Below are 56,242 nucleotides of genomic sequence, written 5' to 3' on the forward strand. Positions count from 1 at the left end.
CGGCCTCCAGCGGGATCAGTTGCGGGGTGCCGCCGATGGCGATGCCCGCCGCGGTGTTGGAGGTTCCAAAATCAATCCCCAGCGTGGCCATGATGTTCTCCTGACGCCTTTTCACGGTCGTTCCGATGCGCGGCGCGCCCGTGCAAAGCACCCGCGATACCCTTCTCGCGCAAGCTTGGCAACGAAGGCTGGCGCGCCGCGCGGCTTTTGGCTAGCCTCGCAAAAAATACGCCAATATGGGAGACTTTCATGAACCGTTTGAACCGCTTGATGACCGGTGTGGCCAGCGCTGCATTGGCCGTTGCCGCCACGACGGCCCTTGCCAAGGAGGACATCACTGTCGCCATGCAGCTTGAGCCGCCGCACCTCGATCCGACCTCCGCCGCTGCGGGCGCTATCGACTCGGTGCTTTATACCAATGTTTTCGAAGGGCTGACCCGCTTCATGGGCGATGGCTCTGTCGTGCCGGGGCTGGCTGAATCTTGGGAGATTTCCGAGGACGGTCTGACCTATACCTTCAAGCTGCGTAAGGGGGTCACTTTTCACGATGGCTCCACGATGGATGCCGAGGATGTGAAATTCACCCTCGACCGGATCAATGCCGAAGACAGCGCCAACGCGCAAAAGGCACTTTATTCCGCGATTTCCGAGGTGAATGTCATCGACCCGCAGACCGTTGAGGTCAAACTGAGCGAGCCAAACGGCAACATGCTTTTCAACCTCGCTTGGGGCGATGCGGTGATCGTGGCGCCGGAATCGGTCGAGACGATCAAACAGACGCCAATCGGCACCGGCGCGTTCAAATTTGAGAACTGGAACCAAGGTGACAAGATCACCCTGACCCGGAATGAAGACTATTGGGGCGAAGCGCCCGCGCTGGCCAGCGCGACGTTCAAGTTCATTTCGGACCCGACAGCGGCTTTCGCTTCCGTCATGGCCGAGGATGTCGATGTTTTCACCGGCTTTCCCGCGCCCGAGAACATTCCCCAGTTCGAAGCCGACCCGCGATTTCAAGTGCTGATCGGCTCGACCGAGGGCGAAACGATCCTGTCGATCAACAACCAGCGCGAACCTTTCGATGACGTTAAAGTGCGCGAGGCGGTGGCCCATGCCATCGACCGGCAGGCGATCATCGACGGTGCGATGTTCGGCTATGGCACGCCCATCGGCACCCATTTCGCACCGCATAACCCCGATTACGTCGACCTGACGGAGATGAGCAGCTACGATCCCGAAAAATCCAAGGCGCTGCTGGCCGAGGCCGGTTTCCCCGATGGGTTCGAGACGACATTGCATCTGCCGCCCCCCTCCTATGCCCGCCGCGGGGGGGAGATCATCGCCGCGCAGCTGGCCGAGGTCGGCATCAAGGCGCAGATCACCAATGTCGAATGGGCGCAGTGGCTGGAAACCGTGTTCAAAGGCAAAGATTTCGGTCTGTCGATCGTCAGCCATACAGAGCCGATGGACATCAACATCTATGCCAACCCGGACTATTACTTCCAGTATGACAATGCCGAATTCCAGTCTCTGATGACTGAGTTCAACAAGACGGCAGACCCTGCTGCGCGGAGCGAGATGCTGGCCAAGGCGCAGCGCATCATCGCCGAAGACTACGTGAACGGTTACCTGTTCCAGCTTGCTTTCCCGACGATTGCCAAGGCCGGTGTCGAAGGGCTTTGGGTAAATGCGCCGACGCAGGCGACGGATCTGACGGGTGTCAGCTGGGCGGAGTGATCTGAAAGGATCATGTCCAAGCATTAAAAAGGGCGCGCCTAAAGGCGCGCCCTTTGTAGTGAGATGCGAAGACCTATTAGTCTTTGCCGCGCATGCCGGCCGCGGCTTCGCTTACCAGCGCATCGGGGTTCTGGTTGCAGACGACCATGAAGTCTTCCATTTCCTGTTGCATTTCCGTGTCGGCCATCTCGTCGGCTGCTTCAGAATCTTCGACAGCTTTTGTGTCGTCGATCAGGGAATCTTCGGTCTCTTCAGCGTCAGTCGCTTCTTCCGAGGTGATATCGCTCGGTTCGGAACCGTCGTTCTTGGTTTCGGTGATCAGGGAGCCACCGTGGCCGCCATCTTCCAGCTCGGCAATTGCCATGGAGGCGACTTTCATTTTGTCTTCATCGCTCAGTTCCTGATACTGGGCGCAGGTCATGGTGGCCATGTCCATATGAGCAGCGGCGAATGCGGGTGCGGAAACGGTGCCCAGAAGGCCGGCGATCGCAAGTGTTTTCAAAGTCGTTTTCATTTTTCAATCTCCAGTTTTGTCTGTTCTCTCGAAAACAACACCGCATAACCGATATGGTTCCAGCGCATGGCAATAAGCCCCGCGAAATCCGCGCTCAAAGGGGCTAAGGGCATGTCACGAATTGATTCTTTCGGCGATTGCGGGGGGCGCAGCTGACCGAACTTCCCAAAATCGACCATTTTCCTCATTCTTGCAGGGAAACTGCACGCGGGCTCTGGACCCTCCCGAGCGTGCCGCCTAACCTCCGCGCTATGTTGCGCTATGCGTTGAAAAGATTTCTCTCCTTGCTCATCAGTCTCGCGGTTGCGTCGCTGGTGATATTCATGGTGATCGAGGTCGCCCCCGGCGATCCGGCGTCCTTTATGCTGGGCTTGAATGCCCAGCCCGAAACACTGGCCGCGCTGCGCAGTGAACTGGGGCTCGATCAGTCCCGGCCAGAGCGTTATCTGGAATGGGTCGGTGGCATGTTGCAGGGTGATTTCGGCACCTCCTACACCTATCGCACCCCGGTGACCGAGATGATCGGTGACCGGCTTTGGGTCTCTGTGCCCTTGGCGCTCTATGCGCTTTTCCTCTCTGTCATCGTGGCCTTTCCGGCGGGCATCTATGCCGCTTCGCGCCGCGGTCGGGCGGGGGATGTGGGCGTGATGGGGGCGACGCAATTGGGCGTGGCGGTGCCGAACTTCTGGTTCGCCATGATCCTCGTGCTGATCTTTTCGATCAATCTGCGTTGGTTTTCGGCGGGTGGGTTCGTCGGCTGGGACAAGGGGCTTTTCGCCGGGCTGCACGCGCTGACCCTGCCCGCCATCGCGCTGGCCTTGCCGCAGGCGGCGATCCTTGCGCGGGTCATGCGCTCGGCCCTGCTGGATGTGCTGGGCGAAGACTTCATGCGGACCGCGCGGGCCAAGGGGCTGACCGCGCGGCAGGCGCTTTGGCGGCACGGGCTGCGCAATGCGCTGATCCCGGTGCTGACCATCATCGGCTTGCAGTTCTCGTTCCTGCTGGCCGGGTCGATCATTATCGAGCAGGTCTTTTACCTGCCGGGGCTGGGGCGGCTGGTGTTTCAGTCGATCTCGGCGCGGGATTTGATCGTGGTCGAGTCGGTCGTCATGCTCTTGGTCTTTTCGGTGATCCTGGTGAACTTCCTTGTCGATCTGGCCTATGCTGCCGTCGATCCCCGGTTGAGGGCCCGCACATGAACCGCAACCTGCTGCTTGGGGTCGTGCTGACCTCTGTCTTTCTGCTCGCCGCGCTGATCTCCTTTGTCTGGACGCCCTATGACTATGCCGGGCTTGATATCGCGAACAAACTGCGTAGCCCGTCGTTGGCGCATCCGATGGGGACGGATCACTTTGGCCGCGACATCCTCAGCATGATCATGGTCGGCGCGCGCACCTCCATCGCCGTGGCGCTGGTGGCGGTGGGCATTGGCATGGGCGTGGGCGTGCCGTTGGGGCTTTGGGCCGCGGCGCGGCGCGGCAGCCTTGTGGATGAGGTCATCATGCGCGGCAATGATCTGGTCTTTGCCTTTCCGGCCATCGTCATCGCCATTCTGATTACGGCGGTCTTTGGCGCCGGGGCGATCAATGCGATCATCGCCATCGGCATCTTCAACATTCCCGTTTTCGCCCGGATCACCCGTGGTGCGGCGCTGTCGCTCTGGCAGCGGGAGTTCATCATGGCAGCACGGGTGGCGGGCAAATCCGCCGCGCGTATCTCGTTCGAGCATATCCTGCCCAATGTCGCCAATCTGCTGATCGTGCAGGGGACCATCCAGTTCTCTTTGGGCATTCTGGCCGAGGCGGGTCTGAGCTATGTCGGCCTCGGCGCGCAGCCGCCGGTGCCGTCTTGGGGCCGGATGCTGGCCGATGCGCAGACCATGGTTAGCATCGCGCCGCATATGGCCCTGATGCCCGGTTTCGCAATCATCCTGACGGTGCTGGGGCTGAACCTGATGGGTGACGGGCTGCGCGACCTGCTCGATCCCCGCCTGAGGGTGGCACGCACATGACGCTTCTGACCGTTTCCAATCTTTCGCTCTCGATTCACGGGCTGCGCATCCTTGATGGGGTGACCTTTTCCGTCGCACCGGGAGAGATTGTGGCCGTGACCGGGGAAAGCGGCTCGGGCAAGTCGATGACCGCACTGGCGGCGATGCAACTCTTGCCCAAGGGCGCGAGGACCACCGGGCATATCATGCTGGGCGACGACGATCTGACCCAGATGGACGAGGCAGCGCTCTGCGATATGCGCGGCAATGACATCGGCATGGTGTTCCAAGAGCCTATGACCGCGCTCAACCCGGTGCAAAGCATCGGTCGCCAAGTGGCCGAAACCATCCGCGTGCATGAACCCGGCGTCTCGCGGGCCGAGGCTGAGGCCCGCGCTGCCGATACGTTGACCCGCGTCGGCCTGCCTCAAGACCGCTTCCCCCTGTCGCGCTATCCGCATGAATTGAGCGGCGGCCAGCGCCAGCGGGTGGTGATCGCCATCGCCATCGCCCTGCGCCCCCGCCTGCTGATCGCCGATGAGCCGACCACCGCGCTGGATGTCACCACGCAGGCGCAGATCCTCGCCCTGTTGACGCGGTTGGCGCGCGAAGACGGCATGGGGCTGTTGATGATCACCCACGACCTTGCCGTCGTGGCGGATATGGCCGACCGGATTATCGTCATGCGCAAGGGGCAGATCGTCGAACAGGGGGAGACGCAGGCCCTGCTGCACAACATGCAGCACCCCTATACCAAAATGCTTTTCGCCGCCTCCCGCCATGAGGTGAACCTGCCCGCGCCGCCCGCGCCTCAGCCCCTGCTAGAGGTCAAAGGCGTCTGCCGCGATTACCATCTGCCGCGCAAGACACTCTTTGGCGCGCCCGGCACGTTCCGCGCGGTGGACAACCTCAGCTTTACCCTAAACCGGGGGGAGCGTTTGGGGCTGGTCGGGGAATCCGGTTGCGGGAAATCGACCCTGACCCGGGCGATTTTGGGGCTGGAGGCGGTTCAAGAGGGCAGTATCACTGTCGATGGCCAGCCAGTCTTTACCGGGACGCAGCCGAACCTTGCCGTGCGGCGCAAAATGCAGGTGGTGTTTCAAGACCCCTTCGGCAGTTTCAACCCGCGCCACCGGGTCGACCGTTTGGTGACCGAGCCGTTTCACCTGCTCGACACCCCGCCGCAGGGGGCCGAGCGAACCCGCGCGATCGACGAAGCCTTGACCGCCGTGGGACTGCGCCCGGCGGATGCGCGGAAATACATTCACGAATTCTCCGGCGGTCAGCGCCAGCGGATCGCCATTGCCCGGGCGCTGATCATCCGGCCCGAGTTGATCCTGTTCGATGAGGCCGTCAGCGCGCTGGATGTCTCGGTCCGGGCGCAGATCCTCGATCTGCTGGCCGATCTTTGCAGCCACTATGACCTGACCTATCTTTTCATCTCGCATGACCTGTCGGTGGTGCGCACGGTGACGGATCGGGTGCTGGTGATGCAGTCTGGCAAGATCGTCGAGGCCGGAGAGACCGCGCAGGTCTTTGACGCGCCGCAGCATGACTATACCAAATCGCTGATCGCCGCCGCGCCGGTTCTGCCTGACCTGTCCCAGCCCGTCGGATAGGCTTTGCGGCCCCAGGGGTCAGCCGCATTGATTGCGATGAAAAACCGACCTAACGTGAAATCGGGGATTCCCGCCACAGGGGCATGTCTGCTCGCGGTCTGAATGGCGTGTGAAGAATTTCCCAGCCCAGTCAATTGCCTGAAGGCTGCGGCGCTCTACTTGTGCATGCAATGGTGTCCGCCTAAAGGGTGGTCCGCCAATTATAACAATGGGAGACATCTTATGAAAATGTTCAAAATGCTCGCGATGACCGGTGCCATGGTGGCCGGCACTGCGGCTATGGCGCAGGAAAAATTCATCACCATCGGGACCGGTGGTCAGACGGGCGTTTACTTTGTCGTCGGTCAGTCGATCTGCCGTCTGGTGAACCGTGGTACCGCGGATCACAACCTGAAGTGCACCGCGCCCTCCACCGGCGGGTCGATCGCCAACATCAACGCGATCAAGGCGGGCGACATGGACATGGGCGTGGCCCAGTCCGACTGGCAGTTCCACGCCTACAACGGCTCCTCCCAGTTCGAGGGTGACAAGTTTGACAAGCTGCGCGCGGTCTTCTCCGTGCATGGTGAACCCTTCAACGTCATCGCCCGTGCCGACAGCGGCATCGAGTCGTTCGATGACCTCAAAGGCAAGCGCGTCAACATCGGCAACCCCGGTTCCGGTCAGCGCGCCACCATGGAAGTCGTGATGGACGCCAAGGGCTGGACGCTGGACGATTTCGCACTGGCCTCCGAGCTGAAACCGGCTGAGCAAGCCGCCGCTCTGGGCGACAACAAGGTGGATGCGATCATCTACACCGTGGGTCACCCCAACGGTTCGATCCAAGAAGCCGTGTCGACCATCGACGCCAAGCTGATCCCCGTGGATGGTGACGCCATCCAAGGTCTGATTGACGACAACCCCTATTATGCCGAGGCCACCGTGCCGGGCGGCATGTACAAGGGCACCGACGAAGACGTGAAAACCTTCGGTGTGAAAGCTACCTTTGTGACCTCTGCCGATGTTGACGACGAAGTCGTTTATCAGGTGGTCAAAGCGGTTTTCGACAACTTCGACCGTTTCAAGCGTCTGCACCCTGCCTTTGAGAACCTGACCCAAGAGGAAATGATCTCGGGCGGTCTTTCCGCGCCGCTGCACCCCGGCGCCGAGAAGTATTACAAAGAGCAAGGTTGGCTCGAGTAATCTATCCGTGACATGATAGCTCTGGCGGCGGTACGCTGCCGTCAGAGGCCCGAAGAACAATATGCGCATCCGCCCCAAGGTGGAGCCGACAGGGGGACGATATGTCTGAGAAGGACCAGCAAAAGGCGGCGGCTGTCGAAACCGCCGCGACCGGTGACCGGGGCGGATTGAGCCAGGCGGAACTGGACGAACTTGTCGCTTCTTCCGATACGGGTGGGCGTTCTGTCAGCGGGTTAATGGGCACATTGCTGTTGTTAGTGGCCTTGGCTTGGTCGCTGTTCCAGCTCTACATCGCCTCGCCCATCGGCCTTTTCAACGATACGCTGGCCCGCTCCATCCACCTTGGCTTTGCCGTATTCCTTGGCATCATGGTGTTTCCGGCCACGCGCACCAGTTTTCAGGTGGCGCTTGGCGTCATCGTTCCCATCGTTCTTGCCGCGCTCTTTATGGCCAGCACGAAAGACTCCACCGCCATCTGGTGGATCCCGATCCCGGCGGCCTTTGTGGTCGCGACCGTGCTGCTTGGCTCACCCAAGAACCGCATTCCGATTTGGGAATGGGCCTTGGCCATCGTCGGCACCTTTTGTGCGCTGTATCTCTTTATCTTCTACCGTGACATCGCCAACCGCGTCGGCGCGCCGATCCTGCCGGATTATATCGCAGGGGTGACCGGCCTGTTGATCCTGCTCGAAGCCACCCGCCGCGCCCTTGGGCCTGCGCTGATGATCGTGGCGAGCGTCTTTCTCTTCTACACCGTGCTTGGCCCCTATATGCCCAGCATCATCGCCCATAAGGGCAACAGCCTTTCGGAGATCGTGAACCACCAATGGATCACAACCGAAGGCGTCTTCGGCATCGCGCTTGGTGTGTCGACCTCCTTCGTCTTCCTCTTCGTGCTCTTCGGTTCGCTCTTGGACCGTGCGGGCGCGGGCAACTACTTCATTCAAGTTGCCTTCAGCCTCATGGGCCACATGCGTGGCGGCCCGGCCAAGGCGGCGGTCGTGGCCTCGGCCATGACCGGCCTGATCTCGGGCTCTTCCATTGCCAACGTGGTGACCACGGGCACCTTCACCATCCCGCTGATGAAGAAGGTGGGCTTCAACTCCGAGAAGGCTGGCGCGGTCGAGGTGGCTTCGTCGGTCAACGGGCAGATCATGCCGCCGGTGATGGGGGCTGCGGCCTTCCTGATGGTCGAATATGTCGGCATTCCCTATTTCGACGTGGTCAAACACGCCTTCCTGCCTGCGGTGATCTCATACATCGCGCTGGTCTACATCGTGCATCTTGAGGCGATGAAAGCCGGGATGCAGGGTCTGCCGCGTGCCTATACGCCCAAGCCGCTGGTGCAGCAGCTTATCGGCATCGCCTTTGCAATCATCGCGATCTGCGCGCTGTCCTTCGCGGTTTACTACCTGATGGGCTGGATCCGCCCGGCCTTCCCCGAAACGGCGGGCTATATCATCTTTGTCTTCCTCACGGCGGTCTATGTCGGCCTGCTCTACGTGGCGAGCAAGGAAGAACCGCTTGAAATGGAGGACCCCAACGCCGAGGTGACGACCCTGCCGATGCCGGGGCCGACTGCGCGTTCCGGTCTGCATTTCATCTTGCCCGTCGTGGTGCTGGTCTGGGCGCTGATGGTGGACCGACTGTCGCCGGGCCTGTCGGCCTTTTGGGCCGCGGCCTATATGATCTTTATCCTGCTGACGCAGCGCCCGCTGATGGCGATGTTCCGGGGTGAGAGCCAGTTCCTGAATGATGTCAAAGCCGGGTTCCTTGACCTGATCGACGGTCTGGTCACCGGCGCGCGCAACATGATCGGCATCGGCATCGCCACGGCGACAGCGGGAATCATCGTGGGCGCGGTCAGCCAGACCGGTGTCGGCTCGGCGCTCGCGGACGTGGTCGAGGTGCTCTCGGGCGGCAATATCCTTGCCATCCTGTTCCTCACCGCGATCCTGTCGCTGATCCTTGGCATGGGCCTGCCCACCACGGCGAACTATATCGTGGTCTCGGCGCTGCTGGCGCCGGTGATCGTGACGCTGGGCCAGCAGAACGGGCTGATCGTGCCGCTGATCGCGGTGCATCTCTTCGTCTTCTACTTCGGTATCATGGCCGATGTGACCCCGCCGGTGGGTCTGGCGAGCTTTGCCGCCGCCGCCGTCTCGGGCGGTGATCCGATCCGCACCGGTCTGGTCGCTTTCTTCTACTCCCTGCGCACTGCGGCGCTGCCGTTCCTGTTTATCTTCAACACGGAATTGCTACTGATCGGGGTCACATGGGGGCAGGGGCTGTTCATCTTTGTGGTGGCCACCGTGGCCATGCTGCTTTTCGCGGCGGCGACCCAAGGCTGGTTTTTGGCCCGCAACCGTTTCTATGAAACCATAGCGCTGCTGCTCATCGCCTTTACCCTGTTCCGCCCGGGGTTCTGGATGGACATGATCTATCCGCCCTATAGCGAGGAAGCCCCGACCGAAATCGTGCAGGCCGCCGAAGAAACCCCCGCAGGCGAACGGCTGCGGCTGCGCATCTCGGGCGTGAACGATCTGGGCGATCCGCTGGAGTTCGTGGCGCTGCTGCCCATCGGCGAAGGTGAGACTGGGGCCGAGAAGCTGGAGGCCGCGGGGCTCATGTTCCGCGAGGATGGCGACAAGATGATCATCGACGATGTCCTCTACGACAGTCCGGCGCAGGGCGCGGGCCTTGATTGGGACCAAGAGGTGCTGCGGGTGCTGAAGCCGATGCCGCAACCCAGCAAGTACTGGATGTTCATCCCCGCCCTGCTACTTCTGGCGTTGGTGGTCTTCTTGCAACGGGGCCGTGCCGCGCAGGCCCCCCGTAAGCCTGCGACAGCATAAGGAGAGCGCATCATGTTCGATAACATCCTGCTGACCGTTGATCTGAGCGACCCGAAATCATGGGAAAAGGCCCTGCCGCAGGCGATCGACATGATCCGCCTCTCCAAAGGCACGCTGCATATCCTCTCGGTCGTGCCGGACATGGGCACGCCGCTGGTCGAAGGGTTCTTTCCCGCAGATTACGAGAAACAGGCGACGGGCCGCGCGGCCAAGGCGCTTGAGCAGTTGGTCGAACGTGCGGTGCCTGATGACGTAAAGGTGAAGCAGCACCTGAAGTTCGGCAAGATCCACCGCGAGGCACTGAAAACAATAAAGAAATCAAACGCCGATCTGGTGGTCATGGGGTCCGAGCACCCCGACAGCCTGCGCGAATTCCTCGTCGGGTCCAACGCCGACCGCATTGTGCGTCGTTCGCCTGTTTCCGTTCTGGTCGTGAGGGCGTAAGACACGTGCGTCGCGGAGATAGGCAAGGAAATGGTCCATTGCGCCGCGTAGTTCGGAGTATTCACGCATGACCCCTTTCGCGATTGCCGGCGTGCAGATGTACGTCAATGCCTTGCAGCCCAATGTCGAGGGCATGATCCAGCGGCTCGACATCCTGATGGCGCGTTTCCCTTGGACGCAGATGGTGCTGTTTTCCGAACTGGCGCCTTTCGGCCCGCTTGACCGGTTTGCCCTGCCGCCCGAGAATGAGACGATCGAACAGTTTCAGGCTGCCGCCCGGCGCCACCGGGTTTGGCTGATCCCCGGTTCGATGTTCCTCAAGCATCCCGAAGACGGCCGCGTGTATAACACCTCGGTCGTCATCAACCCCGAAGGCGAAGTGGTGCGCCGCTATGCCAAGATGTTCCCCTTCCGGCCCTATGAGGCCGGGATCGCGGCGGGCAATGAGTTCTGTATTTTCGACGTGCCGGATGTGGGCCGCTTTGGCCTGTCGATCTGCTATGACATGTGGTTCCCCGAAACGACGCGGCAGTTGACCTCGCAGGGCGTCGAGGTGCTGTTGCACCCGGTTTTGACTGGCACCACGGACCGGGATGCGGAACTTGCCATCGCGCGCGCCACGGCGGCGCAATTCCAGTGCTATATCTTCGACGTGAATGGCCTTGGCGCCGGGGGTGTGGGCCGCTCCTGCGTGGTCGATCCGACTTCGATGGTGCTGCACCAATCGGCGGGGCAGGAGGATATGTTCCCGATCGAGATCGACCTCAATATGGTGCGCCGTCAGCGTGAGACGGGGATGAAGGGGCTGGGCCAACTGCTGAAATCCTTCCGCGACCGTCCGACAGACTTCCCGGTCTATGACCGTGACAGCGGCGCAGATGCCTTCCTGCACACCCTTGGCCCGCTCGAAATTCCGCAACAGGGAAGCCGCGCGGGGCTGCATGTCGACGTGCCCGCCCAGCAGGTGCCTGCCGAGATTCCGACCTATAAGGGCAAGAACGGTTTCCCGCCTGAGCCGCTTGCCAGCCCCACCGCCGGGACGGCGCCCGAGGTGGCGCAGACACCGGCGCCCACGGCCCCCGCGGCGGCCATGCCAGATACACATACAACGCCCGATACGCCCGGGCAGAACGACAATACCAGCGGCTAGGCCGAGGTTAGGTTCGCGCAAAGCGCTACCTGAAGCATCGGTCGGCCCTCAAGCAGAGGACGACTGATGCATTCTATGAACGACTATTCCTCGGCCATTCAACTGCGGTCGGATCGGTGGAGCGCCCTGCGCGCCGCCGCCGCTGCCATGTCGCGCGATCCGAAGGGCAAGGGCGCGGCGGAGGGGCGCAGGGAAATCGAGGCGCTGTTTGAGTCACTGGCCCTGATCGAGCCCTATTGGGCCTTTCCGAGCATGTCCGCCTTTGACCACATGCGCCGCCAGTTCGCCCATGGCAATTACGAGGATCTGGCCTTTGCCGTGAACCGGGTGACCCGCGCGCTGACCACCGGCGCCTATCGCCGCCGCACCATTCCGCTGGAACGCGACAGTCTGGATCAGGACGAGCATGATGATGAGGCCATGCTGCCGCCCGAGGCGCGGGCGCTGGCCAAGCCCTATTTCGAAGTGCTGATCGTCGATAATGTGAACGAACAGCAGGAACGCTGGCTGCGCAGCAACGTCACCCGCATGCGCCGGACCGAAGACCCGTTCATCTACGAAGCCGTGGTGGTGCCCAGCCTCGAAGACGCACTGATCGCGGTGATGTTCAACCACAATATCCAAGCCATCGTCGTCCGCCCCGGTCTGACGTTGAAATCGAAGGTCGATCAACAGATCCTGACCCGCTACCTCGCCCGTGCGGGGGGGCGGGCTGAGATCGACGCGCTTGAGCCTGAAAGCTACGGCCCCGAGCTCTGCCGGATGATCGCCAAGGTCCGGCCCGAGCTTGACGCCTATCTGGTCACCGAACGCTCGGTCGAGGATATCGCGGGGCTCGATCTGGGGATTTGTCGGCGGGTCTTCTACAATCAAGAAGACTTCATGGAGTTGCACCTCAACATCCTGCGCGGGGTGCAGGCGCGCAACAAGTCGCCTTTCTTCACCGCACTGGTGGAATATTCCAAACAGCCCACCGGCGTTTTCCACGCCATGCCCATCAGCCGCGGCAAGTCGATCACCCGCAGTCACTGGATTCAGGACATGGGCGCGTTCTATGGGCCGAATATCTTTTTGGCAGAGACTTCCGCCACCTCTGGCGGACTGGACAGCCTGCTAGAGCCGCATGGGCCGATCAAGGAGGCGCAGGAACTGGCCAGCCGCGCCTTCGGCTCTAAACAGACGTTTTTCGCCACCAACGGCACCTCGACCTGCAACAAGATCGTGGTGCAGGCACTGGTGCGGCCCGGCGACATCGTTCTGGTCGACCGCGACTGCCATAAGAGCCACCACTACGGCATGGTGCTGGCGGGCGCGCAGGTGAGTTACCTCGACAGCTATCCGCTCAACGCATACTCGATGTATGGCGCGGTGCCGCTGCGCGAGATCAAGCATCGGCTGCTGGAGCTTAAGGCGGCGGGCAAGCTTGATCGGGTGCGAATGCTTTTGCTGACCAACTGCACCTTCGACGGGCTGGTCTACAATGTCGAACGGGTGATGGAGGAATGTCTGGCGATCAAGCCCGACCTCATCTTCCTCTGGGATGAGGCGTGGTTCGCTTTCGCCCGGTTTAGTCCCACATATCGCCAACGCACCGCGATGAACGCGGCCAATACCCTGCGGGCGAAGTTCAAGTCCGAGGCCCATGCCGCCGCCTATGAGGCGCAGCAAAAGACCCTGAAGGACGCGGATGATAAGACCCTGCTCAACACCCGGCTGATCCCCCCGCCGCAGGCGCGTGTGCGGGCCTATGCCACGCAATCGACCCACAAGACGCTGACCTCGCTGCGGCAGGGCTCGATGATTCATGTCAACGATCAGGACTTCAAAGGCGAGGTCGAGCAGAGCTTCCACGAAGCCTATATGACCCACACCTCGACCTCACCGAACTACCAGATCATCGCCTCGCTCGATGTGGGGCGGCGGCAGGTGGAGCTTGAGGGCTTCGAGTTCGTTCAGCGTCAGGTCGAGGCGGCAATGTCGATGCGCCGTGCGATCAGCGAACACCCCTTGCTGCGCAAGTATTTCAAGGGGCTGACCGCAGGCGACATGATCCCCGAGACTCACCGCGAAAGCGGGGTGACCAGCTATTACGACACCGAACAGGGCTGGACCGACATGTGGGATTGCTGGGAGCAGGACGAATTCGTGCTCGACGCCACCCGCGTGACACTCGCCGTGGGCGGCACCGGCTGGGATGGCGATACCTTCAAGACCCAGATCCTGATGGATAAATACGGCATCCAGATCAACAAGACCTCGCGCAATACCGTGCTGTTCATGACCAACATCGGCACCACGCGTTCGTCCGTGGCCTATCTGATCGAAGTGCTGGTGGAGATCGCCAAGTCGCTCGACGATCTGCTGGACGATGCCAGCCGGATGGAGAAACTGTCCTTCGATCGCCGCGTCACCAACCTGATGGAGAACTACCCGCCGCTGCCGGATTTCAGTTGCTTCCACGAAGCCTTCCGCGCCGCCGATACGCCCGAGGGCGACATTCGCACGCCCTTCTTCCTCGCCTATGATGAGAAAAACTGTGAATATCTCGACCTGAACGGATCCTTGCAAGAGGTGATGGACGCGGGCGACACGGTGGTCTCGGCCAGTTTCATCATCCCCTATCCGCCCGGCTTTCCGATCCTCGTCCCCGGACAGGTCGTCAGTCAGGAAATTCTCGACTTCATGCGCGCGCTCGACGTGAGCGAGATCCACGGATACCGGCCCGATCTGGGCCTACGTGTCTTTACCGCGGAGGCACTGAAACGCGTGCGCCGCAAAGACCTTTCTTCTTCACCCGTTTGACCAAAAGGACCTACGACATGGCAAAAATTCTCAAGAATATCTCCGAAATCCGCCGGTTCTTTCACCGAAACGAGGATCCGGTTTATTTCATCTCGGCCACGAACTTTAACCTCTTGGGCCTCGATGAGTGGGTGAAAAATTTCAAATATATCTGCTACATCGACTGCTACGGCGGCAAGCATCCCAACGTCTTTTGCCCCTCGGAACAGCCCCATGCGGAGTTCCAGAGCATCGAGGACATCAACAACTACCTGCTACAGCACAAGGAGGTCATCGACTTCGTCAAGCGCCGCGGCGGCAAGCCCAAGTTCGTCTTCCTGATGTTCGACGAAGAGACCGAGCGTCTGTCCAAGGAGCTCGGGGCCGAGGTCTGGTTCCCGAAAGCGAAACTGCGCCAGTCGATGGACAACAAGATCGAGACGGTGCGCATCGGCAACAAGGCCGGCGTGCCGTCGGTGCCGAACACGCTCAGCGAGGTGGAAAGCTACGAGCACCTGCGCAAGATGTGCGAGAAGGCCAATCTGGGCCATGACCTCGTGCTGCAATCAGCCTATGGCGATAGTGGCCATACCACCTTCTTCATCAAGTCCGAGGCCGATTTCCGCCGCCACGAGAGCGAGATCGTCGGCGAGGGCGAGATCAAGATCATGAAGCGGATCGACTGTCGTGGTGCCGCGATCGAGGCCTGCGCCACCAAGGAGGGCACCATCGTCGGCCCGCTGATGACCGAGCTTGTCGGCTTCAAGGAGCTGACCCCCTACCGCGGCGGCTGGTGCGGCAACGAGATCCTCGCCACCGCCTTCCCGCCCAAGGTCCGCGAGAAGGCCCGCGATCTGACCTTCAAGTTCGGCGAACAGCTGCGGAAAGAGGGTTATCGCGGTTATTTTGAATTGGACTTCCTGATCGACAAGAAGACCGGCGACCTGTGGTTGGGGGAGTTGAACCCGCGGATCACCGGGGCAAGCTCGATGACGAACCACGCGGCTTTCGCCCATGCCGATGCGCCGCTGTTCCTGTTCCACCTGCTGGAGTTCAGCCGCAAGAAATTCACTCTCGACGTGGATGAGTTGAACGCCCGCTGGGCCGATCCGGACAATATCGACGGCTGGAGCCAGATGGTCATCAAACACACCGAGGACAGTGTCGATATCTGCACCGAAGCGCCAGAGACCGGGATCTACAAGATGAAGGAGGACGGCACGGTGGTCTTTGACCGTTTCGACTATCACCGCCGCGCGGTAGAGAGCGAGAACGAAGCCTTCTTCCTGCGCATCTTGCAACCGGGTGATTATCGCTACGAGGGCGCGGATATCGGTATCCTCGTGACGCGGGGGCGGTCGATGACCAAGTCTTTCCAGTTGAACGAACGCGCGAAAAAGTGGATTCATGGGATCAAACGCAGCGTGGATGGCAAACCCTTGCCCACCGCCTCGGCCGGTCCAGAGCTTTCTGATCCGGCGTTCAAGATCCTGTAGCAAGACGAAAGGCCGCGATGTATTGGCGCGCATTGTCCGAAGACCAGCCCGGCCCGAAATGGGCTGGACTCTTCGCGGCCTATTGGCCTGATTACCACGCATGGTGGCTGAAGGAGGGGGAGGCCGCGCGCCCGACCTATGCCCAGTGCCGCCGTGCGCTGGCCCAGCATATGCCCGAGATGCTGCCGCTCTATGACCAGCTTTGCAGTCTTGCAGGCGGCGGCGATCACGCGGCGCGCTTTCTCAGTTTCTACTGTCCGCCGCCCTATCTGTCGGCCTGTTCGCAGGCGATCTGGGCGGGGAAAGAGCCGGTCATGGTGCGCAACTATGACTATAACCCAAATGCCTTTGACGCGATGGTGCTGCGCACCGGTTGGCAGGGGCGGCAGGTCATGGGCACCTCCGACGGGCTTTGGGGGCTAGTCGATGGGGTGAACGATGCAGGGCTGTCGATCTCGCTGACCTTTGGCGGGCGGCGTGTAGTGGGCGAGGGCTTCGGTGTGCCGCTGATCCTGCGTTATGTTTTGCAGACCTGCGAAACCGCGCAAGAGGCAGGCGAGGTGCTGGCGCGGGTGCCCACGCATATGAGCTACAACGTGACCGTGCTGGACCGAAAGCGCAACTATCTGACGGCTATGATGGCCCCCGATCGCCCCGCTGTCATCACCCGTGCCGCAGTGGCGACCAATCATCAAGAGAATGTGGAGTGGGTCAGCCACGCCCGCTTTACCGCCACGGTCGAGCGGGAGCGCTACCTTTTGCAACGTCTGCGTCTGCACCGCGACCCGGAGGAGAAGTTCATCGGCGCCTTCCTCAAGCCGCCGCTTTATTCCACGGCCTTCAACGCGGGGTTCGGCACGCTTTACACCGCCGTCTACCGTCCGCGCAAACGCGAGATGGAGTTGCGCTGGCCCGGCACGACATGGGCGCTGTCGCTGTCGGATTTCACCGACGGGGCGCGGCAGGTCTTGGTGCCGGGGGCGGCATGAGCGGGGCGGCGCGCAAAGGGCCGCTGTCCTCGCTCAGGGTGGTGGAGTTTTCCGGCCTTGGCCCCGCGCCACTGGCGGGGCAATTGCTGGCCGATCTGGGCGCGGATGTCATCACGGTTGACCGCAAAGCCGCCCCGGCGGACCCGTCGGACATCAACCGGCGCGGCAAGCGGTCGGTGGTCTTGAACCTGAAAACCGCCGAAGGGATCGCCGCGGCGAAGGCGCTGATCGCCTCTGCCGATGTGCTGATCGAAGGGTTCCGCCCCGGCGTGATGGAGCGTTTGGGCCTTGGCCCTGACGCCTGCCCCGAAGCTCTGATCTATGGTCGGATGACGGGCTGGGGCCAGACCGGCCCTTGGGCGGAAACGGCGGGGCATGACATCAATTATTTGGCTCTCACAGGGGCACTTCATGCCATGGGCCGCGCCGATGCGCCCCCGGTGCCGCCCTTGAACATGGTGGCGGATTACGGCGGCGGGACGATGTTTTTGCTGTTCGGCATCCTTGCGGCTGTGATCGAGCGCGGGGTGACCGGTAAGGGCCAAGTCGTCGACGCCGCGATGGTCGATGGGGTGCCTGCGATGATGGGGCTGATCCATGGTATGCTGGCCCAAGGCGCATGGACCGAAGAGCGTGCCGCCAATTGGCTCGACGGGGCCGCGCCGTTCTATCGGTGTTACACCTGTGCGGATGGGAAATTCATCTCGGTCGGGGCTTTGGAGCCGCAGTTCTACACGATCTTGCTAGAGAAGTTGGGCCTGCCTGCGGCGCTTGCCGAGAGCCAGAACGACAGGACGACATGGAAGGCGCGTATCGCCGATTTCGCCGCGATCTTCGCCACGCGCGCCCGGGACGACTGGGCGGCGCATTTCGACGGCTCGGATGCCTGCGTGGCCCCGGTGCTCAGCTTTTCCGAAGCGCCGGACCATCCGCAGATGGCGGCGCGGGGCAATGTGGTGAGGGTCGATGGCGTGTTGCAATCGGGCCAAGCGCCGCGTTTCGGCGCCACTGCGCCCCAGATGCCCAGCCCCCCGCGTGCCATTGGGGCCGATACCGATGCGCTGCTAGACGAACTTGGCCTGCCGCGCGACCGCGCATGAAAAACCCCCGGCCAAAGGACCGGGGGTAAGTCTCGTCACAGAGGCAAGGCTCAGGCCGCTTTGCGGTCATGTTTGCCTTCTTCGATTTCCTCAACGATCTTACCGACGAAAGCGTCGAGATCCTCGGGCGATCGGCTGGTCACGATGCCTTGGTCGGCCACCACTTCGCTGTCTTCGTAATGCGCACCGGCGTTCTTCACATCCGTCGCGATGGAGGAGTAGCAGGTCGCCTTGCGGCCCTTGATGATGCCCGCCTCGATCAGCAGCCACGGGGCGTGGCAGATGGCGGCGACGGTCTTGCCGCTGTCGTGGAACTTGCGGATCAGAGCCACCGCGTCTTCGTTGGCACGCAACAGGTCGGGGTTGATTTGGCCACCGGGCAGCACGATGCCCTGGTAGTCGTCGACGTTCACGTCCCCGAGGGCGAGGTCTGCAGGCACGGTGTTGCCCCAGTCATCTTCGTCCCAGCCCTTGATCTCATTACCGTCGGGCGTGGCCACATGGACGGTGGCGCCGCGGTCGCGCAGATCGTTCAGGGGTTTTTCCAGTTCGGACTGCTCAAAGCCGTTGGTGGCGAGGATCAGGATCTTTGCATTGGTGATATCAGTCATTGCTTTCTCCTTTGTCATTTCTGCTGGACCAACGGTCTGCTTGGGCCCCTGTTCCCCTCACATTCGCGCGAGGGCGATGATCCGCCGGTGCAGATGCGCCACAGGGCGGTGAATATTTGTTGATACGTCGAAGGGCGGCATCATATATGCGTTCAGAATGGATCGCCCCGACACCCCCCTTGCCGAATTGCCCATAGACGAATTGATCGTCTGTCCGCAATGCGACGCCGTCTATCGGCTGCGCCGCCCCGCCCATGGGGAGCGGGCGAGTTGTGAGCGGTGCCATACCGCCCTGATCACGCCCCGCAGGAACGCCGGGTTGCAGATCATCGCCGTGGCGGTGGCGGTCATGGTCTTGATCATCGGGGCGGCGGTCTTTCCTTTTCTCACCATCGACGCGGCGGGGGCCAGCAACGCGGTGTCGGTGCTGGATGCGGCCCTTGCCTTTTCCGGCGGGCCGATGATCTTCTTGTCATTGGCCACGGCGGCGCTGATCTTTTTCATCCCGCTCTTGCGGGTGTTGCTGACACTCTATGTGCTGATCCCCGTGGTGCTTGATCGCCCGCCCGCGCGCCATGCCGTCGCCGCCTTTCGGCTGTCAGAGGAGCTGCGCCCTTGGTCGATGGCCGAGGTGTTTGCCATCGGCTGTGCCGTGGCGCTGGTCAAAGTGGCCGATCTGGCCGACGTGGGCTTTGGCCCCGCGTTTTACATGTTCGGCGCGCTGGTGATCCTCGTCATCGCGCAGGACAGATTCTTATGCAAATGGTCCGTATGGAATTCTCTGGAACATCCCAAGACATCGTGAGCGCACGGGAGTTGGGCATCGTGGCCTGCACCCGCTGTAACAAGCCTGCGCCGATGGGCACGGCGCTTTGCAGCCGCTGTGGCAGCAAGCTGGTCTCGCGTGACCGGATGAGCCTTCAGCGTGTCTGGGCCTTCTGGACCGTGGGGCTGATGTGCTACATCCCCGCGAATACCTATCCGATGCTCAAGACCCGGACGCTGTTTCAGGTTGAGGAAAGCACCATCATCGGCGGGGCGGTGGAACTGGCGCAATATGGCAACTGGGGGATCGCCTTTATCATCCTTTTCGCGTCTGTCGCCATTCCACTGGCCAAGTTCATGGCCGTGGCCTTTCTCGCGATCAGCGTCAAACGGCGCTCTGTCACCTCGCAGCGGCAGCGGCATTACCTTTACGAAATGGTTGAGTACATCGGGCGCTGGTCGATGATCGATATCTTTGTGGTTGCGATTTTGTCTGCTCTGGTGCAACTCAAGACACTGGCCGCTATCAATCCCGGTACCGCGAGCATCTTTTTCGCCCTCTCCGTGATCTTTACCATGCTGGCGGCACAAGCGTTCGATACCCGCATGATCTGGGACGCTCAGACCAAGGACGAGGGCCTGAAAACCGATGACTAAGACACCTCCCGACCTCCCGATTTCGCCGACCCGCAAGATGTTTCTCAGCGGGGCTTCGGTGATTTGGATCATTCCGATCCTCGCTTTGATCGTGGCGCTTTTCGTGGCCTACCGCTCGTACAGCGAACGCGGCCCGGTGATCGTCATCGAGTTCGAAGAGGGCGCGGGCATCTCTGCTGGAGAGACCGAATTGCGCTTTCGCGATGTGACGGTCGGGGTGGTCGAGAAGGTCGGCTTTACCTTGGGTCTGGACCGGGTGACGGCGCATATCCGCGTCGACAAGGACGTGGCCCCCTATATCGACAACGGCGCGGTCTTCTGGGTCGTGCAGCCCGAAGTCACCGCGCAGGGCATCACCGGGCTCAGCACGGTGCTGAGCGGTGTCTATATCGAAGGGTCATGGGACCAACAGGTCGGCCCGGCGGCGGAGCGCTTTCAAGGGTCATCGACCGAGCCGCTGATCCGTGGCGGCCAAGGCGGGCTTGAGATCGCCTTCCGCTCCACCGCGAACGGCCATCTGACCGACAATGCGCCGATCCTTTACAAGGGCATCGAAGTGGGCCGCGTCGGCTATGCCAAGATCGCCCCGCGCGGCAATTTTGCCATTGTCGAGGCGCTGATTTTCGAAGAGCATCGCCAGTTGATCAATGAATCCACCCGGTTTTGGGACGCATCGGGCTTTAGCGTCAACATCGGCCCGGCGGGGGCCGAAATCGACTTTTCCTCGTTGGCGACCCTTGTTGGCGGCGGCATCACCTTTGACACTTTCGTCTCGGGCGGGGCGCAGGTGTCTGACGGGACGGTGTTTGAGATCTACCCCGACAAGGAAACCGCGCGGAACTCTGTCTTCAACGCCTCCGAGGTCGATCCACTGAAGCTGAGCGTCGTGTTCGACGACAATATCTCAGGTCTGATCGTCGGCGCCCCGGTTGAGATGAGCGGGCTTGAGATCGGTGAGGTCGAGACCCTTTCGGGGCTGGTGGATTTCGAACGTTTCGGCGACAGCCGCGTGCGGCTGAATGCGATCCTGTCGATCCAGCCGGCGCATCTGGGGATGCAGGATGACGTGACCGCCGAAGCCGCTTTGGCCTTCCTGAAAGAGCGTGTGGAAAACGGTCTGCGCGCGCGGCTTGCATCGGCCAGCCTGCTGACCGGCGGTTTGAAGGTTGAGTTCGTGGCCGTCGAAGACGCGCCCGAAGCCTCGTTGAACGAGACGGAGAATGGTCTTGCCTTGATGCCGACCACGGAAAGCGACGTCTCCGATGCCGCGGCCACGGTCGAAGGTGTCTTTACCCGCATCAACAGCCTGCCGATCGAAGAGTTGCTCAACAGCGCGATTTCCTTCCTGAACTCGGCAGAGGCTTTCGTGTCGGACGAAGACCTGCGTGAGACCCCGCAGGACGTGCGCACCCTTCTGGGCGAGTTGACCGGGCTGGTCTCGTCCGAAGAGGTCAAGAACGTGCCGGTCGCTTTGAACGGCACCTTGGTGCGGATCGAAGAACTGGTGGCCCAGCTTGAGGAAGAGCGCATTGCCGAGCGCCTGTCCGCCGCGCTTGAGGGCGCGTCGGAGGCGGCCAATGCGGTATCCTCCTCAGTCGAAGGTGTGCCGGAGTTGGTGGAGCGCATTCAGGCGGTGGCGGCCAAGGCCGAAACGCTTGAGGTCGAAGAACTGGTCGTCGCGCTCACCGATCTTACCGAATCTGCTGACGCAGTGATCGGCACCGAAGATGCGGTGGCCCTGCCGGGCGCGCTCAAGCGGGCATTGGATGAAGTGAACGCCACGCTTGAGGAATTGCGCGAAGGCGGCGCGGTCGAGAATGTGAACCGCACATTGGCCTCGGCCCGCAATGCCGCGGACAATATCGCCGTCTCGGCGCGCGATCTGCCACAGGTGGTCGAGCGTTTGACCGCGCTTTTTGCCCAAGCCAGCCGCACCATCGAAGGCTATAACCAAGGTGAACAGCTCAGCCGCAGCGCCGAACGCACGCTGCGTGACATCCAGAAAGCCGCCGATGCCCTTGCATCTTTGGCGCGGACCATCGAACGTAACCCCAATTCTCTATTGCTGGGACGGTAACGCATGACACTTGCAAGACCCTTGATCACCCTCGGCCTCATGGCAGCCCTGGCGGCCTGTGGCAGTACGGCTGAACGTTTCCCCGTCCGCGCCCCGGCGGTGACAGAGAAGACCCCCATCTCTTTCAGTTCCGTCGAAGTGCGCGATGTCTCATTGCCGACCTATGCCGCCTCCGAGGAGATTTCGGTGCAATTGGCCGATGGCAGTCTGGTCAGCTCCACCGATGTGCTCTGGGCCGATGCGCCCGAGCGGGCCGTGGCGCTGGAGCTTAGCCAGAATCTCGCACGGATGACGGGGCGGCGCATTGCGTCTGAGCCTTGGCCGTTTGAGGCCTTCCCCGATGCCCGGCTCGAAGTGCGCTTTGCCGAACTGGTGGCCACCGAAGCCGGAGAATTCCGCGCCTCCGGCCAGTATTTCGTGGCCGTCCGGGATGAGCGTCGGGAGCGGTCGGGCCTGTTTGACCTCAGCGTGCCGTTCAATCCCGAAGGGGGGGCGAACGCCATTGCCGCAGCGCGGGGGCAACTCGTCCTCGATCTGGCCCGGTACATTGCTCAGAATGGTCTGAAGTAGGGCCAAACGCCGGGCTTTTTCCGCGACGCGCGTTGTTCTGTCTGTTCGGAAAATTCTGAATAGTCTTGATTTGTGCCTCACCTTGTCTATCTACCGTCAACGCACCTGCCGTGGACGGGAAATGATGGATAGCACCGACCAAATCGACCAAGTCCGCGATGACTTCATTACCCGCATGGGGGTGGTGGCCATGGGCGAGGGGCTGCCGCGCATGGCGGGGCAGATCTTTGCGATGTTGGTGTTCGAGGGCGAGCCGATCGCCTTTGGCGCGCTGTCGCGCCGCCTTTCCGTGAGCCGCGCCACGATCAGCACCTCTATTCGCCTGCTCGAAGAGCGGGGGCTGATCCGGCGGGTGAACAAGACGGGCGACCGGCAGGACTACTTTCAACTTGCCGATGACGCCTATGCCGCGATGACGAAATATGCGCTGGCAGGAACCCGCCACGCGAAATCCGAGATTAACGATACGATCAGCAAGCTGCCCGAAGAGGCCGAAGGGGTGCGCCAGAGGCTCGATACTTTCGCCGCCTTCTATGACACGATCAGCGCCGCGCTTGATGACGTAGCAACCCGGGTGAGCAAGCCCAAGAATTGACGCGCGGCCCGATCACGGGGGCGCGGTGATGGAGTTCGATCAATGAGTGACACCTCTCAAGAGCGCCAGACGCTTTCATTCGACAGCGATGCCGGCTCGAAACGGTCGAAGTTCATCGCCGGTGGGATTGCGCTGTTGATCGCTCTTTGGATGGGCAGCGGCTATATCATCCCCTCCGAAGAGACCGAGGAAGCCGCCGCACCGGCGCCCATTTCCCCCGAAGCGGTGACCGTGGCCGTGCGCGGCTCTCAGGCCGACAGCGTAACGCAGGTCTTTGTCGCCGAAGGACAAGCCCTGCCGGACCGAGACACCATGGTCCGCGCCGAAGCGGGCGGTGAGATCGCCGAGGTGCTTGTCGCCAAGGGCGATGTGGTCAAAGCGGGTGCGTTGATCGCGCGGCTCAGCACCACGGCGCGCGATTCCGATCTGGCCCGCGCGCGTGAAGAACTAAGCCGCGCGCAACGCGAATACGACAATGCCCAAGCCTTGCTGGACCGCGGCGTCTCGACCGTGGACCGTGTGAGCCAAGCGCGCGCGACCTTGGCCGCCGCTCAAGCCTCGGTCACCGCCGCCGAAGAGGCGCTGAACAACACCGAAATCCGCGCCCCCTTTCCGGGCCGGTTAGAGATGCTCGACATCTCGGCGGGTGAGTTCGTCTCCACCGGTGAGGAAATCGCGCGTCTGGTCGACAACACGCCGCTGACGATCCAAGTGCAGGTGCCCCAGCAGTCGCTCAAAGACATTAAAGAGGGCCAAACCGCCGAGGTCGTCTTCATCACCGGGGCAGAGGCGCAGGGCGAGGTGCAGTTCGTTTCAAGCAGTGCCAGCGCCGAAACCCGGACCTTTACCGCCGAAGTCAGGGTCGAGAACACCGATGGGGCGATCCCCGCGGGCATTTCGGCCCGCGTGCGCATCCCCACGGGCGAGACCCGCGCCCATTTCGTCTCTCCGGCGATCCTGTCCTTGGACACCAATGGCACCCTGGGCGTCAAAACGGTGAATGGCGACGACAAGGTCGTCTTCAACAAGATCGCCATCGTACGCGCCCAGACCGATGGCATCTGGATCGCGGGCCTGCCGGATGAGGCCCGGATCATCACCATTGGGCAGGGCTTCGTCAATGATGGCGAGAGGGTCAATCCGCAGCCCGAAACCGGTGGCGACAGTGAGAGCGAGGCGCAGCCCATGGCGGGTGTGCCCGAGATCGACGAATTGGAAGAGCAGCCAACGGGCGACGGCCAGATCACCGGCAGCGCCGAAGCCGCCCAGCCGGAGCAGGTGGAATGAACACGCTGATCGACGCCGCTTTCAGCCGCGCCCGCGTGGTGATCCTGAGTTTGGTGATGATTTTGGCGGTCGGGGCCTATGCCTATGTCGGCATCCCCAAGGAAAGCTCGCCCGAGATTCCGATCCCGACGCTCTATGTCTCGACCTCTCTTGAAGGCATCTCGCCCGAGGACAGCGAGCGGTTGCTCGTTGAGCCGCTCGAGACCGAACTCAGCGCCATCACCGGGTTGAAACAGATCACCTCGAACGGGGCCGAGGGCCATGCCTCGGTGCAATTGGAGTTCGAGCCGGGGTTCGATTCAGACGAGGCGCTCGACAAGGTGCGCGAAGGCGTGGACCGGGCCAAGTCGGACCTGCCCGAAGACGCCACCGATCCGGTCGTGACCGAGATCAACACGGCGCTCTTTCCGATCCTGACCGCGATCCTCTCGGGCCCGGTGCCGGAACGGACGCTGAATACCATTTCCGAAGAGTTGAAGGACGCGATCGAAGGGCTGTCCGGCGTGCTTGAGGTGGATGTCGGGGGGGAGCGGACCGAGCTTTTGGAAGTGCTGATCGACCCTACGGTCTTTGAGACCTACAACATCTCTTTCGAAGAGCTGATCAGCCAGATCAACCGGAACAACCGCCTGATCGCGGCGGGGGCGATTGAGAGCGGCGCGGGGCGGCTGGTGCTCAAGGTGCCGGGGCTGATCGAGAATGTCGAAGATGTCATGTCGTTGCCGATCAAAGTGCGCGGCGATACGGTGGTGACCTTTGCCGATGTCGCCACGATCCGCCGAACCTTCAAAGACCCAACCGGATTCGCCCGCATTGATGGCCAGCCCGCGCTGGCGCTTGAGATCAAGAAACGCTCGGGCGCGAATATCATCGAGACGGTCGCGGCGGTGCGCGAATTGATTGACGAGATGCGCGCGGAATGGCCCGACAGCATCACCGTCAAATACACCCAAGACGAATCCGAGCAGGTCCAAGACATGCTCAGCGATCTTGAGGCCAATGTCATCGCGGCGGTGATCCTTGTGATGATCGTGATCGTCTGGGCCTTGGGCGTCCGCTCGGCCCTGCTGGTGGGCTTGGCCATTCCGGGGGCGTTTTTGGCCGGGGTGACTGCGCTTTGGGTCATGGGCTATACGATGAACCTTGTGGTGCTGTTTTCGCTGATCCTCGTGGTGGGGATGCTGGTGGACGGGGCCATCGTGACCACCGAGCTGGCCGACCGGCGGCTGCAAGAGGGGCATACGCCCCGCGCCGCCTATGCCCATGCCGCCAAGCGCATGGCATGGCCGATCATTGCCTCGACAGCGACGACGCTCAGCGTGTTCTTCCCGCTGCTGTTCTGGACCGGCACGGTGGGGGAGTTCATGAAATTCCTGCCGATCACGGTGATCCTGACCCTGACTGCATCGCTTTTCATGGCGCTGGTCTTTATCCCCGTCGTCGGCGGAATCATCGGCAAGCGCCCGCCGCAATCGGCCAAGGACAAGGCCACGCTCCATGCCGCGGAACAGGGCGACCCGCGTGACCTGAAAGGCTTTACCGGCGGCTATGTCAAACTGCTGCAATTCGCCATCCTACGCCCGTGGATGACGCTGATCCTAGCCATCTCCCTGCTGATGGGCGGCTTTACGGCCTATGCGCAATTCGGCAACGGCATCACCTTTTTCCCTGATGTAGAGCCTGATTTTGCGCAGGTGCAGGTGCGCGCGCGGGACAATTTCTCGATCTACGAACAAGACGCGCTGGTGCGGCAGGTCGAGCAACGCCTCTTTGCCTATGACGAGATTGCCAGCGTCTATGCCCGCACCGGCAGCAGCAACCGCGACAGTGCCGATCTGATCGGCACCATTCAGGTTGAGTTCACCGAATGGGACGAACGCCGGACCGCCGCGAAAATTGGTGAAGAAATCCGGACCGAGATGGCGGCCATTCCGGGGATCGACGTGCAGGTGCAAACCGCCTCGAACGGCCCCTCGGCGGGCAAGCCCGTCAATCTGCGGATCGAGGCGCATGACCCGCAGGTGCAGCAGCAGGTGGTCGATCAGATCCGCGAGAAGATGGCCGATATCGGCGGCTTCACCGATGTGACCGACTCGCGCCCCCTGCCGGGGGTGGAATGGCGCATCGCCGTGAACCGGTCCGAGGCCGCGCGGTTTGGGGCCGATATCTCGACGCTGGGGCAGGCGGTGCAACTGCTGACGCGGGGCATCACCGTGGCGGATTACCGGCCTGACGATGCCGAGGGTTCCATCGACATCAACGTGCGCTTCCCCTCCGATGAGCGCACGCTGGAAGAGTTGCAGTCGCTGCGCGTGCCGACCTCGGCGGGGCTGGTCCCGATCTCTAATTTCGTGACCTTTGAGCCAAGCCCCCGGACCGGCACGATCACGCGGGTGGACCAAGAGCGGGTGGTCACGATCGAGGCCAATGTCGCGCCGGGCGTCTTGGTGAACGACCAGACCGTCGCCCTGCGCAGCGCGATCGACGCGATGGACCTGCCGCCGGGTGTCGAAGCCTCTTTCGCCGGGGAGGCGGAGGACCAGCAGGAATCGATGATCTTCCTCGCGGGCGCCTTCATCACCGCTATTTTCCTGATGTTCGTGATCCTCGTGATCCAGTTCAACAGCTTTTATCAAGCCTTCGTCGTCATGTCGGCCATCGTCTTTTCGATTGCCGGGGTGCTCTTTGGTCTGCTGATCACCGGACGGCCCTTCGGGGTGGTCATGGGCGGCATCGGGGTGATCGCGCTGGCGGGGATCGTGGTGAACAACAATATCGTTTTGATCGACACCTACAACGACCTCAAGAAAGCGGGGCTGTCGCCGCTGGAGGCCGCCTTGCGCACCGGGGCGCAGCGTTTGCGGCCCGTGGTGCTGACCTCGGTTACCACGGCGCTTGGCCTGATGCCCATGGTGATCGGCCTCAACATCAACTTCTTCACGCGTGAGATCGTCTATGGCGCGCCCTCCACCCAATGGTGGACCGAGCTGAGTTCGGCCATCGCGGGCGGTCTGGTGGTCGCCACCGTGCTGACGCTTGTGGTGACCCCGGCAATGTTGATGCTGGGAGAGAAGAAGGCGAAACGCGCTGAGCCGACCCCGCCGGAGCCGGAACCGGTCGCCGTCTAGCGCAGGGTCAAGCCGCTAAAGATCAGGCGGCCCACGATCAGGCGGCCTTATCGGCCTTGTCTTCGGTCAGGATGGTGTAAAGCGTGGCCGGGTCGGGGTTCGACCGTAGCTTGGTGCAGATGCTGGTGTCGCGCAGCGTACGGGCCACCAGCGCCAGCGCCTTGAGGTGCTCCACCCCCGCGTCTTCGGGGGCGAAGAGGGCAAAAGCCACGTCGACCGGTTGCCGGTCGACCGAGGAAAAATCAATCGGCTTGTCCAACAGCACGAAGGCACCGACGACCTTGTCGATCCCGTCCATCCGCGCGTGGGGCAGGGCAACACCATGGCCAACGCCGGTCGGCCCGAGGGTTTCGCGCGTCATCAACGCATCCACCACTTGGCCGGCCGGCAGCCCATAGGCTTGCTGGGCGAGTTCGCCGATATCCTGCATCAGACGCTTCTTGCTTGAAGCCGAAGTCAAAACCTTCACGGCCTCTGGCTTGAGGAGTTTGCCGAAATCCATTCCGCTCGCCCTGCTCTGTGGCGGAAGTTACCGCCGTGGGTTACGAAGGGTCGATCCAGCCGATGTTGCCGTCTTCGCGGCGGTACACGACATTCATCCCTTCCTGGCCTTCCTTGCGAAACAATAGCACCGGATCGCCCGACAATTCCATCTGCATCACCGCTTCGCCGACAGACAAAGTTGGCACCTTCGTCTGCATCTCTGCAATGATCATGGGTTGGAGGGTATCAGGTTCCTGCGCATCTGAATCGCTGTCTGACGCGAGGATATAGGAGGACGCCCCCAGAAGTTCAACCGGTTCGGCGCGTTCTTTGTGATGGTCCTTCAGGCGGCGCTTGTAGCGGCGCAGCTGTTTTTCCATCTTTTCGCAGCAGCTGTCGAAGGCGGCGTAGATCTCTGTCGCCTTGGCCTTGGCCGAGGCATTGAGGCCGGTGGAAAGATGCACGGTGGCCTCGCAGGCAAATTCGTGGCCCGTTTTGGAAAACACCACCATCGCGTCTGTCGGGCGTTCGGCATATTTGCTGACCGCCTCGTCCAGTTCGGTTCGGACATGCGTCCGAAGCGCGTCGCCAATGTCGATCTGTTTGCCACTGATCTGATACCGCATAACGTCTCCTTGTCTTTCTTGTTCCGAACATTGCCAAACGGTCCACATGCGTGGCGCGCGACAACTTTCAGATATGGAGGAATGGCGCTGCGACCAGGATGATTTTGACCGTTCCTTCGCGGGAAGGGCGATGCAGGATCAAACAGGAACGCGATGTCACCATAGCTCAATGAGGCCGCGTTTCGGTTTGAAAGTCAATGGCGCCGATGCGCGCGCCACCCTTTTATCGCTACAATCAGAGCGGTTTCCCGCATCATGCGGGCAAGGCTTCGCCGAGGTCTGGAAGACACGGAAAAACGCGCTAAGTCTTAGGAAATACGGAAGTTATCGCCAAGGTAGACGCGGCGCACATTCTCGTTTTGCACAACTTCTTCGGGCGTTCCGGACATCAGAACTTTGCCCTCATGCAGGATATAGGCGCGGTCCACGATCTCTAGGGTTTCGCGCACATTGTGATCGGTGATCAGCACCCCGATGCCGCGTTTCTTGAGGTCGGCAACCAATTGCCGAATGTCCCCGACCGAGATGGGATCGACCCCGGCAAAGGGTTCATCAAGCAGCAGATAGTTCGGGTTGGCGGCCAGACAGCGGGCGATTTCCACCCGGCGCCGTTCCCCACCCGATAGGGCCAGGGCAGGCGCGCGGCGCAGGTGTTCGATGGAAAATTCGGTCAGCAACTCTTCCAGCCGCTCGCGGCGCTGGTGGCGATGTTTGACCCGAATATCGAGGATTGCGCTGATGTTGTCTTGCACCGACAGCCCGCGAAAAATGCTCATCTCCTGCGGCAGATAGCCGATGCCAAGCTGGGCGCGGCGATACATGGGCAGGGTGGTCACGTCTTTGCCGTCCACGGTGACGCGCCCGCCTTCGGGCGTGACCAGACCGGCCACCGCGTAGAACGTCGTCGTCTTGCCTGAGCCGTTCGGTCCCAAAAGGGCCACGACCTCGCCCCGGTCGAGCTCCATCGAAAAGTCGCGGATCACAGCTTTCTTGCGGTAAGACTTGCGCAGGTGCTGAATGCGCAGGCCGGAATCGCCCCCGGCGACTTTCAGTTCAGGCGGCATCAGTTGTCGCTGCCGGGCTGCAAAATGGTCTTCACGCCGCCCGACATCTGTGCCGTGCCGCCGTTCAGGTTTACCGTCATCTCTTGCGCGCTCAGGGCACTGGGGCCCTGGGTCATCAGCACGTCGCCGCGCATCACCAAGGTGCCTGCGTCGATGTCGTAATCGGCGCGCTGCGATTCAGCGGCGTCCTCACCAGCGACCAAGACCACGCCGCCGGTCGCCTCCAGCTTGGCGATGCCCTGATCCGAGGCGCGATAGACGACCTCGACCTTCCCAGCGGAGAGGGTCATTTCGCCCTGAGAAATCAAAACATTGCCCGTGAAGACGGCGGTGCCGGTGGCATTGTCGACCGACAGGTTGTCGGCGGTCACTTCGACGGGTTGACTGGTGTCTTGCTCAAGCGCGCCGAAGGCGACGTTGGCAGATTGTGCAGAGACAGGGGCGGCCTGCAGCGCGAAAAACAGCGGCAGCATCAAAATAAACAAGTGTCTCAAGGCAGTTACTCTTTCGTTGCTTGCGGCGTGTATATCAGTTTCACACCCTTTGTGAAAAGCAATTGCGATCCGGCGCTGTTCTGCCGATTGGTGATGGCCATGCTTCCGGCGGTGATCTCGCCCGCGGGGCTGGTGGCTTGGACCGGGCCGGGCGATTGCAGGTCAAGCGTGGTGAGGTTCGAGATCATCCGCTCGGACAGGATTTCGTAGCCGGTTGAGGTGCTAACCCGCACATCGCCCGCCAGTTCCGCCGCCTCTGCGCCGGTGTCGAACCGCCCTCTGTCGGAGTGGAGCTTGATCTGGGCGCCGCCCTCCAAGTCTAGCGTGGCCTCGATCTCCTCGGCTTCATTGGTGCCGGTCTCCCCGCCGGGGGTGGTCAGCTTCTCGGCAGAGAATGAGATCAGATCGCCATCCGCGGTGGTGCCGGAATAGAAAGGTCCGGTGATCTGTTGGTCGCGCAGCCGTTCCTGAACCTCTTTGTCGGCGAAAGGGATCACGGCCTGCGGTTCAATCGCCCGCGACAGCAAGAACAGGGTCGATAGCAGCGCCAGCGCGATCAGCGGAAAGAGCACTTTCAGCCACGACACGACGCGAGAGTGGCGATCCCCCTTCATCCCGCGTCACCCAAGCCCGACGCGCAGGCAGTCGTGGATATGCAGCAGACCCACGGGCGATTTGCCGTCGTTCTGTGCGGGGTCGGTCACGATAAGGCAGGTGATCTTGCGGGTGTTCATCACGCCCACGGCCTTTTCGGCCAATTCGTCGGGGGTGATGGTCACGGGCGAGGGGGTCATGACGTCGCGGGCGGTCATGGTCATCAAGCCATCCAGATGCCGGGCGAGGTCACCCATGGTGATGATCCCGGCCAGCGCGCCTTGCGCGTCGGTGACGCACACCACGCCAAAGCCCTTGCGGCTGATTTCGCTCAGCGCCTCGGGCATAGGGGCGTCCACGGTGACCAGCGGCAGCTTGTCGCCCACATGCATGAGATCGGCCACGCGGCTTAGCCGCGCGCCCAGCTTGCCGCCGGGGTGGAAGTCACGGAAATGTTCGGCGGTGAAGGCGCGGTTCTCCATCAACGCCACGGCCACCGCATCGCCCATCGCCAGCGTCAGCGTGGTCGAGGTGGTGGGGACCACGCCGGTGCCGCAGGCCTCTGCCGCGCGGGGCAGTTCGAGCACCACATCGCTATGGCGGCCAAGGCTGCTTTCGGGGCGGCTGGTGATACCAATGAGCGGAATGGCATAGCGGCGCGAATAGGCGATGAGGTTGGCAAGTTCCGGCGCTTCGCCCGAGTTCGAAATCGCCAGCACCACATCGGCGGCGGTGATCATGCCCAGATCGCCGTGGCTCGCCTCTGCCGGGTGGACGAATTGCGCGGGCGTGCCGGTGGAGGCCAGCGTCGCCGCGATCTTGTTGCCGATATGGCCCGATTTGCCGATGCCGGTGACGATCACCCGGCCCTTGCAGGCGCGCATCAGGTCGACGGCGGCGCGAAAGCGGTCATCGAGGCTATCGGCCAGCAGGGTCAGCGCCTCGGCTTCGCAGCGGATCACGCGGCGGGCGGTGTCGAGGAAAGGTGTGTTCATGCGTGTGCGAAGATGTCCGTATCCGGCCATCCCTCCAGATCCAGCCGCGCGCGCATCGGCAGGAAATCGAAACAGGCCTGCGCCATGTCCATCCGGCCTTCGCGTATCAGGCGTTTGTTAAGTTCATCGCGCAGCCGGTGCAGGTAAAGCACATCGGAGGCGGCATAGTCGATCTGCGCTTGGGTCAGGTCTTCGGCTCCCCAATCGCTGGATTGCTGCTGTTTCGAAATATCGACGCTCAGAAGTTCTTGGCAAAGCTTGGCCAGCCCGTGCCGGTCGGTATAGGTACGCACCAGTCGGCTGGCGATCTTGGTGCAATAGACCGGCGTCGCGGTGGCGCCAAAGGTGTTGCGTATCGCGGCAATGTCGAAGCGGCCATAGTGGAACAGCTTCAGCACATGGGGGTTTTCCAGCAGCGCGCAGAGGTTCGGCGCCTCGGTCTGGCCCTTGGCCACCTGCACCAGATGCGCGTGACCATCGCCGCCCGAAAGCTGCACGACACAGAGCCGGTCGCGATGCGGATGTAGCCCCATGGTTTCGCAATCAATCGCGACCATCGGCCCAAGGTCGAGGTCATCCGGCAGGTCGTTCTGATAGAGGAAATTTGTCATGAGCACGTCTATATCCTGCTTGCCCGGCATGGGAAAGCAGCGCTTTGCGCCGCGTCAGACGGTGGCCAGATCCCGCAACGCGGGGCGCGGGTAGCGGCGCAGCAGGCGGTCGACCAACAGATGACACTGGTAGCCAGGCCATTCGGGGCGGATCAGCCCGCCGGGCAGGGTGGGATGCTTTAACACCAATCGCCGCCAATTGTGCACGATCAGGCAGCGCAAAACCGCAACGTCTAAGGGTATGAGTTGCTCCGGAGCGGGAAGTTCGGCATCTAAGGCGCTGAGCGCAACCAAGAGCGCGGCATAGTCGGGCTCGAGCGCGGCAGGTTCCACTGCGCGGCGCAGCCACTCGGGCGGGGGCGTGCCGGGCAGGGTAAGGCATCCCTTGGGGGCCGCGCTCTCGGCCCGTCCGACATAGGCGCGGGGCAGGGCGGCGATGAACCCCGCCTCTCGCAGGGCGCTGTCGGTCTCGGACCCGTTCTCCTCGGTCACGACCATCTGCCAAGGTTCCGACAGGTCCGGCGGCGCGGCGTAGATGCGCGGACTGGCAGCAGCGCTTTCCGCGCGGCCTTGGGCGGTCAGGCTGTGCTGGCTGATCCGCCCCACCTTTTGCGACTGTAGCCACCCGTCATTGCGCAGCCGATGCAGCGCCACGCGGCTTGCCTCGGGCCGCACGTCGAGCGCGGCCATGATCTGCGACAGCACCGGCCCGTCGATCGCATCACCCTGTCCCTGCGCCAGATCGCCGAAGAGGCTCACCATCAGCGACCAGACCCGCTGACCGCCAAGGCCCGCGAGTGCGGCGACGACCGCCGGTGTGTGCTCAGACGGCATTCATCGTCAGCAGGTCGTATTCCGCAACCGCCTCCTCGCGCTGGTTGGTCAAGGTTACATGCCAGCGCACCTCGCCGTATTCCTCGTTGCGCGGGGTCTTGTGCTTGACCGAGAGCCGCACCTTGATTCTGTCCCCGCCCGAGACCGGTTCGAGAAAGCGCAGGTTGTCGAGGCCGGTGTTGGCCAGCACCGGGCCGGGGTCGGGCTGCACGAAGAGGCCGGCGGCGAAGCTCAGCAGCAGGTAGCCATGCGCCACGCGCCCCGGGAAGAAAGGGTTTGCCTTGGCGGCCGCGTCATCCATGTGGGCATAGAAGGTGTCGCCGGTGAAATGGGCGAAGGTCTCGATATCCTCCAGCGTCACCTCACGCGCGGGCGAATGGAAGGTCTCGCCCAGATCGAGCTCGGTGAAGCGGCGGGTGAAAGGATGGGCGCGGTCGGTGATTTCCTCGGCCCCCGGCACCCATTGCTTGCCGATGGCGGTGAGAATGTCGGGGCTGCCCTGCACGGCGGTGCGCTGCATGTAATGCATCACGCCGCGCACGCCGCCCAACTCCTCGCCGCCGCCCGCTCGGCCCGGCCCGCCATGCACCATATGCGGCAGCGGAGAGCCGTGGCCCGTGGCCTCAGCCATTGATTTGCGGTTGTTAAAGTAAAGCCGTCCGTGGAAGGCCGCGGAACCCATGGTCAACTCGCGCGCGACCTCGCCGTCATTGGTGATGATCGACGCCACCAGCGAGCCTTGGCCGCGGTTCAGAAGCTGGCTCGCGTGGTCGAGATCGCGGTAGGGCATGAGGGTGGAGACGGGGCCGAAAGCCTCGGTGTCATGCACCCGCTCGGCGGCGTCGGGGTCGGCGCAGTGGAACAGCATCGGCGGCAGGAAGGCGCCCTTGTCGCGGTCGGCACCCTTCACGGTGAAGTTGTCGGGGTCGCCGAAGACGCGCTCCGCCTCGGCGCTCAGCAGCCCGACCTTTTCCAGCACATCGCGTTTCTGGCTGCCCGAGACCAGTGCGCCCATGCGCGTGTCCTCGGCGCGGGGGTCGCCGATGGTGGTCTTGGCGAGGCGCTCGGAGAGCGCCGCGATCACCGCGTCGACCTGCGCCTGCGGCACCATGATGCGGCGGATGGCGGTGCATTTCTGCCCCGCCTTGGCGGTCATCTCGCGCTGCACTTCCTTGACGAAAAGGTCGAACTCCGGCGTGCCCGGCACGGCATCGGGGCCGAGGACCGAGGCGTTGAGACTGTCCTGCTCGGAGGTGAAGCGGACGGAGTTTTCCATGAGCTTCGGATTGCCACGCAGCTTCAGCGCGGTGTCGGCAGAGCCGGTGAACGCCACCGCATCCTGACAGCCGAGCAGGTCGAGCATGTCGCCCAAGCCCCCGCTCACGAATTGCAGCGCGCCCTTGGGCAGCAGCCCGCTGTCGAGCATCAGCCGTACGCAGTGCTCAGTGACGTAGCAGGTGGCGGTGGCCGGTTTCACGATCGCGGGGACGCCCGCAAGCAGGGTGGGGGCGAGCTTCTCCAGCATGCCCCAGACCGGGAAGTTGAAAGCGTTGATATGCACCGCGACGCCCTGCAGCGGGGTGCAGATGTGCCGCCCCATGAACTGCCCCTCGCGGCCCAGTTGCTCGGGCGGACCGTCGAGATAGACATGCGCATCCGGCATCTCGCGCCGGCCCTTGGAGGCGAAGACCAGCATCGTGCCGATCCCGCCGTCGACGTCGATCTTGTGGTCCGAGAGCGTGGCGCCGGTGTCATAGCTCAGGTCGTAGAGCGCCTGTTTGTTCTCCATCAGGTGCAGCGCCAGCGCCTTGAGCATACGTGCGCGGTCGTGGAAGGTCATGGCGCGCAGGGCAGGGCCGCCATGCTCGCGGGCAAAGCCCAGCATCGCGCCGGCGTCCAGCGCGTCGTTGCCGGCCTGCGCGATCACCTCGCCGGTGATGGCGCTGGCGATGTTGCGGGCGCCGGCCCCGGGGGCCAGCCATTCGCCGGCGGCGTAACTGTGAATATCGCGCATGTCGGCTCCTTCAGTGGGTGTCGTAGTCGATGACGAGCGTGTCGCTCAGCGGGTAGGACTGGCAGGTCAGCACGTAGCCGCGTTCGACCTCGTAATCCTCCAGCGCGTGGTTCGAGATCATCTCGACCTCGCCCTCCAGCACCTTGCCCATGCAGGTCGAACAGACCCCGGCCTTGCAGGAGAACGGCGCCTCCTGACCGTTTTCCAGCGCCGCTTCGAGCACAGACTGGCCCTTCTGCATGGAAAAGCTGCGCCGCGCGCCGTCGATGATGACGGTGATCTCGGTGCCCTTTTGGCCCTCGCTGCGCTTGGCCATTTCCTGTTTCGCCAGACGCCCCTGCTGGCTTTCGCTGAAGAGTTCGAATTTGATCTGATCCTCGCCCAGACCGTTGGTCTTCAACGCCTCGGCAATCGCCAGCATCATCGGCTCCGGCCCACAGATGAAGGCGGTGTCGATGGTGTCGATCTGAATCCAGTGCTTGAACAGCGCGTCGCATTTCGCCTGATCGACGCGGCCTTCGAAAAGCTCCATGTCCTGCCCGGATTCGAGGATATGGATCACCGTCAGGCGGCCCATGTAGCGGTTCTTAAGGTCTTCGAGTTCCTCACGGAACATGATCGTGTTTACCGCGCGGTTGGCATAGACCAGCGTGAAGGTCGACTGCGGCTCGCGTTTCAGCACGGTCTTCAGGATCGACAGCACCGGGGTGATGCCCGACCCGCCCGCGAAGCCGAGATAGTTCTTGGCCACCTCCGGCTCGAGCGGGGTGAAGAACTTGCCCTGCGGCGGCATGGCGTGCAGCACGTCGCCGACCTTGAGTTCGGTATTGGCATAGGTCGAGAAGGCCCCGCCATCGACGCGCTTGATCCCGACCTTCAGCTCGCCATCGTCCAAGCCTGCGCAGATCGAGTAGTTGCGCCGCAACTCGGTGCCGTCGAAGTCCTGCTTGAAGGTCAGGTACTGGCCCTGGGTGAAGGCGAAGGCCTCGGGGTTTTCCGGCTTCAGCGTCAGCACCACCGCGTCGCGGATGGTGTGGTGAATGTCGGTAACGGTGAGAGGGTGGAACTGGCTCATCGGGGCCTCAAATACATTTGAAATAGTCAAAGGGTTCAAGGCAGTCTTGGCACCGCCATTGCGCCTTGCAGGGGGTCGAGCCGAACTGGCTGATCCGCTCCACCGCTTTCGATTTGCAGTGTGGGCAATGCTGCGGCCCGCCGGCGGGGCGCGGTGGCGCAATGCCGTAGGCTTCGAGCTTGGCGCGGCCGGTGTCACTCATCCAGTCGGTGGTCCAGGGCGGGGAGAGCTGGCGTTTCAGCTCCAGCTTCTCGATCCCGTGGCCGTGCAGCGCCGTCTCGATATCGAGGTTGATGATGCTGGTGGCGGGGCAGCCCGAATAGGTCGGCGTGATGGTAACAACCAGCGTATCGCCGTCCCATGCCACATCGCGGATGATGCCAAGATCGGTGAGCGAAATCGCCGGAATCTCCGGGTCCGGGATCGCCGAGAGCCACGCCCAGACCGTCTCCAACGTGGGCTTCTCAGCCCGCGCAGCACCGCGCGGGGCGGCATCGCGCACCACCCCCGGCACCGGCGCGGGGGCGGGCCGGCTGTGGGGCGTGGGTTTCACCATGTGGCGTCCGGGTAGGCGCGTTGCAGCCACTGCATCTGGGTCAGCATATGGCCCAGATGCTCGCTGTGCCGCGTGCCGGTCTTCCCGCCCCTATGGGCAAAGTCATCCTCGGGCCTCGTTAGGGTCGCCGCCGCCAGAGTGTCGCCGACCAGTTGGTCATAGCTCTTACGCATGCCCGCCGGATCGGGGGCGATACCGGCCTCAACCATAGCGGCGTCAACATCATCGCCGATGAACATCTCGCCCACATAGGGCCAAAGCAGGTCAAGCGCTGCCTGCATCCGGCGGTGGCTTTCCTCGGTCCCATCGCCAAGGCCGATCACCGTGTCGGAGGAGCGTTCGAGGTGATAGGTCACCTCTTTCGCGGATTTCTCGGCGATGGCGGCGATCTGCTTGTCGCTGGAATCGATCAGCGCGGTGAGCTGCGCCAGATGCCATGCGTCGAACAGAAACTGCCGCATCATGGTCTGGCCGAAATCGCCGTTGGGCTGCTCCACCAGCAGGACATTGCGGAAATCCCAGACATCGCGGTGAAAGGCGAGTGCGTCGGCATCACGTCCCGCGCCCTCAACCTCACCCGCCAGACCCAGCCACAACTGGGTCTGACCGATCAGGTCGAGCGCCACGTTGGCCAGCGCGATGTCCTCTTCCAGCACCGGCGCCACGCCGCACCATTCCGAGACGCGGTGGCCCAGCACCAGCGCGTTGTCGCCCATGCGACAGAGGAATTCGAACTTGGGGTCGGTGCCGCTCACATCGCCCCCACTTCGTCGGGAATGTCGTAGAAGGTGGGGTGGCGGTAAACCTTGTCGTTGGCAGGCTCATAAAGCGCGCCTTTTTCTTCGGGGGAGGAGGCGGCGATGGCGCTGGCCTCGACCACCCAGATGCTCACGCCCTCGTTGCGGCGGGTATAGACGTCGCGGGCGTTCTTGATCGCCATCTCCGCGTCGGCGGCATGCAGGCTGCCGACATGGCGGTGGCTCAGCCCGTGCTGGCCGCGGATGAAGATCTCCCACAGGGGCCATTCGGTGGGCCGTGCCTTGCCATGGGGGGCGGCTTCGGTGCCTTTGTATTCGCTGGATTCAGGGCTGCTCATGTCGCTTACTCCGCTGCCATTTGTCTGCTGCGCTTTTTCTCGGCGTGGGCCAGAAGCCCCTCGCGCACCCAGCGGCCTTCGTCCCAAGCCTTGTTGCGCGCCGCCAGCCGTTCGGTGTTGCAGGGGCCATTGCCCTTGAGCACCTGAAAGAACTCTTCCCAATCCGGCTCGGCGAAGTCGTAGTGGCCGGTCTCTTCGTTGAACTTCAGCGTCTCGTCGGGGATCGTCAGACCGAGGTATTCGGCCTGCGGCACGGTCTCATCGACGAACTTCTGGCGCAGCTCATCATTGGTGTTCATCTTGATCTTCCAAGCCATCGACTGCGCGGAATGGACCGAGTCCTTGTCCGAGGGGCCGAACATCATCAGCGCCGGGAACCAGAAGCGGTTGAGCGCATCCTGGGCCATCTTGCGCTGGGCGGGCGTGCCCTTGGCCATCTTCATCATGATGTCGAAGCCCTGCCGCTGGTGGAAGCTTTCCTCCTTGCAAATCCGCACCATGGCGCGGGCGTAGGGCCCGTAGGAAGTGCGCTGCAACGGCACCTGATTCATGATCGCGGCCCCGTCGACAAGCCAGCCCACGGCGCCCATGTCGGCCCAAGTCAGGGTCGGGTAGTTGAAGATCGAGGAATATTTCATTTTGCCCGACAGCAGGTCGCGGGTCATTTGGTCGCGGGTCACGCCGAGCGTCTCGGCGGCGCAGTAGAGGTAGAGGCCGTGGCCCGCCTCGTCCTGCACCTTGGCCAAAAGGATCGCCTTGCGCTCCAGCGTCGGGGCGCGGGTGATCCAATTGCCCTCGGGCAACTGGCCCACGATCTCGGAATGTGCATGCTGTCCGATCTGGCGGATCAGGTTCTTGCGGTAGCCGTCGGGCATCCAGTCCTTGGGCTCAATCTTGCCGCCCGCGTCGATGCGCTCCTGAAAGGCGCGCTCTTCGGGGTCCATCTCGTCGAGGGATTTGACGCCCTTGCCGGTGGATTTGATCATCTGTGCATACATCGGTCCGTTCCTTTCTAGGAAAGAAGTGTCAGCCTGCGTTTTCGAGGATCAGGGCGACACCCTGACCCACGCCCACACACATGGTACATAGCGCATATTTGCCGCCCGTCCGCTTGAGCTGCAGCGCCGCCGTCATCACCAGACGCGCGCCGGACATGCCAAGGGGGTGACCGATGGCGATGGCACCGCCGTTGGCATTCACATGGGGCGCGTCGTCCGGCACGCCAAGGGCGCGCAGCGTGGCGAGGCCCTGGCTCGCGAAGGCTTCGTTGAGCTCGATCACGTCCATCTGCTCGATCGTGAGACCCGCGCGGTCCAGCACCTTGCGCACCGCCGGAATCGGGCCGATGCCCATGACGCGGGGCTCGACGCCCGCCGCCGACATGGCCACGACGCGCGCGATTGGGGTGAGGCCATGGTCCTTCACGCCTGCCTCGGATGCCAGCAGCATCGCCGCGGCACCGTCGTTCACGCCCGAGGCATTGCCTGCCGTCACAGTCAGATCGGCGCCGTTGATGCCGCGCAGCTTGCCCAGTTTCTCCAGCGTGGTGCCGGGGCGGGGGTGTTCGTCGCGGTCGACGACCACGTCATCACCTTTGCGCTGCGGGATGGTGACGGGGGCGATCTCCTCGGCGAAGATGCCCTTTTCGGCGGCGGTGGCATAGCGTTCCTGGCTGCGCGCGGCGAAGGCGTCTTGGTCCTCGCGCGACACATCGTAATCGGCGGCGACGTTGTCGGCGGTTTCGGGCATGGAATCGACGCCGAACTGCGCCTTCATCTTTGGGTTCACGAAGCGCCAGCCGATTGTGGTGTCATAGACGGCGTTGTTGCGCGCAAAAGCGGTTTCGGCCTTTGGCATCACGAAGGGTGCGCGCGACATGCTCTCGATCCCGCCGGCGATGGCGAGGTCCATATCTCCGGCGCGGATCGCCCGGGCGGCGGCACCGACGGCGTCCATACCGCTGGCGCAGAGACGGTTGATCGTGGCGCCCGGCACCTTGACCGGCAGACCCGCCAGCAGGGCGGCCATGCGTGCCACGTTGCGGTTGTCTTCGCCAGCCTGGTTGGCGCAGCCCATGATCACGTCATCCACGCGTGCCCAGTCCACCGAGGGATTCCGCTCCATCAACGCCTTCAGCGGCACGGCGGCCAGATCGTCGGCCCGGACCGAAGAGAGGGCGCCGCCGTAACGGCCGATGGGGGTGCGCTGCGCGTCGCAGATGAAAGCCTGCATGGGGGTCTCCTGTTGTTGCACCGCAATCTACACCTCGGGGCGATTCGTTTCAATCGGAATGTTACGGAATAAATATAGGTTGCGAATTTTGGTAACACTTCATCGCCCTGTCACCAAAGCTTTGCCAAAGAGTCACGCAGCTGTCGGGCATCTGTCACGCGTCGGGGGTTCTGTGCCGCCATCGCCACCCCCAGAGGAAGCTCACGATGACCAAACTGATCCGCCCGACCCGCCGCGCTGTGCTGGCGGGCTCCACCGCCTTTGCCGCAAGCCTCGCCATGCCCAGCCTCAGCCGTGCGGCCGCGCGCCCGGTGTTTACCCATGGGGTGCAGTCGGGCGATGTCGACACCCAGTCCGGCATGATCTGGACCCGCACCGACCGCCCGGCGCGGGTGCAGGTCGAAATCTCTACCACCGAAAGCTTTGCCAATGCGCGCCAGCTTGCGCCGATGAACGCACTGCCGAACCACGATTTGGCGGTGAAACGTCTGGTCGAGGGGCTGCCCTCGGATCAGGACATCTTCTACCGCTTCACCGCTGCGGACCTGAGTGACATCAACGCCACCTCCGAGCCGATCGTCGGGCGCTTCCGTACCGCGCCCACCGCGCGCCGCGACCTGCGCTTTGCTTGGTCCGGTGACACCGCCGGGCAGGGCTGGGGCATCGACGAGGAGGGCATGCGCACCTATGCGACCATGGCCAAACACCGCCCCGACTTCTTCCTGCATTCCGGAGACACCATCTATGCCGATGGCCCGCTTGAGGATGAGGTGCAGCTTGATGATGGCACGATGTGGAAGAACACAACCATCATCGACGAGAAGCGCAAGGTGGCCGAGACGCTGGACGAATACCGCGGCCAGTGGAAATACAACCTGATGGACGCCCATGTGCGCGAGATGAACGCCCATGTGCCGACCTTCATGCAGTGGGACGACCATGAGGTCGTGAACAACTGGTCCTCGTCGCGCAGCCTGATGGAAGACGACCGCTATAGTGAGAAGTCGATCCATGTCCTTGCCGCGCGCGCTTCGCAGGCCTTCCATGAGATGACCCCGCTGCGCATCACCCCCGGCGAGCCGGGCCGGGTCTACCGCAAGATCAACTACGGTCCGATGCTGGATGTCTTCTTCCTCGACCTTCGCAGCTACCGGGGGCCGAACAGCGAGAACATGCAGACCGAGATGTCGGAGGCCACCGATATCCTCGGGGCCGAGCAGATGGCATGGCTCAAGCGCGAGTTGACCAATTCGGCGGCCACATGGAAGGTCATCGCCTGCGACATGCCCATCGGTCTGGTCGTCGGCGGCGGGGCCGAAGCGGTTGCCAATGGCGACAATGGCGCCGCCAAGGGCCGCGAGCAGGAGATCGCGGGGCTGCTGCGTTTCATCAAGACCGCGCAGGTCGACAACGTGGTCTGGTTCACGGCGGATGTGCATTACACTGCCGCGCATTACTACAACCCCGACAAGGCGCAGTTTCAGGACTTTGACCCGTTTTGGGAGTTTGTCTCGGGCCCGCTGCACGCGGGCACCTTTGGCCCGAACGAGTTGGACGGCACCTTTGGCCCCGAGTTGAAATACGTCAAAGCGCCCGAAGACGGTCAGGTGAACCTGCCGCCCTCCGCCGGTCTGCAATTCTTTGGCTTGGTCGATATCGACGCCAAGACCCAGCAGATGAAAGTGCGCCTGATGGACCGCGCCGATACCGAGCTTTACTCGGTGACGCTCGACCCAAAGGGGGCGGCGATCTAAGCGCCCTCTGGAAGGCACAGTGAGAGGATCGCCCGGATGCGGGCGATCCTTTTCGTTTCAGTAGTCGACGCCGCGCTGTGCTTTGATGCCTGCTTTGAACGGGTGTTTAACCTCGGACATTTCGGTCACCAGATCGGCATAGTCGCAAAGCTCGGGCCGTGCGTCGCGGCCTGTGAGCACGACGGCGGTGCGCTTGTCGCGGGCGTCGAGCCCGGCGATCACGTCTTCGATCTTGAGGTATTCATAGCGGATGGCGATGTTGATCTCATCCATCACCACAAGGTCATAGTCCCCGCTTTCCATCATCTCGCGCGCCTTGCCGAAGGCGGCCTCGGCGGCGGCGATGTCGCGGTTGCGGTCTTGGGTGTCCCAGGTGAAGCCTTCGCCCATCGTGTGCCATGTCACCTCGTCCAGCCGTTCAAAGAACAACCGTTCGCCGGTTTTCCATTTGCCCTTGATGAACTGCACCACACCGACGCGCTGTTTCCAGCCAAGCGCGCGCACCACGACGCCGAAGGCGGAAGAGGATTTGCCCTTGCCCGGGCCGGTATGGACCAGCACCAGACCCTTGTCCGGGTCTTGCAACTCGGCCACCTTGGCGCGCTGTTCGGCCTGACGCTGCTGCATCTTCTCCTTGTGGTCTTTCGGATCCGCGTCGCTCATCGGTCATCTCCTCTATCCGGTTTCGGGGCACCATAGGGAGAGGCCGGGCCGGGCGAAAGCCCGCATTCGATCACGCTTTGGGATCGGTGACAGACCGCGCCTTGCCCCGTTCCATCCCCAACTGCCGCTCGCGCCAGATCACCAACGCGCCCGCGCTGATCACCAACGCCGCCCCCGCCAGCATCATCATCGTGGGCAGTTCGGCAAAGAAGACATAGCCCAGCAAAATGGCGAAAAGCATCGAGGTGTAATCATAGGGCGCCAGCATCGAGGCCGAGCCGAAGCGATAGGCCGAGGTGATCAGGATCTGCGCCACCCCGCCGATCAACCCGGCGAGGACCAAGAGGCCAAAGGTTTGCGGATCGGGGATGACCCAGCCGAAAGGCAGGGTGCAAAGCGCCAGCAGGGAGGCGGTGCAGGAGAAGTAGAAGACGATCGCGGCGGTGTCTTCGTTCTGTACCAATTGGCGAATGTGAATCTGCACGAGGCTGCGCACCATTGTCGCCATCAGGATCAGCAACGCGCCGATGGTGGCCGTCTGCTCCATCGTGCCGATGCTGGTGAAACGCGGCCAGAGGATGATCATCACCCCCACCAACCCAATCGCCACGGCACTCACGCGGATCAGACGGATTTTCTCGCCCAGCAACACGGCGGCGAGGATGACGGTGAAAATCGGTGTGGCAAAGCCGATGGCCGTGACCTCGGGCAGGGGCAGCAGGCCGAGGCCGGTAAAGGTCAGCCCCATCGCCGTGGTGCCGAACAGTCCGCGCCAGACATGGCCCATCGGGTTTTGCGTCTTTAGCCCGCTTTTCAGTTTGCCGCGTTGCGCGAGCCAGATCAGGATCACCGGAATGGCAAAGAAGGAGCGAAAAAAGACCGACTCGCCTGCGGGCACTTCGTCGGCCAGCGATTTGATGATCGCGGACATGCAGGTGAAAAGCAGGATCGCCGTGATTTTCAGACCGACACCAAGGGCGGGGCGGGCGGAGAAATCATCGACTTTCATGCTTTGATCCTCACGCCTCGGGGCCGATTATGCCGCGGTTCTGGCCAATCTGTCCGCGATGCAGCAGCAGGTGATCCAGCAGCACGCAGGCCATCATCGCCTCGCCCACCGGCACTGCGCGAATACCGACGCAAGGATCGTGGCGGCCCTTGGTGATGATCTCGGTCTCTTCACCCTGTTTCGTGATCGTGCGTCGCGTGGTCAGGATGCTCGAGGTCGGCTTCACCGCGAAGCGCAGCACCACATCCTGCCCGGTGCTGATCCCACCCAAGATGCCGCCCGCGTGGTTCGAGGAATATTCCGGCCCATCCGGCCCCATGGTGATCTCATCGGCGTTCAATTCGCCCGTCAGCATCGCCGCCGACATGCCCTCGCCGATCTCCACACCTTTGACGGCATTGATGCTCATCATCGCGGCGGCCAGATCGGTGTCGAGCTTGCCATAGACCGGCGCGCCGAGACCCGCAGGCACGCCGCGCGCGGTGACTTCGATGATCGCGCCGACGCTGCTGCCCGATTTGCGCAGCCCGTCGAGGTAGTCGGCCCAGTCGCTGGCCGCCTTGGCATCCGGCACCCAAAAGGGGTTTTGGTCGATCTGGTCCCAATCGAACGCCTCGCGGTCGATCTTATGCGGCCCCATCTGCACCATGTAGCCGGTGATCTGAAGCTTTGGGGCCAGCGCCTTGATCGCCTCCCGCGCCAGACCGCCCGCCGCCACCCGCGCGGCCGTCTCCCGCGCCGAGGAGCGGCCACCGCCGCGATAGTCGCGGATGCCGTATTTCTGGAAATAGGTGATGTCGGCGTGACCGGGGCGGAACTTGTCCTTGATGTCGCCGTAGTCTTTGGAGCGTTGATCGGTGTTCTCGATCATCAGCTGGATCGGCGTGCCGGTGGTGACCCCTTCGAAGGTGCCCGACAGGATCCGCACCGCATCCGCTTCGCGCCGCTGTGTGGTGTATTTGTTCTGGCCCGGTTTGCGCTTGTCGAGCCACTGTTGGATCATGCCCTCGTCAATCGGCACGCCGGGGGGGCAGCCGTCGATGGTCGCCCCAAGGGCGGGCCCGTGGCTTTCGCCCCATGTGGTGACCCGGTAAAGATGGCCAAAGCTGTTGATCGACATGGGCGGACCTCCTGTTGTCAAACCCTTAGCCGGGGCAGCCCCCTGCCTCAAGGGGATTTGCCTTGCCAATTGTGCAGGTCCGATCTACCCCTGACGCTACCTCGGGGGGCCTTTGGGCTGAGATGTGCGTGTCGCGCGGACCCGTTGAACCTGAACCGGTTAACACCGGCGGAGGGAAGGTCAGGACAGACATCCACCTTTTACCTTTCGCCGCAAAAGGAGGATGCAATGAAGTATCTTACACTTGCTGCGGGCCTCATGGGCGCATCAGCCGCATGGGCCGAGACGCCTGAATTGACGGTCTATACCTACGACAGTTTCGTCACCGAATGGGGACCGGGGCCGGCCATCGAAGAGGGGTTCGAGGCCGACTGCGGCTGCGATCTGAAATTCGTTGGCATGGGCGACGGTGCGGCCTTGCTGGCGCGGCTCAAGCTGGAAGGCGCGCGGTCGGACGCGGATATCGTGCTGGGGCTCGACACCAGCCTGATCGCCGCGGCGAAAGAGACCGAATTGTTCGCGCCGAGCGGGTTGCAGGCCGACTATGACCTGCCGATCACTTGGGAAGACGAAGTTTTCGTGCCCTATGACTGGGGCTATTTCGCCTTTGTCCACGGCACCGATCTGGACGCGCCCGGCGATTTCAAGGCGCTGGCCGAGAGCGATCTGAAAATCGTGATCCAAGATCCGCGCTCTTCGACGCCGGGCTTGGGGCTGCTGATGTGGGTCAAAGCGGCCTATGGCGACGCCGCGCCCGAGGTTTGGGCGGGGCTGGCCGATAACGTCGTGACCGTGACAAAGGGTTGGTCCGAAGCCTATGGCCTCTTCCTTGAAGGCGAGGCCGACATGGTGCTGAGCTACACGACTTCCCCCGCCTATCACCTGATCGCGGAGGAGAACGACAGCAAGACCGCGGCGCTGTTTGACGAAGGCCATTACATGCAGATCGAAGTGGCGGGGAAACTCGCCGGGTCGGATCAGCCGGAACTGGCGGATCGGTTCTTGCAATACCTCGTCTCTGATGCCGCGCAATCGGTGCTGCCGACGACCAACTGGATGTATCCCGCCGTGACGCCCGAAGGCGGTCTGCCCGAAGGGTTCGAGGGCATGATCCAGCCCGGCAAGGCGCTTTTGGTGCCGAACGGCGAAGTCCCCGCGCTGCGTGAGGAGGCATTGGGCGAATGGCTGACCGCGCTGTCGCGTTAAGCGGCAAAACGGGGCTTTTCGCCGCCGCGCTGGTCGCGGGGCTGATCCTTGCGGCCTTGGTCGCTGTTTTTACGGCAGCCGATGTGGGTGCAGGGCTTGGTCCGGCGGATTGGGCGGCGGTGCGGTTTACCGTGACGCAGGCGGTCTGGTCGGCGGTGCTTTCGGTGCTGCTGGCCGTGCCGGTGGCGCGGGCCTTGGCGCGGCGGCGGTTCTGGGGGCGTGGCGCGCTGATCATCCTGCTGGGCGCGCCCTTCATTCTGCCGGTGATCGTGGCGGTGCTGGGGCTGCTGACGGTCTTTGGCCGGTCGGGCGTGCTGAACCAATTTGGCGCGGCTCTTGGCCTGCCGCCGCTGTCGATCTACGGGCTGCACGGCGTGGTTCTGGCGCATGTGTTCTTCAACCTGCCGCTGGCGACGCGGCTTTTGCTGCAAGGCTGGCAGAGCATCCCGTCTGAGCGGTTTCGGCTTGCGGGGCAACTCCAGATAACGCCGCGGGCGCTGTTTCTGGCGCTGGAATGGCCGATGCTGCGGCAGGTGCTGCCCGGTGTGGCGGCGCTGATTTTCGTGATTTGCCTGACCAGTTTCGCCGTGGCGCTGACGCTGGGCGGTGGGCCACGGGCGACGACGATCGAACTGGCGATCTATCAGGCCTTTCGGTTCGATTTCGATCTGGGGCGCGCCGCACTGTTGTCGGTGGTGCAGCTTGTGCTCGCGGGGGCTGCGGCGGTGGCGGCGCTTTGGCTGATTCCGCCGATCAGCTTGGGCGGCGGATTGGACCGCCCCCTGCGCCGCTGGGATGCGCGGGGCGGCGCGCAGCGGTTGCTCGACATCACCGTCATCGCGCTCGCCGCGCTGTTCCTGTTGCTGCCGCTGGCGGCGGTGGTTCTGCGCGGGCTGGCGGGGATCGCGCAGCTGCCCGCCTCGGTCTGGCAGGCCACCGGGAATAGCATTCTGGTGGCGGGGTTGAGCGTGGCGGTATTGGCCCTGCTGGCGCTGCCGATGGCAGGCTGGATCGCCACCCGGCGGCGCGGCGGGGTGGAGGCGATTGGCCTGATGGGGCTTGCGGCCTCGCCGCTGATGATTGGCACGGGGTGGTTCATCTTGATCAACCCGGTGCTGGACCCGGCGCGGCTGAGCCTGCCGGTGACCGCTTTGGTCAACGCGCTGATGGCGCTGCCTTTCGTGCTGCGCATTTTGGTGCCGCGGCTGCGCGAAACCTTGCAGGACTATGGCCCGCTGACACAGACCTTCGGCATGACGGGATGGGCGCTGTGGCGGCTGTTGGTCCTGCCGCGTCTGCGCCCACAGCTGGGCTTTGCCGCCGGGCTGACGGGGGCGCTCTCGGTGGGGGATCTCGGCGTGATCGCGCTTTTCGCCGATCAGAATCGTGCGACGCTGCCTTTGCAGATGTACCGTCTGATGGGCGCCTACCGGATGGAGGCCGCAGCGGGCGCGGCGCTGCTTTTGCTGGTCTTGGCGCTGGCGGTGTTTTTCATCTGCGACAAATGGGGGCGCTGGCATGCTGACGCTTGAGGAAACGCGCATTGAGCGGGGCGATTTCAGCCTCGTCGCCGATATGACACTGGCGCAGGGGCGCAACTACGCGGTGATCGGCCCCTCGGGGTCGGGCAAGTCGACCCTGCTGGCGGCAATCTGTGGGTTCGTGCCGGTGGCCGCGGGGCGGCTGCTGCGGGAGGGGGAGGAAATCACGGATCAGCATCCCGGCCAGCGCGGCATGACGATGCTGTTTCAAGACAACAACCTGTTTCCGCATCTCACCGTGCGGCAGAACGTCGGCCTTGGCCTGCGCCCTGACCTGCGGCTGAAAGCGGCGGACCGGGAGGCGGTCGATGCCGCCCTCATGCGGGTGGGGCTCAGCGATCACGCCGCGAAACGCCCCGGGGCGCTGTCTGGCGGACAGCAAAGCCGGGTGGCGCTGGCGCGGGTGTTGGTGCAGGCGCGGCCTTGGGTGCTGTTGGATGAGCCCTTTGCCGCGCTCGGCCCCGCGCTTCGGGTCGAGATGCTGGATTTGGTCCAAGACCTCGCCCGGGAGACCGGGGCGGGGCTGATCATGGTGACCCATGCACCCGACGACGTGCGCCGCATCGCGGATGAGGTGATCTTTGTCGAAGGCGGGCGCGCCCATGCGCCGGGGCCGGCGGCGGAATTGCTCGACAACCCGCCCCCGGCCCTGCGCGCCTATCTCGGCTAGGCGGCGGAAATTTCCGAAATTTCCGCGCCGTTTTCTTTTGAAGAAAACCTCTCCAGCGCTTGGGTCATGCCGAGGGCGGCCTGCGCGGCCTCGCGCCCCTTGGTGACGAAATGGTCGCGGTAGATCGCATTGTGATGATCCGTTTCCTGATAGTGGTGCGGGGTGAGCGAGACCGACAGCACCGGCAGGTCGCAGTCCAGCCCCACGCGCATCAGCCCATCGACCACCGTCTGCGCCACGAAGTCATGCCGGTAAATGCCGCCATCTACCACGAAAGCCGCGCAGATCACGGCGTCATAGCGCCCGGTCTTGGCCAGACGCCACGCCATGAGCGGCAGTTCAAAGGCGCCGGGAACGGCGAAACTGTCCACCTGTGCGGCGTCGATCACTTCGGTAAATCCGTCATAGGCGCGGTCGACGATATCCGCATGCCAGCTTGCACGCACAAAGGCGAAACGGGCGGAACGTTCTTGTGTCATGGTGATCTCCTTTAGGTTCAGACACGTCCACCCAAGGCGATCACGCGCAACGACCGGGGCTTCGCCCCCGTCCTTGTTCGCATTCTCTTTCATCCGGACTGTGACCGTCGGCTCTGGAATTGCACCAGATCTGCTGACACCTTCGGAAAGGCCGCTCGCGGGCTTGCGGGGACCGCTTACCGCCGGTGGGGAATTTCGCCCCGCCCTGAGAATGATGTCAGGTTGCCAAGTTGCACAAGGCTCTGCAATACCAAAACAAACGCATAGGAGACACCATGCACCCCAATCCGATCTACCGCAAAGAGGGCCGCGACCGGAACCTTGCCTTTGCCCGTGACACCGGCTTTGGCGTCTTGGCGATCAACGGGGCTGAGGGGCCGTTGATGGCGCATGTGCCCTTCATCCTGAACGACGCCGGGGATTTGGCCGAGTTGCATCTGGTGCGCTCGAACCCCATCGCGCGGGCGCTGAAAACCCCGCATCCGGTGCGTTTGGCGGTGACTGGGGCCGATAGCTATGTCTCGCCGGATTGGTACGGGATCGAGGATCAGGTGCCGACATGGAACTATGTGGCCGTGCATCTGACCGGCACGCTGGTGCTTCGCCCGGCAGAGGAACTGCCGGATCTGCTGGCACGGCAATCGGCGGTGTATGAGGCGCGGCTGGCCCCAAAGGCCCCGTGGAAGATGGAGAAGATGACCCCCGAGGCGCGGGACAAGATGCTTCGGATGATCGTGCCTTGTCACCTTCGCGTCACCGGAGTCGACGGCACATGGAAGCTGGGACAGAACAAGGATGCGGCCGTGCGTCTCGCGGCGGCGGATCAGATGGCGGCACATGGATTCGGCACGGATCCGGCGGTGATGGCAGCCCTGATGCGCGGGGTGTGATCGCCGTTGCGTCCGGCGCGGCGCCGTTGAATAGTGCGGACAACCAAGGGGGGACTTTACGTGAAACTATTTTATTCTCCAACCTCGCCCTATGTCCGCAAGGTCATGGTGCTGCTGCATGAGACCGGCCAGCTTGACGATGTCGCGCTGGAGCCGACATCGGGCACGCCGCTGGCCCCGGCCGAGGGCTTTGCCGCGCGCAACCCGCTGACCAAAGTGCCCGCGTTGGAGCGGCCAGACGGCTGCACGCTTTATGACAGCCGGGTGATCTGCGCCTATCTGGATGACCGCGCCGGAGCGGGGCTTTACCCCCAAGGTGCAAGCAGGTGGGACACTTTGACGCTGGAAGCCACGGCGGATGGCATCCTCGATGCCGCGCTCGCCATGGTCTACGAAGGCAAGCTGCGCCCCGAAGACAAACGCATGTCTGAGTGGGTCGAGGGCCAGTGGGGCAAGGTCGAACGCGCCTGTAAGACGCTTAACAATCAATGGGCTGCGCATCTGGCCGGGCCTTTGGACATGGGGCAAATCGCACTTGGCTCCGCCTTGGGATATGTCGATTTCCGCCATGGCGCGCGGGATTGGCGTGCCGGGAATCCCGATCTGGCGGCATGGTTCGACGCCTTTGATTCGCGCCCCGCGATGACCCATACCACGCCGCCGCAGTAAGCGCGCCGTAATGATATTGCCACAATCGCGGTATTTTTGCCGCGTTGTGGCGCGGTTGATCCAAGATGCGCGGCTTTGACATCTGGACGGGCGCGGTCCATCCCGGTAGATAGCGGCGAGAAGTCAGGTGGCAAGGTGACGCCACCCCTATGTCTGACGGCCAGATTTGGCCAAGAATTGGAGTAAACCCGTGTCCCAAGCAGAAGAACACGCAGGCACCCGGAGGGATTTCCTGTATTACGCGACAGCCGGTACAGGTGCCGTCGCCGTTGGTGCCGCCGTCTGGCCGTTGGTCAACCAGATGAACCCCTCTGCCGACGTAAAGGCGCTGTCGTCCATTCGCGTGGATGTGTCCGGCGTCGAAGTCGGGACGCAGCTGACCGTGAAATGGCTGGGCAAGCCGGTGTTCATTCGCCGCCGCACCGAGGCCGAGATCAAAGAGGCAAGCGCTGTCGACGTGTCCAGCCTGCCGGACCCCATCGCGCAGAACGCCAACCTTGGCGGTGACGTGCCCGCCACGGACGCCAACCGCGCCTTGGACGAGAACGGCGAGTGGTTGGTTCAGATGGGCGTCTGCACGCACCTTGGCTGCGTGCCCTTGGGTGATGCGGGTGACTTTGGCGGCTGGTTCTGCCCCTGTCACGGGTCGCACTACGATACGGCGGGCCGCATCCGTAAAGGGCCGGCACCGCGCAACTTGCCGGTGCCTGTCGCCGAATTCGTGGATGAGTCCACGATCAAACTGGGTTAAGGGAGCGGAAGAGAGATGTCTGGAATTCCTCACGACCATTACGAGCCGAATTCGAACGGCGAAAAGTGGCTGCACCGCCGCCTTCCCATCGTTGGCCTGTTGTACGACACATTGATGATCCCCACGCCCAAGAACCTGAACTGGATGTGGATCTGGGGCATCGTGCTGACCTTCTGTCTGGCACTGCAAATCATCACTGGCATCGTTCTGGTGATGCACTACACGCCGCATGTCGATCTGGCCTTCGCCTCGGTCGAGCACATCATGCGTGACGTGAACGGCGGCTATATGATCCGCTACCTGCATATGAACGGCGCGTCGCTGTTCTTTATCGCTGTCTATGCCCACATCTTCCGTGGTCTCTACTACGGGTCTTACAAGGCCCCGCGTGAGATCACATGGATCATCGGCATGTTGATCTACCTGCTGATGATGGCCACCGGCTTCATGGGCTACGTTCTGCCTTGGGGTCAGATGTCCTTCTGGGGCGCGACCGTGATCACCGGCCTCTTTGGCGCGATCCCCTTCGTGGGCGAGGGTCTTCAGACCTTCCTCTTGGGCGGGCCTGCCGTGGACAACGCGACGCTGAACCGCTTCTTCTCGCTGCACTATCTGCTGCCCTTCGTGATCGCGGGCCTCGTGGTGCTGCACATCTGGGCCTTCCACACCACCGGCAACAACAACCCCACCGGGGTCGAAGTGCGCCGCACCTCGAAAGAGGACGCCAAGAAAGACACGCTGCCTTTCTGGCCCTACTTCGTGATCAAGGACCTCTTTGCGCTGGCTGTGATCCTGACGTTGTTCTTCGCCGTTGTGGGCTTCATGCCGAACTATCTGGGCCACCCGGACAACTACATCGAAGCCAACGCGCTGGCGACTCCTGCACATATCGTGCCGGAATGGTACTTCCTGCCCTTCTACGCGATCCTGCGGGCCTTCACTTCCGAGGTTTGGGTCGTGCAAATCGCGTCCTTCGTGACCGGTGGCATCATCGACGCCAAGTTCTTTGGCGTGCTGGCGATGTTCGGGGCGATCGCGGTCATGGCGCTGGTGCCGTGGCTCGACACCTCCTCGGTCCGCTCGGGCCGGTATCGTCCGATGTTCAAATGGTGGTTCGCCCTCTTGGTGATCGACTTCTTCGCCCTGATGTGGCTGGGTGCGATGCCCGCGGAGGAGCCCTATGCGACCTTCTCGCTGATCGCAGCAACCTATTGGTTCGCCTATTTCCTCGTCATCCTGCCCCTCTTGGGCGTGATCGAGAAGCCCTTGGCGCAGCCTGAAACCATCGAAGCCGACTTTGATGCGCATTATGCGCCCAAGGCAGGCGGCACCAAGACGCTTGTGAACCCGGCGGAATAAGGATCATGACCATGATGAAGACCAACCTCCTTTCTGCCGTGGTCACTCTGGGCCTCGCCCTGCCGGGAACGGCAATGCTGGCACAGGACACGGCGACGGAAGAAGAACTGCTGACCACTCCGGCGGAAACGCCGGAGGTCGAAGCGGAAACCGCGCCTGCCGAAGAACCGGCAGCGGAAGAAGCACCCGCCGAGGCAGCACCGGCTGAAGCTGACGCGACAGACGCCGAACCCGAGGCCGAAGCGGCCCCGGCAGAGGAACCGGCGGTTGAGGCGGCTCCTGCCGAGGACGCCGCGACTGAAGAAGCCCCTGCTGAAGAGGCTGCGGCCGAAGACGCCCCGGCTGACGAGGTGACCACCGAAGAGGCACCCGCGGAAGACCCAGCGGCAGCGGAAGAGGCTCCGGCCGAAGAGACCGCCGCCGAGGATGCGGCTGACACAGAAGCGCCTGCCGAAGAGGTCGATGCCACGGACGAAGTACAGTCGACCGCCGAGGAAAACGCCGAAAACGAAGTCATCGCAGAGGATGAAGTCGACGGGCAAGCGCATGGCGATGACCCCAATGTCGGTGTGATGGAAACCGATGATCACGGCACGGACGACCATGCCGACGATCACGCGGATGAAGACGGTCACGGTGGGGATTCCCACGCCACACCGCATATCGACGACATCGACTTTTCCTTCGATGGTCCCTTCGGCGGTTACGACGTAAACCAGCTTCAGCGCGGTCTGCAGATCTATACCGAGGTCTGCGCAGCCTGCCACGGTCTGGAATATGTCGCGATGCGGACATTGGCGGACGAAAGCGGTCCGAACATGCCCGAAGAGCAGGTGATCGAATACGCCAAGGGCTATGACGTCTATGACGCCGAGCTGGACGACACCCGCCCCGGCACCCCGGTCGATCACTTCCCCGGCTCCAACCTGCCGAATGCACCGGACCTGTCGCTGATGGCCAAGAAGCGCGCCGCGTTCCATGGCCCCTACGGTCTGGGCATCAACCAGTTCCTCAAAGGGATCGGCGGGCCGGAGTATATCACAGCACTTCTGGCCGGCTACACCGGCGAAGAGAAAGAGCAGGCGGGCACGGTTCTTTATGAGAACACGGTTTTCCCGGGCGGCTGGATCGCCATGGCGCCTCCGCTTTCCGATGGGCTGGTCGAGTTCGCGGATGAGCATGCCAATGACGTGCAGCACATGGCCGAAGATGTCTCTGCCTTCCTGATGTGGACTGCCGAGCCGAAGCTGGGCGCACGCAAACAGGCTGGCTTTGCTGGGGTTGTTCTGCTGGGTCTGCTCTCGGTGCTGCTCTATCTAACCAACAAAAAGCTCTGGGCGCCGGTCAAAAACCGCCGCAAGGACGACTGATCGGGCCACGGCCTTTGAGACATGCGAAGGGCGTCGGGAAACCGGCGCCCTTTTTTCTGACCATGCGAAGTGACGGCGGCCATTTGGCCTAAAACCTCTCGACAGGCTTCGCCCGGTGGCACAGCGGGCATCGCCCTCTCTCCCTCCGGCGGGCGATTTGACACGTTGCAGAATGCGGGATCGTTTCGGGTGTGGCGGACGGTTGGCAGATAGCCTCGTCCGATCGCCCCCCTAGGGAGGGCGTTGTCCTTTGCGCGCTACTGGGGTTGCTCTCAGGCGGTCAACTGCGCGCCGGAAATCCCGGTGATCTCGGCGCGCACGATGTCGCCCTCGACCTGTGGCGCGGCAAAAGTCACCTCGGTGAACTGCGCCGTGCGCCCCATGTGAGGATTCTCCATCAGCACATCGTGCGTTTGCCCCACCTGCGCCTTCAGATGCCGTTGCACCTGCCGTTCGCCAGCGGCACGCAGCCGTGCGGCACGCTCCTTGATCGCAGCACCGTTCACCGCAGGCATCCGCGCCGCGGGGGTGCCGGGGCGGGCGGAGTAGGGGAAGACATGCAGCCAGGTCAGGTCGCATTCCTCGACCAGTTTCAGCGAATTGTCGAACATCGCCTCGGTCTCGGTCGGGAAACCGGCAATGATGTCGGCGCCGAAGGTCATGTCGGGGCGCAGCGCGCGGGCCTCTTGGGCAAAGCGGATCGCATCATCGCGCAGGTGCCGGCGCTTCATGCGCTTGAGGATCATGTCATCGCCATGCTGCAACGACAGGTGCAGATGCGGCATCAGGCGCGGCTCGGTGGCGATGGCCTGCATCAGGTTCTCGTCCACCTCGATCGAATCGATGGAGGAGATCCGCAGCCGCGGCAGGTCGGGCACCAGCTTCAGGATGCGCATCACCAGATCGCCGAGCTTCGGTGTCGCTGGGAGGTCCGCGCCCCAAGAGGTCAGGTCGACCCCGGTCAGCACCACCTCGTTGAAACCCTTGTCCACCAGCCGCTTGATCTGGTCCACCACGACGCCCGCGGGCACCGAACGCGAATTTCCCCGGCCATAGGGGATAATGCAGAAGGTGCAGCGGTGGTCGCAGCCGTTCTGGACCTGCACATAGGCGCGGCTACGGGTGCCGAAACCGTCGATCAGATGGCCTGCCGTCTCGGTCACCGACATGATGTCGTCGACCTGCACGCTCTCGGTCTCGCCGATGAAATCGGCGGCCATGCCCTGCCATGTCGCGCCCTGCATCTTCTCGGTGTTGCCGATCACGGCATCGACTTCGGGCATGGCGTTAAAGGTTTCGGGCTCGGTCTGGGCCGCGCAGCCGGTGACGATGAGCCGCGCCCCGGGATGCGCCTTGCGGAGTTTGCGGATGTCCTGACGCGCTTTGCGCACCGCCTCGGCAGTGACCGCGCAGGTGTTGACCACCACGGCGTTCTCCAGGCCGGCCTGTTCGGCGAGTTCCTTCATCGCCTCGGTTTCATAGGCGTTGAGGCGGCAGCCCATGGTGCTGAAGATCGGGGCGCTCATGTCAGGCTCTCCAAGAACTCGGGGGTGAGGCTGCCGGAGAAGACATGCATCGTCGGCCCGGTCATCCAGACACCGTCTTCGCGCCAGTCGATATGCAGCGTTCCGCCGTCGAGGTCGATGCGCACGGCACGGCCCGTGAGGCCCCGGCGCGCGGCGGCGACGGCGGTGGCGCAGGAGGAGGAACCCGAGGCGAGCGTCACGCCGACGCCACGCTCCCAAACGCGCATACGGATGTGATCCGGGCCGACAATCTGCGCGACTTGCACGTTGGTGCGCTCAGGGAAAAGCGGATCATGCTCGGCGCGGGGGCCAAGATCGGCAAGGTCCACCGCCTCGGCATCCGCGACGAAGAAGGTGCAATGCGGGTTGCCCATCCCGGTCGCTGTCGGGTCGCCGTCGAGCGGCAGATGCAGCGTGTCCATCTCGCGCGCCATTGGCACCTCGTCCCACTTCAGCTGCGGGTGGCCCATGTTGACCGAGGTCAGGCCGCCCCCGGCATCTTTCGCTGCCAGATCGCCGCGCGCGGTGGTCAGATGCAGCGAATCGCGGCCCGTGTCGTCCATCAGATAGCGCGCGATGCAGCGGGTGGCGTTGCCGCAGGCGGCGGAGAGCGAGCCGTCGGAGTTGTAAAAGGTCAGATGCGCGTCGCCCGTGCCGTGCGTGATCACCGCAAGCTGATCGAATCCCACGCCAAATTGCCGGTGCCCGATGGCCTGTGCCATCGCCGGGGTCACGTTGATTTCCTCCGCGCGTGCGTCGAGCACGACGAAGTCGTTGCCAAGCCCATGCATCTTCATGAAGGGCAGTCCGGGGGTCTGATCGCTGTACATTCGGCGCATATAACCCCGGCATGAAAACTAATCCAGCATCTCGCAATATTTTCGTAATTAAGGGCTTGACCCTGCCGCCCGTAATTTCTAGTTACCCGCCTAGTGGGCCGTTAGCTCAGTTGGTAGAGCAACTGACTTTTAATCAGTAGGTCGATGGTTCGAACCCATCACGGCTCACCACTCACCC

53 protein-coding genes, 1 tRNA gene and 2 riboswitches (1 of these 56 cut by a window edge) are annotated in these 56,242 nt (G+C 62.9%); of the genes, 29 read left to right on the forward strand and 25 right to left on the reverse strand.

Annotated elements, in window-relative coordinates:
- Positions 1-91: the start of an Hsp70 family protein gene (locus tag ACGYK7_RS01580; protein ID WP_394398370.1), read on the reverse strand. The gene continues 1,184 nt to the left of window position 1, outside the view; the window shows 91 of its 1,275 coding nt (coding positions 1-91); its start codon is at positions 89-91; its stop codon lies beyond the left edge, outside the window.
- A 158-nt stretch (positions 92-249) separates the two neighbouring features.
- Between ACGYK7_RS01580 and ACGYK7_RS01585 the strand changes: the two genes are divergently transcribed.
- Positions 250-1,734, forward strand: a complete 1,485-nt coding sequence (locus ACGYK7_RS01585) for an ABC transporter substrate-binding protein (RefSeq protein ID WP_394398372.1) — start codon at positions 250-252, stop codon at positions 1,732-1,734.
- Positions 1,735-1,810: 76 nt separating this feature from the next.
- Here ACGYK7_RS01585 and ACGYK7_RS01590 read toward each other — a convergent pair whose 3' ends face one another.
- The gene (locus ACGYK7_RS01590) at positions 1,811-2,248 is read right to left on the reverse strand and encodes an HdeA/HdeB family chaperone (protein WP_394398374.1); all 438 of its coding nucleotides are present in this window, start codon (positions 2,246-2,248) and stop codon (positions 1,811-1,813) included.
- Positions 2,245-2,427 (reverse strand): hypothetical protein, encoded by a 183-nt coding sequence (locus ACGYK7_RS01595; RefSeq protein ID WP_394398376.1) that lies wholly within the window; start codon positions 2,425-2,427, stop codon positions 2,245-2,247. The genes ACGYK7_RS01590 and ACGYK7_RS01595 overlap by 4 nt, the downstream gene beginning before the upstream one ends.
- A 72-nt stretch (positions 2,428-2,499) precedes the next feature.
- Here ACGYK7_RS01595 and ACGYK7_RS01600 point away from each other — a divergent pair, with 72 nt between their 5' ends.
- The 11 genes from ACGYK7_RS01600 (at position 2,500) to ACGYK7_RS01650 (ending at position 17,854) form a co-directional block, all read left to right on the forward strand.
- Positions 2,500-3,447 (forward strand): ABC transporter permease, encoded by a 948-nt coding sequence (locus ACGYK7_RS01600; protein ID WP_209217004.1) that lies wholly within the window; start codon positions 2,500-2,502, stop codon positions 3,445-3,447.
- The gene (locus tag ACGYK7_RS01605; RefSeq protein WP_394398378.1) at positions 3,444-4,259 is read left to right on the forward strand and encodes an ABC transporter permease; all 816 of its coding nucleotides are present in this window, start codon (positions 3,444-3,446) and stop codon (positions 4,257-4,259) included. The genes ACGYK7_RS01600 and ACGYK7_RS01605 overlap by 4 nt, the downstream gene beginning before the upstream one ends.
- On the forward strand, positions 4,256-5,857 hold the full coding sequence (locus ACGYK7_RS01610; protein ID WP_394398380.1) for an ABC transporter ATP-binding protein: 1,602 nt from the start codon (positions 4,256-4,258) through the stop codon (positions 5,855-5,857). Before ACGYK7_RS01605 ends, ACGYK7_RS01610 begins: the two co-directional genes overlap by 4 nt.
- 222 nt (positions 5,858-6,079) lie before the next feature.
- On the forward strand, positions 6,080-7,039 hold the full coding sequence (locus ACGYK7_RS01615; protein WP_394398382.1) for a TAXI family TRAP transporter solute-binding subunit: 960 nt from the start codon (positions 6,080-6,082) through the stop codon (positions 7,037-7,039).
- Positions 7,040-7,140: 101 nt separating this feature from the next.
- On the forward strand, positions 7,141-9,894 hold the full coding sequence (locus ACGYK7_RS01620; RefSeq protein ID WP_394398384.1) for a TRAP transporter permease: 2,754 nt from the start codon (positions 7,141-7,143) through the stop codon (positions 9,892-9,894).
- A 12-nt stretch (positions 9,895-9,906) separates the two neighbouring features.
- On the forward strand, positions 9,907-10,338 hold the full coding sequence (locus ACGYK7_RS01625) for a universal stress protein (protein ID WP_394398386.1): 432 nt from the start codon (positions 9,907-9,909) through the stop codon (positions 10,336-10,338).
- Between the two features lie 67 nt (positions 10,339-10,405).
- A complete protein-coding gene (locus ACGYK7_RS01630; protein ID WP_394398388.1) occupies positions 10,406-11,488 on the forward strand; it encodes a carbon-nitrogen hydrolase family protein in 1,083 nt (360 codons plus the stop codon).
- 66 nt (positions 11,489-11,554) lie between these two features.
- Entirely contained in the window at positions 11,555-14,290 is a 2,736-nt protein-coding gene (locus ACGYK7_RS01635) for an aminotransferase class I/II-fold pyridoxal phosphate-dependent enzyme (RefSeq protein ID WP_394398390.1), read from the forward strand.
- A 17-nt stretch (positions 14,291-14,307) separates the two neighbouring features.
- Positions 14,308-15,765: a biotin carboxylase gene (locus ACGYK7_RS01640; RefSeq protein WP_394398392.1), complete on the forward strand. Its 1,458-nt coding sequence runs from the start codon at positions 14,308-14,310 to the stop codon at positions 15,763-15,765.
- A gap of 17 nt (positions 15,766-15,782) precedes the next feature.
- Positions 15,783-16,754 (forward strand): C45 family autoproteolytic acyltransferase/hydolase, encoded by a 972-nt coding sequence (locus ACGYK7_RS01645; protein ID WP_394398394.1) that lies wholly within the window; start codon positions 15,783-15,785, stop codon positions 16,752-16,754.
- Positions 16,751-17,854: a CaiB/BaiF CoA transferase family protein gene (locus ACGYK7_RS01650; protein ID WP_394398396.1), complete on the forward strand. Its 1,104-nt coding sequence runs from the start codon at positions 16,751-16,753 to the stop codon at positions 17,852-17,854. The genes ACGYK7_RS01645 and ACGYK7_RS01650 overlap by 4 nt, the downstream gene beginning before the upstream one ends.
- Positions 17,855-17,904: 50 nt before the next feature.
- Here the strand turns inward: ACGYK7_RS01650 and ACGYK7_RS01655 are convergent, their stop codons facing one another.
- Positions 17,905-18,465, reverse strand: coding sequence for a type 1 glutamine amidotransferase domain-containing protein (locus tag ACGYK7_RS01655; RefSeq protein WP_394398398.1), 561 nt, complete (start codon positions 18,463-18,465; stop codon positions 17,905-17,907).
- Positions 18,466-18,622: 157 nt separating this feature from the next.
- Between ACGYK7_RS01655 and ACGYK7_RS01660 the strand changes: the two genes are divergently transcribed.
- The 7 genes from ACGYK7_RS01660 to ACGYK7_RS01690 all read left to right on the forward strand — a co-directional run bounded on the left by ACGYK7_RS01660 (position 18,623) and on the right by ACGYK7_RS01690 (position 27,544).
- The gene (locus ACGYK7_RS01660; protein ID WP_394398400.1) at positions 18,623-19,270 is read left to right on the forward strand and encodes a paraquat-inducible protein A; all 648 of its coding nucleotides are present in this window, start codon (positions 18,623-18,625) and stop codon (positions 19,268-19,270) included.
- Positions 19,228-19,887 carry a paraquat-inducible protein A gene (locus ACGYK7_RS01665; RefSeq protein ID WP_394398912.1) on the forward strand — a complete coding sequence of 220 codons (660 nt, stop codon included), beginning with the start codon at positions 19,228-19,230 and terminating at the stop codon, positions 19,885-19,887. Before ACGYK7_RS01660 ends, ACGYK7_RS01665 begins: the two co-directional genes overlap by 43 nt.
- Complete coding sequence (locus ACGYK7_RS01670; RefSeq protein ID WP_394398402.1) at positions 19,880-21,964, forward strand: MlaD family protein; 2,085 nt, start codon at positions 19,880-19,882, stop codon at positions 21,962-21,964. Before ACGYK7_RS01665 ends, ACGYK7_RS01670 begins: the two co-directional genes overlap by 8 nt.
- Positions 21,965-21,967: 3 nt before the next feature.
- A complete protein-coding gene (locus tag ACGYK7_RS01675) occupies positions 21,968-22,534 on the forward strand; it encodes a membrane integrity-associated transporter subunit PqiC (RefSeq protein ID WP_394398404.1) in 567 nt (188 codons plus the stop codon).
- Between the two features lie 124 nt (positions 22,535-22,658).
- Positions 22,659-23,129 carry a GbsR/MarR family transcriptional regulator gene (locus ACGYK7_RS01680; RefSeq protein ID WP_394398406.1) on the forward strand — a complete coding sequence of 157 codons (471 nt, stop codon included), beginning with the start codon at positions 22,659-22,661 and terminating at the stop codon, positions 23,127-23,129.
- Positions 23,130-23,171: 42 nt separating this feature from the next.
- The gene (locus ACGYK7_RS01685; protein ID WP_394398408.1) at positions 23,172-24,416 is read left to right on the forward strand and encodes an efflux RND transporter periplasmic adaptor subunit; all 1,245 of its coding nucleotides are present in this window, start codon (positions 23,172-23,174) and stop codon (positions 24,414-24,416) included.
- Positions 24,413-27,544, forward strand: coding sequence for an efflux RND transporter permease subunit (locus tag ACGYK7_RS01690; protein WP_394398410.1), 3,132 nt, complete (start codon positions 24,413-24,415; stop codon positions 27,542-27,544). The genes ACGYK7_RS01685 and ACGYK7_RS01690 overlap by 4 nt, the downstream gene beginning before the upstream one ends.
- A gap of 37 nt (positions 27,545-27,581) precedes the next feature.
- Here ACGYK7_RS01690 and ACGYK7_RS01695 read toward each other — a convergent pair whose 3' ends face one another.
- The 15 genes from ACGYK7_RS01695 to pcaF all read right to left on the reverse strand — a co-directional run bounded on the left by ACGYK7_RS01695 (position 27,582) and on the right by pcaF (position 40,218).
- Complete coding sequence (locus tag ACGYK7_RS01695; protein WP_067630567.1) at positions 27,582-28,046, reverse strand: PTS sugar transporter subunit IIA; 465 nt, start codon at positions 28,044-28,046, stop codon at positions 27,582-27,584.
- A 40-nt stretch (positions 28,047-28,086) separates the two neighbouring features.
- Positions 28,087-28,653, reverse strand: coding sequence for a ribosome hibernation-promoting factor, HPF/YfiA family (gene hpf, locus ACGYK7_RS01700; RefSeq protein WP_067267651.1), 567 nt, complete (start codon positions 28,651-28,653; stop codon positions 28,087-28,089).
- 308 nt (positions 28,654-28,961) lie between these two features.
- Complete coding sequence (gene lptB, locus ACGYK7_RS01705; protein WP_394398914.1) at positions 28,962-29,720, reverse strand: LPS export ABC transporter ATP-binding protein; 759 nt, start codon at positions 29,718-29,720, stop codon at positions 28,962-28,964.
- Complete coding sequence (gene lptA, locus ACGYK7_RS01710) at positions 29,717-30,190, reverse strand: lipopolysaccharide transport periplasmic protein LptA (protein ID WP_394398916.1); 474 nt, start codon at positions 30,188-30,190, stop codon at positions 29,717-29,719. The genes lptB and lptA overlap by 4 nt, the downstream gene beginning before the upstream one ends.
- Positions 30,191-30,216: 26 nt before the next feature.
- Positions 30,217-30,825: an LPS export ABC transporter periplasmic protein LptC gene (lptC, locus tag ACGYK7_RS01715; protein ID WP_067267645.1), complete on the reverse strand. Its 609-nt coding sequence runs from the start codon at positions 30,823-30,825 to the stop codon at positions 30,217-30,219.
- A 6-nt stretch (positions 30,826-30,831) separates the two neighbouring features.
- The gene (locus ACGYK7_RS01720) at positions 30,832-31,800 is read right to left on the reverse strand and encodes an SIS domain-containing protein (protein ID WP_394398412.1); all 969 of its coding nucleotides are present in this window, start codon (positions 31,798-31,800) and stop codon (positions 30,832-30,834) included.
- Positions 31,797-32,411, reverse strand: a complete 615-nt coding sequence (locus ACGYK7_RS01725; RefSeq protein ID WP_394398414.1) for a ribonuclease D — start codon at positions 32,409-32,411, stop codon at positions 31,797-31,799. Before ACGYK7_RS01725 ends, ACGYK7_RS01720 begins: the two co-directional genes overlap by 4 nt.
- Positions 32,412-32,465: 54 nt before the next feature.
- Entirely contained in the window at positions 32,466-33,245 is a 780-nt protein-coding gene (locus tag ACGYK7_RS01730) for a PaaX family transcriptional regulator C-terminal domain-containing protein (RefSeq protein WP_394398416.1), read from the reverse strand.
- The gene (gene paaZ / locus ACGYK7_RS01735) at positions 33,235-35,259 is read right to left on the reverse strand and encodes a phenylacetic acid degradation bifunctional protein PaaZ (protein WP_394398418.1); all 2,025 of its coding nucleotides are present in this window, start codon (positions 35,257-35,259) and stop codon (positions 33,235-33,237) included. The genes ACGYK7_RS01730 and paaZ overlap by 11 nt, the downstream gene beginning before the upstream one ends.
- Before the next feature lie 10 nt (positions 35,260-35,269).
- Entirely contained in the window at positions 35,270-36,334 is a 1,065-nt protein-coding gene (locus tag ACGYK7_RS01740) for a 2Fe-2S iron-sulfur cluster-binding protein (RefSeq protein ID WP_394398420.1), read from the reverse strand.
- A gap of 7 nt (positions 36,335-36,341) precedes the next feature.
- Complete coding sequence (paaD, locus tag ACGYK7_RS01745; RefSeq protein WP_394398422.1) at positions 36,342-36,890, reverse strand: 1,2-phenylacetyl-CoA epoxidase subunit PaaD; 549 nt, start codon at positions 36,888-36,890, stop codon at positions 36,342-36,344.
- Positions 36,884-37,606, reverse strand: coding sequence for a 1,2-phenylacetyl-CoA epoxidase subunit PaaC (gene paaC / locus ACGYK7_RS01750; RefSeq protein ID WP_394398918.1), 723 nt, complete (start codon positions 37,604-37,606; stop codon positions 36,884-36,886). Before paaC ends, paaD begins: the two co-directional genes overlap by 7 nt.
- Positions 37,607-37,641: 35 nt before the next feature.
- Positions 37,642-37,986: a 1,2-phenylacetyl-CoA epoxidase subunit PaaB gene (gene paaB / locus ACGYK7_RS01755; RefSeq protein ID WP_394398424.1), complete on the reverse strand. Its 345-nt coding sequence runs from the start codon at positions 37,984-37,986 to the stop codon at positions 37,642-37,644.
- A 5-nt stretch (positions 37,987-37,991) separates the two neighbouring features.
- Positions 37,992-38,984, reverse strand: a complete 993-nt coding sequence (gene paaA / locus ACGYK7_RS01760) for a 1,2-phenylacetyl-CoA epoxidase subunit PaaA (RefSeq protein WP_394398426.1) — start codon at positions 38,982-38,984, stop codon at positions 37,992-37,994.
- A 28-nt stretch (positions 38,985-39,012) separates the two neighbouring features.
- Positions 39,013-40,218 (reverse strand): 3-oxoadipyl-CoA thiolase, encoded by a 1,206-nt coding sequence (gene pcaF, locus ACGYK7_RS01765; RefSeq protein WP_394398428.1) that lies wholly within the window; start codon positions 40,216-40,218, stop codon positions 39,013-39,015.
- 206 nt (positions 40,219-40,424) lie between these two features.
- On the opposite strand from pcaF, the gene ACGYK7_RS01770 reads away from it, so the two are divergent.
- Positions 40,425-41,972, forward strand: coding sequence for an alkaline phosphatase D family protein (locus ACGYK7_RS01770; RefSeq protein ID WP_394398430.1), 1,548 nt, complete (start codon positions 40,425-40,427; stop codon positions 41,970-41,972).
- A gap of 57 nt (positions 41,973-42,029) precedes the next feature.
- Here the strand turns inward: ACGYK7_RS01770 and cobO are convergent, their stop codons facing one another.
- The 3 genes from cobO to aroC all read right to left on the reverse strand — a co-directional run bounded on the left by cobO (position 42,030) and on the right by aroC (position 44,764).
- Entirely contained in the window at positions 42,030-42,635 is a 606-nt protein-coding gene (gene cobO / locus ACGYK7_RS01775) for a cob(I)yrinic acid a,c-diamide adenosyltransferase (RefSeq protein WP_067265789.1), read from the reverse strand.
- A 70-nt stretch (positions 42,636-42,705) separates the two neighbouring features.
- Positions 42,706-43,644 carry a DMT family transporter gene (locus ACGYK7_RS01780; RefSeq protein WP_394398432.1) on the reverse strand — a complete coding sequence of 313 codons (939 nt, stop codon included), beginning with the start codon at positions 43,642-43,644 and terminating at the stop codon, positions 42,706-42,708.
- A 10-nt stretch (positions 43,645-43,654) separates the two neighbouring features.
- A complete protein-coding gene (gene aroC / locus ACGYK7_RS01785; protein ID WP_394398433.1) occupies positions 43,655-44,764 on the reverse strand; it encodes a chorismate synthase in 1,110 nt (369 codons plus the stop codon).
- A gap of 92 nt (positions 44,765-44,856) precedes the next feature.
- A riboswitch (TPP riboswitch) is annotated at positions 44,857-44,958 on the forward strand.
- Between the two features lie 34 nt (positions 44,959-44,992).
- On the opposite strand from aroC, the gene thiB reads away from it, so the two are divergent.
- Genes thiB through ACGYK7_RS01800 form a run of 3 tightly spaced genes read left to right on the forward strand, consistent with a single transcriptional unit; the run spans position 44,993 to position 48,181 of the window.
- On the forward strand, positions 44,993-45,970 hold the full coding sequence (gene thiB / locus ACGYK7_RS01790) for a thiamine ABC transporter substrate binding subunit (RefSeq protein WP_394398435.1): 978 nt from the start codon (positions 44,993-44,995) through the stop codon (positions 45,968-45,970).
- Complete coding sequence (locus tag ACGYK7_RS01795; protein WP_394398437.1) at positions 45,946-47,502, forward strand: thiamine/thiamine pyrophosphate ABC transporter permease ThiP; 1,557 nt, start codon at positions 45,946-45,948, stop codon at positions 47,500-47,502. Before thiB ends, ACGYK7_RS01795 begins: the two co-directional genes overlap by 25 nt.
- A complete protein-coding gene (locus tag ACGYK7_RS01800) occupies positions 47,489-48,181 on the forward strand; it encodes an ATP-binding cassette domain-containing protein (protein ID WP_394398439.1) in 693 nt (230 codons plus the stop codon). Before ACGYK7_RS01795 ends, ACGYK7_RS01800 begins: the two co-directional genes overlap by 14 nt.
- On the opposite strand, the gene ACGYK7_RS01805 is transcribed toward ACGYK7_RS01800, so the two are convergent.
- Positions 48,178-48,660 (reverse strand): 6,7-dimethyl-8-ribityllumazine synthase, encoded by a 483-nt coding sequence (locus ACGYK7_RS01805; protein ID WP_394398441.1) that lies wholly within the window; start codon positions 48,658-48,660, stop codon positions 48,178-48,180. The genes ACGYK7_RS01800 and ACGYK7_RS01805 overlap by 4 nt on opposite strands.
- A 77-nt stretch (positions 48,661-48,737) precedes the next feature.
- A riboswitch (FMN riboswitch) is annotated at positions 48,738-48,877 on the reverse strand.
- A 58-nt stretch (positions 48,878-48,935) separates the two neighbouring features.
- Here ACGYK7_RS01805 and ACGYK7_RS01810 point away from each other — a divergent pair.
- The 5 genes from ACGYK7_RS01810 to ACGYK7_RS01830 all read left to right on the forward strand — a co-directional run bounded on the left by ACGYK7_RS01810 (position 48,936) and on the right by ACGYK7_RS01830 (position 53,699).
- Positions 48,936-49,550 (forward strand): FMN-binding negative transcriptional regulator, encoded by a 615-nt coding sequence (locus ACGYK7_RS01810; RefSeq protein ID WP_394398443.1) that lies wholly within the window; start codon positions 48,936-48,938, stop codon positions 49,548-49,550.
- Positions 49,551-49,610: 60 nt separating this feature from the next.
- Entirely contained in the window at positions 49,611-50,219 is a 609-nt protein-coding gene (locus ACGYK7_RS01815) for a glutathione S-transferase (RefSeq protein ID WP_394398445.1), read from the forward strand.
- Positions 50,220-50,409: 190 nt separating this feature from the next.
- On the forward strand, positions 50,410-50,970 hold the full coding sequence (gene petA, locus ACGYK7_RS01820) for a ubiquinol-cytochrome c reductase iron-sulfur subunit (protein ID WP_394398447.1): 561 nt from the start codon (positions 50,410-50,412) through the stop codon (positions 50,968-50,970).
- A 15-nt stretch (positions 50,971-50,985) separates the two neighbouring features.
- On the forward strand, positions 50,986-52,329 hold the full coding sequence (gene petB / locus ACGYK7_RS01825; RefSeq protein ID WP_209219596.1) for a cytochrome b: 1,344 nt from the start codon (positions 50,986-50,988) through the stop codon (positions 52,327-52,329).
- 11 nt (positions 52,330-52,340) lie between these two features.
- Positions 52,341-53,699, forward strand: coding sequence for a cytochrome c1 (locus ACGYK7_RS01830; RefSeq protein ID WP_394398449.1), 1,359 nt, complete (start codon positions 52,341-52,343; stop codon positions 53,697-53,699).
- Between the two features lie 272 nt (positions 53,700-53,971).
- Here ACGYK7_RS01830 and mtaB read toward each other — a convergent pair whose 3' ends face one another.
- Complete coding sequence (mtaB, locus tag ACGYK7_RS01835) at positions 53,972-55,225, reverse strand: tRNA (N(6)-L-threonylcarbamoyladenosine(37)-C(2))-methylthiotransferase MtaB (protein ID WP_394398451.1); 1,254 nt, start codon at positions 55,223-55,225, stop codon at positions 53,972-53,974.
- On the reverse strand, positions 55,222-56,055 hold the full coding sequence (dapF, locus tag ACGYK7_RS01840; RefSeq protein ID WP_394398453.1) for a diaminopimelate epimerase: 834 nt from the start codon (positions 56,053-56,055) through the stop codon (positions 55,222-55,224). Before dapF ends, mtaB begins: the two co-directional genes overlap by 4 nt.
- Positions 56,056-56,159: 104 nt before the next feature.
- Here dapF and ACGYK7_RS01845 point away from each other — a divergent pair.
- Positions 56,160-56,235: transfer RNA gene (locus ACGYK7_RS01845), tRNA-Lys, on the forward strand.
- The last annotated feature ends 7 nt before the right edge of the window (positions 56,236-56,242 follow it).

Source organism: Sulfitobacter sp. 1A15299 (assembly GCF_043556915.1).
Taxonomy (GTDB): Bacteria; Pseudomonadota; Alphaproteobacteria; order Rhodobacterales; family Rhodobacteraceae; genus Sulfitobacter.

Coding starts and splice junctions, on each gene's coding strand:
- ACGYK7_RS01800 (WP_394398439.1), top strand. CDS start 47,489: ATGCTGACGCTTGAGGAAACGCGCATTGAGCGGGGCGATTTCAGCCTC.
- ACGYK7_RS01695 (WP_067630567.1), bottom strand. CDS start 28,046: ATGGATTTCGGCAAACTCCTCAAGCCAGAGGCCGTGAAGGTTTTGACT.
- paaZ (WP_394398418.1), bottom strand. CDS start 35,259: ATGCGCGATATTCACAGTTACGCCGCCGGCGAATGGCTGGCCCCCGGG.
- paaA (WP_394398426.1), bottom strand. CDS start 38,984: ATGTATGCACAGATGATCAAATCCACCGGCAAGGGCGTCAAATCCCTC.
- ACGYK7_RS01585 (WP_394398372.1), top strand. CDS start 250: ATGAACCGTTTGAACCGCTTGATGACCGGTGTGGCCAGCGCTGCATTG.
- paaD (WP_394398422.1), bottom strand. CDS start 36,890: ATGGTGAAACCCACGCCCCACAGCCGGCCCGCCCCCGCGCCGGTGCCG.
- ACGYK7_RS01655 (WP_394398398.1), bottom strand. CDS start 18,465: ATGACTGATATCACCAATGCAAAGATCCTGATCCTCGCCACCAACGGC.
- cobO (WP_067265789.1), bottom strand. CDS start 42,635: ATGAGCGACGCGGATCCGAAAGACCACAAGGAGAAGATGCAGCAGCGT.
- ACGYK7_RS01635 (WP_394398390.1), top strand. CDS start 11,555: ATGCATTCTATGAACGACTATTCCTCGGCCATTCAACTGCGGTCGGAT.
- ACGYK7_RS01665 (WP_394398912.1), top strand. CDS start 19,228: ATGGTCCGTATGGAATTCTCTGGAACATCCCAAGACATCGTGAGCGCA.
- ACGYK7_RS01630 (WP_394398388.1), top strand. CDS start 10,406: ATGACCCCTTTCGCGATTGCCGGCGTGCAGATGTACGTCAATGCCTTG.
- ACGYK7_RS01595 (WP_394398376.1), bottom strand. CDS start 2,427: ATGGTCGATTTTGGGAAGTTCGGTCAGCTGCGCCCCCCGCAATCGCCG.
- ACGYK7_RS01690 (WP_394398410.1), top strand. CDS start 24,413: ATGAACACGCTGATCGACGCCGCTTTCAGCCGCGCCCGCGTGGTGATC.
- ACGYK7_RS01610 (WP_394398380.1), top strand. CDS start 4,256: ATGACGCTTCTGACCGTTTCCAATCTTTCGCTCTCGATTCACGGGCTG.
- ACGYK7_RS01740 (WP_394398420.1), bottom strand. CDS start 36,334: ATGAGCCAGTTCCACCCTCTCACCGTTACCGACATTCACCACACCATC.
- paaB (WP_394398424.1), bottom strand. CDS start 37,986: ATGAGCAGCCCTGAATCCAGCGAATACAAAGGCACCGAAGCCGCCCCC.
- ACGYK7_RS01600 (WP_209217004.1), top strand. CDS start 2,500: ATGTTGCGCTATGCGTTGAAAAGATTTCTCTCCTTGCTCATCAGTCTC.
- ACGYK7_RS01620 (WP_394398384.1), top strand. CDS start 7,141: ATGTCTGAGAAGGACCAGCAAAAGGCGGCGGCTGTCGAAACCGCCGCG.
- paaC (WP_394398918.1), bottom strand. CDS start 37,606: ATGGGCGACAACGCGCTGGTGCTGGGCCACCGCGTCTCGGAATGGTGC.
- hpf (WP_067267651.1), bottom strand. CDS start 28,653: ATGCGGTATCAGATCAGTGGCAAACAGATCGACATTGGCGACGCGCTT.
- mtaB (WP_394398451.1), bottom strand. CDS start 55,225: ATGAGCGCCCCGATCTTCAGCACCATGGGCTGCCGCCTCAACGCCTAT.
- ACGYK7_RS01675 (WP_394398404.1), top strand. CDS start 21,968: ATGACACTTGCAAGACCCTTGATCACCCTCGGCCTCATGGCAGCCCTG.
- aroC (WP_394398433.1), bottom strand. CDS start 44,764: ATGTCGATCAACAGCTTTGGCCATCTTTACCGGGTCACCACATGGGGC.
- ACGYK7_RS01605 (WP_394398378.1), top strand. CDS start 3,444: ATGAACCGCAACCTGCTGCTTGGGGTCGTGCTGACCTCTGTCTTTCTG.
- ACGYK7_RS01780 (WP_394398432.1), bottom strand. CDS start 43,644: ATGAAAGTCGATGATTTCTCCGCCCGCCCCGCCCTTGGTGTCGGTCTG.
- lptA (WP_394398916.1), bottom strand. CDS start 30,190: ATGCTGCCGCTGTTTTTCGCGCTGCAGGCCGCCCCTGTCTCTGCACAA.
- ACGYK7_RS01770 (WP_394398430.1), top strand. CDS start 40,425: ATGACCAAACTGATCCGCCCGACCCGCCGCGCTGTGCTGGCGGGCTCC.
- ACGYK7_RS01645 (WP_394398394.1), top strand. CDS start 15,783: ATGTATTGGCGCGCATTGTCCGAAGACCAGCCCGGCCCGAAATGGGCT.
- petB (WP_209219596.1), top strand. CDS start 50,986: ATGTCTGGAATTCCTCACGACCATTACGAGCCGAATTCGAACGGCGAA.
- ACGYK7_RS01625 (WP_394398386.1), top strand. CDS start 9,907: ATGTTCGATAACATCCTGCTGACCGTTGATCTGAGCGACCCGAAATCA.
- pcaF (WP_394398428.1), bottom strand. CDS start 40,218: ATGCAGGCTTTCATCTGCGACGCGCAGCGCACCCCCATCGGCCGTTAC.
- ACGYK7_RS01660 (WP_394398400.1), top strand. CDS start 18,623: ATGGATCGCCCCGACACCCCCCTTGCCGAATTGCCCATAGACGAATTG.
- ACGYK7_RS01795 (WP_394398437.1), top strand. CDS start 45,946: ATGGCTGACCGCGCTGTCGCGTTAAGCGGCAAAACGGGGCTTTTCGCC.
- ACGYK7_RS01730 (WP_394398416.1), bottom strand. CDS start 33,245: ATGCCGTCTGAGCACACACCGGCGGTCGTCGCCGCACTCGCGGGCCTT.
- ACGYK7_RS01650 (WP_394398396.1), top strand. CDS start 16,751: ATGAGCGGGGCGGCGCGCAAAGGGCCGCTGTCCTCGCTCAGGGTGGTG.
- dapF (WP_394398453.1), bottom strand. CDS start 56,055: ATGTACAGCGATCAGACCCCCGGACTGCCCTTCATGAAGATGCATGGG.
- ACGYK7_RS01830 (WP_394398449.1), top strand. CDS start 52,341: ATGATGAAGACCAACCTCCTTTCTGCCGTGGTCACTCTGGGCCTCGCC.
- ACGYK7_RS01590 (WP_394398374.1), bottom strand. CDS start 2,248: ATGAAAACGACTTTGAAAACACTTGCGATCGCCGGCCTTCTGGGCACC.
- ACGYK7_RS01805 (WP_394398441.1), bottom strand. CDS start 48,660: ATGACACAAGAACGTTCCGCCCGTTTCGCCTTTGTGCGTGCAAGCTGG.
- ACGYK7_RS01725 (WP_394398414.1), bottom strand. CDS start 32,411: ATGACAAATTTCCTCTATCAGAACGACCTGCCGGATGACCTCGACCTT.
- ACGYK7_RS01615 (WP_394398382.1), top strand. CDS start 6,080: ATGAAAATGTTCAAAATGCTCGCGATGACCGGTGCCATGGTGGCCGGC.
- lptC (WP_067267645.1), bottom strand. CDS start 30,825: ATGAAGGGGGATCGCCACTCTCGCGTCGTGTCGTGGCTGAAAGTGCTC.
- ACGYK7_RS01670 (WP_394398402.1), top strand. CDS start 19,880: ATGACTAAGACACCTCCCGACCTCCCGATTTCGCCGACCCGCAAGATG.
- ACGYK7_RS01720 (WP_394398412.1), bottom strand. CDS start 31,800: ATGAACACACCTTTCCTCGACACCGCCCGCCGCGTGATCCGCTGCGAA.
- ACGYK7_RS01685 (WP_394398408.1), top strand. CDS start 23,172: ATGAGTGACACCTCTCAAGAGCGCCAGACGCTTTCATTCGACAGCGAT.
- thiB (WP_394398435.1), top strand. CDS start 44,993: ATGAAGTATCTTACACTTGCTGCGGGCCTCATGGGCGCATCAGCCGCA.
- ACGYK7_RS01680 (WP_394398406.1), top strand. CDS start 22,659: ATGGATAGCACCGACCAAATCGACCAAGTCCGCGATGACTTCATTACC.
- ACGYK7_RS01640 (WP_394398392.1), top strand. CDS start 14,308: ATGGCAAAAATTCTCAAGAATATCTCCGAAATCCGCCGGTTCTTTCAC.
- ACGYK7_RS01810 (WP_394398443.1), top strand. CDS start 48,936: ATGCACCCCAATCCGATCTACCGCAAAGAGGGCCGCGACCGGAACCTT.